The organism is Pseudomonas sp. MF08817 (assembly GCF_059862705.1).
The window spans coordinates 54512-110010 of the sequence record NZ_JCBCUY010000015.1; the positions used below are offsets into that span (position 1 = coordinate 54512).

The 55499-nt window shown below is 62.2% G+C and carries 54 protein-coding genes and 1 tRNA gene (2 of these 55 running past the window's edge); 33 read left to right on the top strand and 22 right to left on the bottom strand.

The features are described from left to right. The 4 genes from AC19YR_RS11435 to AC19YR_RS11450 all read right to left on the bottom strand — a co-directional run. Positions 1-204, bottom strand: the beginning of a protein-coding gene (locus AC19YR_RS11435) for an NfeD family protein (protein ID WP_095108726.1). The gene continues 246 nt to the left of window position 1, outside the view; the window shows 204 of its 450 coding nt (coding positions 1-204); it begins with the start codon at positions 202-204; its stop codon lies off the left edge, out of view. A 10-nt stretch (positions 205-214) separates the two neighbouring features. After that, complete coding sequence (locus AC19YR_RS11440; protein WP_095108727.1) at positions 215-1135, bottom strand: SPFH domain-containing protein; 921 nt, start codon at positions 1133-1135, stop codon at positions 215-217. 94 nt (positions 1136-1229) lie between these two features. Then, positions 1230-3038: a type IV pilus assembly ATPase TfpB gene (gene tfpB, locus AC19YR_RS11445; RefSeq protein ID WP_500598480.1), complete on the bottom strand. Its 1809-nt coding sequence runs from the start codon at positions 3036-3038 to the stop codon at positions 1230-1232. Between the two features lie 117 nt (positions 3039-3155). Continuing rightward, the gene (locus AC19YR_RS11450) at positions 3156-3491 is read right to left on the bottom strand and encodes an ACT-like domain-containing protein (protein WP_095108729.1); all 336 of its coding nucleotides are present in this window, start codon (positions 3489-3491) and stop codon (positions 3156-3158) included. A gap of 126 nt (positions 3492-3617) precedes the next feature. On the opposite strand from AC19YR_RS11450, the gene AC19YR_RS11455 reads away from it, so the two are divergent. Further along, positions 3618-4082, top strand: a complete 465-nt coding sequence (locus AC19YR_RS11455) for an Lrp/AsnC family transcriptional regulator (RefSeq protein WP_095108731.1) — start codon at positions 3618-3620, stop codon at positions 4080-4082. Between the two features lie 3 nt (positions 4083-4085). Here AC19YR_RS11455 and bcsQ read toward each other — a convergent pair whose 3' ends face one another. Both bcsQ and AC19YR_RS11465 read right to left on the bottom strand, forming a co-directional pair. Next, positions 4086-5009, bottom strand: a complete 924-nt coding sequence (bcsQ, locus tag AC19YR_RS11460) for a cellulose biosynthesis protein BcsQ (RefSeq protein WP_500598483.1) — start codon at positions 5007-5009, stop codon at positions 4086-4088. A gap of 302 nt (positions 5010-5311) precedes the next feature. Beyond that, entirely contained in the window at positions 5312-6679 is a 1368-nt protein-coding gene (locus AC19YR_RS11465; RefSeq protein WP_500598485.1) for a CYTH domain-containing protein, read from the bottom strand. A gap of 157 nt (positions 6680-6836) precedes the next feature. Between AC19YR_RS11465 and argE the strand changes: the two genes are divergently transcribed. Both argE and argA read left to right on the top strand, forming a co-directional pair. Beyond that, a complete protein-coding gene (argE, locus tag AC19YR_RS11470) occupies positions 6837-7985 on the top strand; it encodes an acetylornithine deacetylase (RefSeq protein ID WP_095108735.1) in 1149 nt (382 codons plus the stop codon). A 132-nt stretch (positions 7986-8117) separates the two neighbouring features. Further along, a complete protein-coding gene (gene argA / locus AC19YR_RS11475) occupies positions 8118-9416 on the top strand; it encodes an amino-acid N-acetyltransferase (RefSeq protein WP_095108737.1) in 1299 nt (432 codons plus the stop codon). Between the two features lie 126 nt (positions 9417-9542). Here the strand turns inward: argA and tauA are convergent, their stop codons facing one another. After that, on the bottom strand, positions 9543-10529 hold the full coding sequence (gene tauA / locus AC19YR_RS11480; RefSeq protein ID WP_500598487.1) for a taurine ABC transporter substrate-binding protein: 987 nt from the start codon (positions 10527-10529) through the stop codon (positions 9543-9545). A gap of 345 nt (positions 10530-10874) precedes the next feature. Here tauA and AC19YR_RS11485 point away from each other — a divergent pair, with 345 nt between their 5' ends. The 10 genes from AC19YR_RS11485 to AC19YR_RS11530 all read left to right on the top strand — a co-directional run bounded on the left by AC19YR_RS11485 (position 10875) and on the right by AC19YR_RS11530 (position 19783). After that, the gene (locus AC19YR_RS11485; RefSeq protein WP_095108739.1) at positions 10875-12206 is read left to right on the top strand and encodes an OprD family porin; all 1332 of its coding nucleotides are present in this window, start codon (positions 10875-10877) and stop codon (positions 12204-12206) included. Positions 12207-12442: 236 nt separating this feature from the next. Beyond that, complete coding sequence (locus AC19YR_RS11490) at positions 12443-13081, top strand: peroxiredoxin (protein WP_095108740.1); 639 nt, start codon at positions 12443-12445, stop codon at positions 13079-13081. 220 nt (positions 13082-13301) lie between these two features. Beyond that, the gene (gene ssuE, locus AC19YR_RS11495) at positions 13302-13895 is read left to right on the top strand and encodes an NADPH-dependent FMN reductase (RefSeq protein WP_500598489.1); all 594 of its coding nucleotides are present in this window, start codon (positions 13302-13304) and stop codon (positions 13893-13895) included. A 90-nt stretch (positions 13896-13985) separates the two neighbouring features. Beyond that, on the top strand, positions 13986-14954 hold the full coding sequence (locus AC19YR_RS11500; RefSeq protein WP_500598490.1) for a sulfonate ABC transporter substrate-binding protein: 969 nt from the start codon (positions 13986-13988) through the stop codon (positions 14952-14954). 25 nt (positions 14955-14979) lie between these two features. After that, on the top strand, positions 14980-16128 hold the full coding sequence (gene ssuD / locus AC19YR_RS11505) for an FMNH2-dependent alkanesulfonate monooxygenase (protein WP_095108743.1): 1149 nt from the start codon (positions 14980-14982) through the stop codon (positions 16126-16128). Positions 16129-16137: 9 nt separating this feature from the next. Next, the gene (gene ssuC, locus AC19YR_RS11510; RefSeq protein WP_095108744.1) at positions 16138-16923 is read left to right on the top strand and encodes an aliphatic sulfonate ABC transporter permease SsuC; all 786 of its coding nucleotides are present in this window, start codon (positions 16138-16140) and stop codon (positions 16921-16923) included. Then, positions 16920-17726 (top strand): aliphatic sulfonates ABC transporter ATP-binding protein, encoded by an 807-nt coding sequence (gene ssuB, locus AC19YR_RS11515; protein WP_500598492.1) that lies wholly within the window; start codon positions 16920-16922, stop codon positions 17724-17726. Before ssuC ends, ssuB begins: the two co-directional genes overlap by 4 nt. 109 nt (positions 17727-17835) lie before the next feature. Beyond that, complete coding sequence (locus AC19YR_RS11520; protein ID WP_003213899.1) at positions 17836-18051, top strand: TOBE domain-containing protein; 216 nt, start codon at positions 17836-17838, stop codon at positions 18049-18051. 197 nt (positions 18052-18248) lie between these two features. Further along, a complete protein-coding gene (locus AC19YR_RS11525) occupies positions 18249-18569 on the top strand; it encodes a helix-turn-helix domain-containing protein (RefSeq protein WP_095108746.1) in 321 nt (106 codons plus the stop codon). Continuing rightward, positions 18569-19783: a type II toxin-antitoxin system HipA family toxin gene (locus AC19YR_RS11530; RefSeq protein ID WP_500598494.1), complete on the top strand. Its 1215-nt coding sequence runs from the start codon at positions 18569-18571 to the stop codon at positions 19781-19783. The genes AC19YR_RS11525 and AC19YR_RS11530 overlap by 1 nt, the downstream gene beginning before the upstream one ends. Positions 19784-19786: 3 nt before the next feature. On the opposite strand, the gene AC19YR_RS11535 is transcribed toward AC19YR_RS11530, so the two are convergent. Both AC19YR_RS11535 and AC19YR_RS11540 read right to left on the bottom strand, forming a co-directional pair. After that, on the bottom strand, positions 19787-20425 hold the full coding sequence (locus AC19YR_RS11535; RefSeq protein WP_095108748.1) for a TetR/AcrR family transcriptional regulator: 639 nt from the start codon (positions 20423-20425) through the stop codon (positions 19787-19789). 135 nt (positions 20426-20560) lie between these two features. Next, the gene (locus tag AC19YR_RS11540) at positions 20561-21937 is read right to left on the bottom strand and encodes a glutamine synthetase family protein (protein ID WP_095108749.1); all 1377 of its coding nucleotides are present in this window, start codon (positions 21935-21937) and stop codon (positions 20561-20563) included. Between the two features lie 278 nt (positions 21938-22215). Between AC19YR_RS11540 and AC19YR_RS11545 the strand changes: the two genes are divergently transcribed. The 8 genes from AC19YR_RS11545 (at position 22216) to AC19YR_RS11580 (ending at position 31442) form a co-directional block, all read left to right on the top strand. After that, entirely contained in the window at positions 22216-22992 is a 777-nt protein-coding gene (locus AC19YR_RS11545; protein ID WP_095108750.1) for a gamma-glutamyl-gamma-aminobutyrate hydrolase family protein, read from the top strand. Between the two features lie 38 nt (positions 22993-23030). Further along, positions 23031-24389, top strand: a complete 1359-nt coding sequence (locus tag AC19YR_RS11550) for a glutamine synthetase family protein (RefSeq protein WP_095108751.1) — start codon at positions 23031-23033, stop codon at positions 24387-24389. Positions 24390-24447: 58 nt separating this feature from the next. Then, on the top strand, positions 24448-25812 hold the full coding sequence (locus AC19YR_RS11555) for an aspartate aminotransferase family protein (protein ID WP_500598498.1): 1365 nt from the start codon (positions 24448-24450) through the stop codon (positions 25810-25812). Between the two features lie 198 nt (positions 25813-26010). Beyond that, a complete protein-coding gene (locus AC19YR_RS11560; protein WP_095108753.1) occupies positions 26011-27108 on the top strand; it encodes a polyamine ABC transporter substrate-binding protein in 1098 nt (365 codons plus the stop codon). A gap of 220 nt (positions 27109-27328) precedes the next feature. Then, complete coding sequence (locus AC19YR_RS11565; protein WP_500598500.1) at positions 27329-28420, top strand: polyamine ABC transporter substrate-binding protein; 1092 nt, start codon at positions 27329-27331, stop codon at positions 28418-28420. 75 nt (positions 28421-28495) lie between these two features. After that, a complete protein-coding gene (locus AC19YR_RS11570; RefSeq protein ID WP_500598502.1) occupies positions 28496-29638 on the top strand; it encodes an ABC transporter ATP-binding protein in 1143 nt (380 codons plus the stop codon). A gap of 35 nt (positions 29639-29673) precedes the next feature. Next, positions 29674-30555 (top strand): ABC transporter permease subunit, encoded by an 882-nt coding sequence (locus tag AC19YR_RS11575; protein ID WP_176465101.1) that lies wholly within the window; start codon positions 29674-29676, stop codon positions 30553-30555. After that, entirely contained in the window at positions 30552-31442 is an 891-nt protein-coding gene (locus AC19YR_RS11580) for an ABC transporter permease subunit (RefSeq protein WP_095108757.1), read from the top strand. The genes AC19YR_RS11575 and AC19YR_RS11580 overlap by 4 nt, the downstream gene beginning before the upstream one ends. 192 nt (positions 31443-31634) lie before the next feature. Here the strand turns inward: AC19YR_RS11580 and AC19YR_RS11585 are convergent, their stop codons facing one another. The 6 genes from AC19YR_RS11585 to AC19YR_RS11610 all read right to left on the bottom strand — a co-directional run bounded on the left by AC19YR_RS11585 (position 31635) and on the right by AC19YR_RS11610 (position 36517). Next, positions 31635-32417 (bottom strand): MetQ/NlpA family ABC transporter substrate-binding protein, encoded by a 783-nt coding sequence (locus AC19YR_RS11585; RefSeq protein ID WP_095108758.1) that lies wholly within the window; start codon positions 32415-32417, stop codon positions 31635-31637. Between the two features lie 243 nt (positions 32418-32660). Then, on the bottom strand, positions 32661-33596 hold the full coding sequence (locus AC19YR_RS11590) for a sigma 54-interacting transcriptional regulator (protein ID WP_500598505.1): 936 nt from the start codon (positions 33594-33596) through the stop codon (positions 32661-32663). Between the two features lie 56 nt (positions 33597-33652). Further along, on the bottom strand, positions 33653-34234 hold the full coding sequence (locus AC19YR_RS11595; RefSeq protein WP_095108760.1) for an alpha/beta hydrolase: 582 nt from the start codon (positions 34232-34234) through the stop codon (positions 33653-33655). A gap of 236 nt (positions 34235-34470) precedes the next feature. Beyond that, positions 34471-34872, bottom strand: a complete 402-nt coding sequence (locus tag AC19YR_RS11600) for an ExbD/TolR family protein (RefSeq protein ID WP_500598507.1) — start codon at positions 34870-34872, stop codon at positions 34471-34473. A 1-nt stretch (position 34873) separates the two neighbouring features. Next, positions 34874-35599 carry a MotA/TolQ/ExbB proton channel family protein gene (locus AC19YR_RS11605; RefSeq protein ID WP_500598509.1) on the bottom strand — a complete coding sequence of 242 codons (726 nt, stop codon included), beginning with the start codon at positions 35597-35599 and terminating at the stop codon, positions 34874-34876. A gap of 108 nt (positions 35600-35707) precedes the next feature. Then, entirely contained in the window at positions 35708-36517 is an 810-nt protein-coding gene (locus AC19YR_RS11610; RefSeq protein WP_500598511.1) for an energy transducer TonB, read from the bottom strand. Positions 36518-36935: 418 nt separating this feature from the next. Here AC19YR_RS11610 and AC19YR_RS11615 point away from each other — a divergent pair, with 418 nt between their 5' ends. From AC19YR_RS11615 to AC19YR_RS11625, 3 genes are all read left to right on the top strand, one after another. Beyond that, on the top strand, positions 36936-37856 hold the full coding sequence (locus AC19YR_RS11615) for a LysR family transcriptional regulator (RefSeq protein WP_500598512.1): 921 nt from the start codon (positions 36936-36938) through the stop codon (positions 37854-37856). Between the two features lie 49 nt (positions 37857-37905). Continuing rightward, positions 37906-38151 carry a DUF2789 domain-containing protein gene (locus tag AC19YR_RS11620; RefSeq protein ID WP_095108765.1) on the top strand — a complete coding sequence of 82 codons (246 nt, stop codon included), beginning with the start codon at positions 37906-37908 and terminating at the stop codon, positions 38149-38151. Positions 38152-38296: 145 nt separating this feature from the next. After that, on the top strand, positions 38297-38926 hold the full coding sequence (locus tag AC19YR_RS11625; protein WP_500598513.1) for an NADH:ubiquinone oxidoreductase subunit N: 630 nt from the start codon (positions 38297-38299) through the stop codon (positions 38924-38926). 32 nt (positions 38927-38958) lie between these two features. On the opposite strand, the gene AC19YR_RS11630 is transcribed toward AC19YR_RS11625, so the two are convergent. Next, the gene (locus AC19YR_RS11630) at positions 38959-39420 is read right to left on the bottom strand and encodes an RES family NAD+ phosphorylase (RefSeq protein ID WP_500598514.1); all 462 of its coding nucleotides are present in this window, start codon (positions 39418-39420) and stop codon (positions 38959-38961) included. Continuing rightward, complete coding sequence (locus tag AC19YR_RS11635) at positions 39420-39899, bottom strand: Xre family toxin-antitoxin system antitoxin (RefSeq protein ID WP_500598516.1); 480 nt, start codon at positions 39897-39899, stop codon at positions 39420-39422. Before AC19YR_RS11635 ends, AC19YR_RS11630 begins: the two co-directional genes overlap by 1 nt. 245 nt (positions 39900-40144) lie before the next feature. On the opposite strand from AC19YR_RS11635, the gene AC19YR_RS11640 reads away from it, so the two are divergent. After that, positions 40145-41656, top strand: a complete 1512-nt coding sequence (locus AC19YR_RS11640; RefSeq protein ID WP_500598518.1) for a YdgA family protein — start codon at positions 40145-40147, stop codon at positions 41654-41656. Between the two features lie 211 nt (positions 41657-41867). Beyond that, positions 41868-42062: a hypothetical protein gene (locus AC19YR_RS11645; protein ID WP_095108769.1), complete on the top strand. Its 195-nt coding sequence runs from the start codon at positions 41868-41870 to the stop codon at positions 42060-42062. Between the two features lie 63 nt (positions 42063-42125). On the opposite strand, the gene AC19YR_RS11650 is transcribed toward AC19YR_RS11645, so the two are convergent. The 4 genes from AC19YR_RS11650 to AC19YR_RS11665 all read right to left on the bottom strand — a co-directional run bounded on the left by AC19YR_RS11650 (position 42126) and on the right by AC19YR_RS11665 (position 47317). Further along, positions 42126-43172 carry an acyltransferase family protein gene (locus AC19YR_RS11650; RefSeq protein WP_500598520.1) on the bottom strand — a complete coding sequence of 349 codons (1047 nt, stop codon included), beginning with the start codon at positions 43170-43172 and terminating at the stop codon, positions 42126-42128. Between the two features lie 153 nt (positions 43173-43325). Further along, entirely contained in the window at positions 43326-45767 is a 2442-nt protein-coding gene (locus AC19YR_RS11655; protein ID WP_500598522.1) for a TonB-dependent siderophore receptor, read from the bottom strand. A gap of 103 nt (positions 45768-45870) precedes the next feature. Continuing rightward, complete coding sequence (locus AC19YR_RS11660) at positions 45871-46815, bottom strand: FecR domain-containing protein (protein ID WP_500598524.1); 945 nt, start codon at positions 46813-46815, stop codon at positions 45871-45873. Beyond that, on the bottom strand, positions 46802-47317 hold the full coding sequence (locus tag AC19YR_RS11665) for a sigma-70 family RNA polymerase sigma factor (protein WP_500598525.1): 516 nt from the start codon (positions 47315-47317) through the stop codon (positions 46802-46804). Before AC19YR_RS11665 ends, AC19YR_RS11660 begins: the two co-directional genes overlap by 14 nt. Before the next feature lie 174 nt (positions 47318-47491). Here AC19YR_RS11665 and AC19YR_RS11670 point away from each other — a divergent pair, with 174 nt between their 5' ends. The 4 genes from AC19YR_RS11670 to AC19YR_RS11685 are packed head-to-tail and all read left to right on the top strand — an operon-like array spanning position 47492 to position 51330. Then, positions 47492-48391, top strand: a complete 900-nt coding sequence (locus AC19YR_RS11670) for a hypothetical protein (RefSeq protein ID WP_095108771.1) — start codon at positions 47492-47494, stop codon at positions 48389-48391. Further along, complete coding sequence (locus AC19YR_RS11675) at positions 48391-49488, top strand: glycosyltransferase family 2 protein (protein WP_500598526.1); 1098 nt, start codon at positions 48391-48393, stop codon at positions 49486-49488. Before AC19YR_RS11670 ends, AC19YR_RS11675 begins: the two co-directional genes overlap by 1 nt. Continuing rightward, a complete protein-coding gene (locus AC19YR_RS11680; RefSeq protein ID WP_500598528.1) occupies positions 49481-50824 on the top strand; it encodes an NDP-hexose 2,3-dehydratase family protein in 1344 nt (447 codons plus the stop codon). Before AC19YR_RS11675 ends, AC19YR_RS11680 begins: the two co-directional genes overlap by 8 nt. A gap of 56 nt (positions 50825-50880) precedes the next feature. Beyond that, positions 50881-51330: a GNAT family N-acetyltransferase gene (locus tag AC19YR_RS11685; protein WP_095108772.1), complete on the top strand. Its 450-nt coding sequence runs from the start codon at positions 50881-50883 to the stop codon at positions 51328-51330. Between the two features lie 67 nt (positions 51331-51397). On the opposite strand, the gene AC19YR_RS11690 is transcribed toward AC19YR_RS11685, so the two are convergent. Next, a tRNA-Arg gene (locus AC19YR_RS11690) sits at positions 51398-51474 on the bottom strand. A 350-nt stretch (positions 51475-51824) separates the two neighbouring features. Here AC19YR_RS11690 and gabD point away from each other — a divergent pair. From gabD to AC19YR_RS11705, 3 genes are all read left to right on the top strand, one after another. Next, the gene (gene gabD / locus AC19YR_RS11695) at positions 51825-53267 is read left to right on the top strand and encodes an NADP-dependent succinate-semialdehyde dehydrogenase (protein WP_095108773.1); all 1443 of its coding nucleotides are present in this window, start codon (positions 51825-51827) and stop codon (positions 53265-53267) included. Positions 53268-53448: 181 nt separating this feature from the next. Further along, positions 53449-54726: a 4-aminobutyrate--2-oxoglutarate transaminase gene (gene gabT, locus AC19YR_RS11700; RefSeq protein ID WP_500598531.1), complete on the top strand. Its 1278-nt coding sequence runs from the start codon at positions 53449-53451 to the stop codon at positions 54724-54726. 127 nt (positions 54727-54853) lie between these two features. After that, positions 54854-55499 carry the 5' portion of an HDOD domain-containing protein gene (locus AC19YR_RS11705; RefSeq protein ID WP_500598532.1) on the top strand. 569 nt of this gene lie beyond the right edge of the window, so 646 of the gene's 1215 nt are visible here — the first part of the coding sequence; its start codon is at positions 54854-54856; its stop codon lies beyond the right edge, outside the window.

Consider the following 55499-nt stretch of genomic DNA (forward strand, 5'->3'; position numbering starts at 1 on the left):
GGTCAGCACCGAGAGCAGGCCAAACAACAGGAACTGCATTTCCCAGGACAGCTCGGGCATCAGGAACGTCAGCACGCCAACCGCGGCGGCGGCGAGGCCGATCCACAGCAGGTAGCCGCCGGCACCGAACACTTCGAGGATCAACAGCACGGTGCCCAGCGCCAGCCAGTCCCAGAACGACAGTTGTTGCAGGAATTCCCACATGGCGTTGGCCTCAGGCCTTCTTGCTGTCGAAGGTGGCCTTGACGATCTCGCCGATGCCGCCCACCGCGCCAATCACCTGGCTGGCTTCCAGTGGCATCAGGATCACTTTGCTGTTGTTGGCCGAGGCCAGTTTGCCCAGGGCATCGATGTACTTTTGCGCGACGAAGTAGTTGATCGCTTGCACGTTGCCGGTGGCGATGGCTTCGGACACCACCTGGGTGGCGCGGGCTTCGGCTTCGGCCTGGCGCTCGCGGGCTTCGGATTCGAGGAATGCTGCCTGACGTTCACCCTCGGCTTCGAGGATCTGCGCCTGCTTCTTGCCTTCGGCGGTCAGGATCGCGGCGGCACGCAGGCCTTCGGCTTCGAGGATTTGTGCGCGCTTGACCCGTTCGGCTTTCATCTGCCCGGACATGGCGGCCATCAGGTCGGCGGGCGGGCTGATGTCCTTGATCTCGATCCGGGTGATCTTGATGCCCCACGGCGCTGTCGCTTCATCGACGGTGCGCAGCAGTTTTTCGTTGATACCGTCACGCTGGCTGAGCATGGCGTCCAGCTCCATGGAGCCGAGCACGGTACGGATGTTGGTTTGCAGCAGGTTGCGGATGGCGTGTTCGAGGTTGTTCACCTCGTAGGCGGCCTGGGCGGTGTTGACCACCTGGAAGAAGCACACGGCGTCGATCTGCACGGTGGCGTTGTCGGCGGTGATGACTTCCTGGGGCGGGATGTCCAGCACGCTTTCCATGACGTTGATCTTGCGCCCGATGCGGTCCATGACCGGGATGATGATGTTCAGGCCTGGCTTGAGGGTGTTGGTGTAGCGGCCGAAGCGCTCGACGGTCCATTGGTAGCCCTGGGGCACCACTTTGAAACCCATGAAGACGATGGCGATGGCCAAGCCGACGAAAAGCAGAAGCACTGTACCGATTTGCATAACCGTTCCCTGTTCAAGTTTTAATCAAGTGCACGCGAGGGGTGTGATTGTAGCGAGGTGTTTAAAGCAGAAGAACCCGTTCATACGGCTAGCATCATCCCGCCACACAAAAGCCCTCGGCTTCGCCCGTCGCCGGTTCGGCCTGGGGCGTGACCCGCAGCACTTCTTCCAGGGTGGTCAGGCCCCGGGCAACGCTTTGCGCACCGGCCAGGCGCAGGCTGCGCATGCCTTCCTTCAGCGCCTGGCGGCGCAGGGCCAGCAGGTCGAGGTCGGTATGCACCAGGGCCTTGAGGGCGTTGCTCATGGGCATGATTTCGTAGATTCCGGCGCGCCCGCGGTAGCCGGTGTGCCGGCATTCCAGGCAGCCTTCGGCGCGGTGGGCGCCGTCCGGCACCGGCATTTGCCAGGGTTGCACCAGGTTGTCCCAGGCCAGGGGCTCCAGGCTCAAGGGCTGCTTGCAGTGCGGGCAGAGGCTGCGCAGCAGGCGTTGAGCCATGACTCCCAGCAGCGTCGCGCGGATGAGGTAAGGCGCCACACCCAGCTCCAGCAGGCGGCTGATGGCGCTGGGCGCATCGTTGGTGTGCAGGGTGGAGAGCACCAGGTGTCCGGTCAGCGCGGCCTGGATCGCCATTTCAGCGGTTTCCAGGTCGCGGATCTCACCGATCATGATGATGTCCGGGTCTTGGCGCATGAGCGCGCGGATGCCGCTGGCGAAGGTCAGGTCGATGTTGGCCTGCACCTGCATCTGGTTGAAGGCCGGTTCGACCATTTCTATCGGGTCTTCAATGGTGCACAGGTTGATTTCGCTGTTCGCCAACTGCTTGAGGGTGGTGTAGAGCGTGGTGGTCTTGCCCGAGCCGGTGGGGCCGGTGACCAGGATGATGCCGTGGGGCTGGCGGATCATCGGCTGCCAGCGTTGCAGGTCCTGGGGGCCGAGGCCCAGTTGCTCGAAATCCTTGAGCAGCACCTGGGGGTCGAAGATGCGCATTACCAGTTTTTCGCCGAATGCGGTGGGCAGGGTGGCCAGGCGCAACTCCACCTCGCTGCCCTCGGGGGTGCGGGTCTTGACCCGGCCATCCTGGGGCTGGCGCTTTTGTGCGACGTTCATCCGCCCCAGGCTCTTGAGGCGGCTGACCACGGCCATCAGCACGTGGGGCGGGAACTGATAGACGGTGTGCAGGATGCCATCGATGCGAAAGCGCACGCTGCCCTGCTGCTGGCGCGGCTCGAGGTGGATATCGCTGGCGCGCTGGGCAAAGGCGTACTGGAACAGCCAATCGACGATATTGACGATATGGCTGTCGTTGGCGTCCGGTTCCTGGTCGTTGGCGCCCAGGTTGAGCAGTTGCTCGAAGCTGGCCGGGGCGTTGCCGGTGTGGTCGTTGGCGCCGCTGACGGATTTGGCCAAGCGGTAGAACTCCAGGGTCAGGCGCTGGATCTCGACAGGGTTGGCCACCACGCGGCGGATCGGCCGCTTGAGCACATGGGCCAGGTCCGCCTCCCAGGCGTGGAGGTAGGGCTGGGCGCTGGCCACGGTCACGGCGTCGGCATCGACGGCCACTGCGAGGATGCGGTGGCGCTGGGCGAAGGTGTAGGACATCAGCGGCGTGACGGCGGCGACGTCGATGCTCAGCGGGTCGAGGCGCAGGTACGGCTGCTGCGCTTGGCGGGCGAGCCACGCGGTGAGTTGCTCCAGGCCCAGGTGTTGGCCGGGCAGGCGCGGGTCGGCCAATTGTTGGGCGGCGATAAATTCCAACGGGTGTTGCGTCTGGGCGCTGCTGTCGTGGCGGGCGGCGAGGGTACGTTCGGCATCGGGCTGGCTGAGCAGGCCTTGGGCGACTAGATCGCGCAGCAGGTCATTGAGGTCCAGCCAGCGATCCTGGCCATGGCGTGTAGCGGGCATGGGAATTCCCTCCTGGAATGCGCTCGCCAGCGAGCTAGGTATCCAAGACTAGCCGTGGTCGATGGCGCTGTGCTGTACGCCTGCGACTCAAGCGTTGCGGGAGTTTTCCGACGGTACTTACCCCGCCGCGTGCGCAGGTTCAGCCCAGGTCGCCTCGGTTTTTTCCAGGGTCACCGTGTAGACGCTAATCAGGTTGCGGAGTTTTTCCCCGATCACCTGGGCCCGGTGCCAGCTCAAACCATCGACCTCGATATCGATGGCCAGCAGGTCGTCTTCGCGCACGGCACCCACCTGGCAGGGCGTCAGGCACTGCAAGGCGAAATGGTTGAGCACCCGGCACAGCACGTCGGGTTCGGCCTCGGCCAGCAGGTGGTAGCGCGCCCGGCAATGGGCGTTGCCCACGTGCCAGGCGTCGGCGCGGGTGGTGGTGTGGACGGCTTCGAGCGGGGGCACGGCGGGTCTCCTCAATGGTGGGAGAAATATTTACATGGGTTTGGTGGTTTTTCTTGCCTATGATCGGCCTATCTAGGGTGTGTACGACTTGTTCAATTCTTAAAATTGCTGATCGGGGGTTTTTATATGCATAGCGAACTGGACGCCTACGACCGCCGCATCCTGGCGCTGCTTCAGGCAGACGCCTCGCTCTCCAGCGCGCAGATCGCTGAGCAGGTGGGGTTGTCGCAGTCGCCGTGCTGGCGGCGGATTCAGCGGCTCAAGGAGGAGGGTGTGATTCGCGCCCAGGTGACGCTGCTGGACCGCAAGAAAATCGGCCTCAACACGCAGATATTCGCCGAGGTCAAACTCAACGCCCACGGGCGCTCCAACTTCACCGAGTTCACCGACGCCATTCGCGGTTTTCCCGAGGTGCTGGAGTGTTATGTGCTGATGGGCGCAGTGGACTTCCTGTTGCGCATCGTCACCGCCGATATCGAGGCCTACGAACGGTTTTTCTTCGAAAAACTGTCCATGGTGCCGGGCATTCAGGAGGTCAACTCGATCGTTGCCCTCTCTGAGATCAAGTCCACCACCTGCCTGCCGGTGTGAGGCCTAGAGCGTTGGCACCAACAGTTGCTCGTAAAGGGCGCCGGTGATGTTGAGCAGGTCGCTGCAACCGCGGCTGTGGGGCACCTGTTCCAGTGGGTCGCGGCCCTCGCTGCCCGCCAGGCGGATAACCGGGTCGCAGTGCACCACGCCCAGCAGTTGCCGGCCCAGGCGTTTTTTCAGCACTTGGCACATGTCCAGGTTGAAGGAGCTGGTGATGTCGACGCGGTTGATGACGAAGTAGCTCTGCGGCGGGTTGTCCTGCTCCAGATACGGCAGCAACAGGCGTTCCATGTAGTTGGCGTAGCGGTAGGACGAGGTGTCGGCCAGGGTCACCACTAAGGCTTTGTCGGCCAGGCCTAGGGCTTGGCTGAGGTAGGGCGATTCGCCGGCGGGGGTGTCGATGATGACCAGGTCGCGTTCCTCAAGGTTCATCGCCGCCAGTTGCCGGGCGAGCCAGAGAGGGTCTTGGCGCAGGTGCTTTTCCAAGTCGCGTTGTTGCTCGCAGGTGGCGTTGCCAAAGGCCAGCACGCGGCTGTCGGCGAACCCGCCCAGGCTAGCGTCGCGCCAGTTTTTCCCGTGCTGCTGGGTGTGGATCAGGCCTGTGGCGGTGGCGGTGGCACCGAGCCGTGCAGCCAGGGCGTTTTTCGGGTCCAGGTCGAGAGCGAAGGTTTGCCCGCGTGGCAGTTGCAGGGAACTGGCCAGCGCTGCCACCAGGGTGGTCTTGCCCACGTTGGGGCGGGCCGAGGTGACAACGATGACGCGGGCCTTAAGGGCGCCGGGTGCAGGTTCAAGGGGTTGGCCGAAGGCGTTGGTGCGCGGGGCGGCAGGTGTGCGCGCGGCGGTCGGCGGGCGTAGGTCAACGGGCGTGGCTTGCGGGCACTCAGTGTTGCTGGCCCCGGGATGGGTCATGTTGTCCTCACGCTTCACGCTGGTTCTTCCTGGTTAATCGTCAGTCACTTAAAAGCAAAAAATGGGCAAAGAGCGTCCGGAGACCGGCAGTGTCAATGTCCATTTTTTTTGTACGAGTACTCTGTGATATCAGCGTGACAGTGTCATTATTTTGTTGTTTTTATCGGATCAAATCCGACGAACGGTAAGTTGTCATAAATATGGCGTTTATTTGACGGTCGGTGACCTGTCATTCAGCCCCACGACGGCGGCCAACCGTTACAAAAAAGGGCAGTGCAGGGCGATCGTCCCTGGCACTGCCCTTTTTCAAAACCCTGCGCTTAGAGGCGCAGCAGGGTTTTCCAGGCGCGGTTTTGGTACACCGCAATGGCCTGATGCTTGCGCACGTCCAGGGACTCTTCGGTGATTGGCTCGTTGGCCAGTTGCTGCAACTTATTCAGCTCGCCGTAGAGGCGATCCAGTTCCGGGATTTCCAGCACGTGGCGGGCGTGGTGCAACCAGGCCTGGATGCGCTCGATGCGCGGCAGTTGCTCGGCCAGGTCTTCGGGTTGCTGCTGGTAGCGTTGCAGTTGCAGGGCCACGGCTTCGTCGCCCAGCAGGCGCGGCAGCCAACTGCTCAACTGCGCGGCGCCCTGGCGGTTGCCACGGGTGTTGCGCTCGGCGGTCCAGGTGCGGGCCAGCAGCCAGCGCGAGGCGTTGAGGGAGAACTGGCCCCAGCGCGGGTCCTGGAGTTCTTCGAGGAACTGCTCCGGCGCGGCTTTGCGCACGTCTTCGTCGTCTTGCCCGGCCTGGACCAGCGGGCGCCAGTCTTCGAGCAGGGCGTCCAGGGCCAGGCGCAGTTCGCTGGTGGCCTGGCGCGGCGCAGCCTGGCCGAGGCTGGCGATCAGGGCGCGCATTTCGGCGAGGTTGTCCACCCAGTCCTGTAACAGGCGCCAGTGGCCATTGAAGCGATATTGCTCGGCCAGGCGCTGGCTGCTGCCCAGCAAGTGCCAGCTCAGGGCGGCGAAGGCGTCGTCCAACGGCGTTTCGGCACTCAGTTGTGGTGCCGGCAGGCTCAGGGAATAGCTGTTGGCGTCGATCAGGCGATAGCCGCGCTCGGCCTTGCTGATGTCGCACGGCATCAGCGCCAGGGTGGCGGCCAGTTCGGCGGCCAGCTCCAGCAGGGCGCTGGGTTCGCCTTCGCGCAGTTCCAGCTCCAGCTCACAGATTTCTTCTTTCTGTTTACCGGCGATCACCAGGCCCAGGTCCAGGGCTGCTTCGATCACCACCTTGGCCTTGCCACGGCCCCAGGCGATTTCCGCGCGCTCGCGCACGAAGTCGGTGGTGAAGATCGGCTTGAGGGTTTTTTTGTCCAGCTCGGCCAATTGCTCGGGCCAGCATTCGCCGTCGAGTTTCTTCACGTCGAGCTTGGCTTTGGGCAGGTCCCAGTTGTATTCGTTGCGCTCTGACAGGCCTGCAACGCTTTGCCCGCGGGTTTTGAGGGTCTGGATGATGGCCTCGCCATCCTTGCGCAGGCGCAGGGCCACCTTGGCCTGGGCCAGGTCGCGCTCGGGGGTGTCGAAGTATTGGTTCATCAACTCACGGCGTTCCCAGCCACTTTTGTTGCGTTTTTTCAGTAACGGGTGCTCGCGCAGGGCAGCGAGGGTTTCGCGGCTGACGCGCAGTTTGATTTCGGTTTCTTTGTGCATGGCCGGAAAATCCAGGATCGGGAGCGCAGCCGGAGGGAATGTGTGGCTGCCAAGGCCGTGCAGTGTACAGGACTCGCCGGCCCAGGGTCGGCCAACGGTTTATTGTGCGGCGAAGATGGCACTATGATGAGACTCATTGCCTTCCAGGAGCCCGCGCATGCCTTTGCCGTCGATGAAAGACCAGTTCGCTGCGCTGATTGCCGCGCCCTCGGTGAGTTGTACCCAGGCGCACCTGGACCAGTCCAACCGTGGCGTGATCGACCTGCTTGCCACCTGGCTGGGTGATTTGGGTTTTGCTTGTGAGCTCCAGCAGGTCAGCCCGGGCAAGTTCAACCTGTTGGCCAGTTACGGCAGTGGCCCCGGTGGCCTGGTGCTGGCCGGGCATAGCGACACTGTGCCTTTCGACGAAGCGCTGTGGCAGACCGATCCGCTGAAACTGACGGAAATCGACGGCCGCTGGGTAGGCCTGGGCAGTTGCGATATGAAAGGGTTTTTCGCTCTGGCCATCGAGGCGGTGTTGCCGCTGTTGGGCCAACCCTTCAAGCAGCCGCTGCTGATCCTCGCCACTTGCGATGAAGAAAGCTCCATGGCCGGCGCCCGTGCCCTGGCCGAGGCGGGTCGGCCCCTGGGCCGTGCGGCGGTGATCGGCGAGCCGACCGGGCTCAAGCCGATCCGCTTGCACAAAGGGGTGATGATGGAGCGCATCGACATCCTCGGACGCAGCGGCCATTCCTCCGACCCGCGCCTGGGCCACAGTGCTCTGGAAGCCATGCACGACGCCATGGGCGAACTGCGCGGCCTGCGCCTGGCGTGGCAGCGCGAATACCGCAACCCACAGTTCTCGGTGCCCCAGCCGACGCTCAACTTCGGCTGCATCCACGGTGGCGACAACCCCAACCGCATCTGCGGCCAATGCTCCCTGGAATTCGACCTGCGGCCCTTGCCGGGCATGGACCCGGCCGCCCTGCGCGCGGCCATCCGGCAGAAGCTTGAACCGGTGGCCGAGCGGCATCAGGTGCAAATCGACTACGCGCCGCTGTTCCCCGAAGTGCCGCCCTTCGAGCAACGCGAAGACGCCGAGCTGGTGCAACTGGCCGAACGTCTAACCGGCCATCGCGCGCAAGCAGTAGCGTTTGGCACCGAAGCACCTTATCTTCAGCGCCTTGGCTGCGAGACGCTGGTGCTCGGCCCGGGCGATATCGCCTGCGCCCACCAACCGGGGGAATACCTCGAAATGTCACGTTTGCAGCCTACCGTGCATCTATTACGTCAACTGATCCAACACTACTGCCTGACCCCGGCCTGATCCGCCGGTTGCCAGCCCCCGACCCCAAGGAGAGTGCGCGTGTTGCCAAGCCTGTTCCGACGATAACCAACAGCCCGCTGTGCGTTTTGTGCCCACCCTTTTTTCGGCTGCTTTTTATTACAGGTTCAGGTCATGCCCGAATACGTCAATTGGCTTCGTCACGCGTCTCCCTACATCAATGCCCACCGCGACTGCACCTTTGTGGTGATGCTGCCCGGTGATGGCGTCGAGCATCCCAACTTCGGCAATATCGTCCACGACCTGGTGCTGCTGCACAGCCTGGGCGTGCGTTTGGTGCTGGTCCACGGCTCGCGCCCGCAGATCGAAACCCGCCTCGCCGCCCGCGGCCTGATCCCCCATTACCATCACGGCATGCGCATCACCGACGCCGCGACCCTGGAATGCGTGATCGACGCCGTGGGCCAGTTGCGCATCGCCATTGAAGCGCGGCTGTCCATGGACATGGCCGCCTCGCCCATGCAGGGCTCGCGCCTGCGGGTGGCCAGCGGCAACCTGGTCACCGCGCGGCCCATCGGCGTGCTTGAAGGCGTCGACTACCACCATACCGGTGAGGTGCGCCGGGTTGACCGCAAGGGCATCAATCGCCTGCTGGACGAGCGCTCCATCGTGCTGCTGTCGCCGTTGGGCTATTCGCCCACCGGGGAAATCTTCAACCTCGCCTGCGAAGACGTGGCTACCCGCGCCGCCATCGACCTGGGTGCCGACAAATTACTGCTGTTTGGCGCCGACACCGGCCTGATCGACGCTGATGGCCGCTTGGTGCGCGAGCTGCGCCCGCAACAGGTGCCCGCGCACCTGGCGCGCCTGGGCAGCAACTACCAGGGCGAATTGCTCGACGCGGCCGCCGAGGCCTGCCGTGGCGGTGTGGCCCGCAGCCATATCGTCAGTTATGTGGAAGATGGCGCGCTGCTGACCGAGCTATTCACCCGTGACGGCGGTGGCACCCTGGTGGCCCAGGAGCAATTCGAGTTGGTGCGCGAGGCGGCCATCGAAGACGTCGGTGGCTTGCTGGACCTCATCAGCCCCTTGGAAGAACAGGGGATTTTGGTGCGCCGCTCGCGGGAAGTGCTGGAACGGGAAATCGAGCAGTTCAGCGTGGTCGAGCGCGAGGGCATGATTATCGCCTGCGCGGCGCTGTATCAGATCGCCGACTCGGACGCCGGCGAACTGGCGTGCCTGGCGGTCAGCCCGGAATATCGCCACGGTCGGCGCGGCGACGAATTGCTCGAGCGCATCGAAAGCCGCGCCCGGGCCCAGGGCCTCAAAACCCTGTTCGTGCTCACCACCCGCACCGCCCATTGGTTCCGCGAACGCGGCTTCGTGCCCAGCAGCGTCGAACGCCTGCCCTCGGCGCGGGCGTCGCTGTACAACTACCAGCGCAACTCGAAGATCTTCGAAAAGGCACTTTGATAGAAGGCCGAGTTCGGTTCCTCTGGTAGCGAGCCTGCTCGCGATGACGCTCTACCCGCCAACATCCTCGTTGGCTGGCACTCGGTTATCGCCAGCAGGCTCGCGCCCCTAGAGGCCGATTGCCCCTCAATGCGCGATGAACTTCGCACTCACATACGGCCCATAGTCGGGCAGCACCGTTTCGACCTTGCCTTGTTCCTTGAGAAACCTGGCCGTTTCGCCAATTGCCTTGGCCGTGCCGCCGTCCAGCAGCGCGCTGCTTTTTTGCGCCTGGGCGTCGGGGAAGGTGGAGCCGGCGAGCAATTCAGGGATGTCGGCGGCGTTGGCGCCGGTCAGTTTGGCGATTTTTTGTACAGGCACCGATTCGGCCGTCCAGCTGGCTTTGTTCGCTGCATAGTCAGCGAACGCATCCAAGGTCACTTTGGCGAATTGGGCAATCACCTCGGGGTGCTTCTCGGCGTAATCCTTGCGCGCCACCCACACCTCAAACGTCGGTGCGCCCCATTGGCCGACTTGGGCGGCGTCGGTCAGGGTCTTGCCGTTTTTGCGGATTTCCCCCAGGGCTGGCGACCAAACGAACGCGCCGTCGATGTCGCCGCGCTTCCAGGCTGCGGCAATCTGCGCCGGTTGCAGGTTCACCACTTTTACTTGCGAGGTGCTCAGGCCCCAATGCTTGAGGGCGCCGAGCAGGCTGTAGTGGGAGGTGGACACGAACGGCGTGGCGATGGTCTTGCCGATCAGGTCTTGGGGTTTGTCGATGCCGCTGCCGTTGCGCACCACCAGGGCCTCGGCGGCGTTGATCTGCGCGGCCACCAGAAAGGTGACGATCGGCACATTGCGTGACGCGGCGGCGGCCAGGGGGCTGGAGCCCAGGTTGCCGATTTGCACATCCCCCGAGGCAATGGCTGCGACCACCTCCGGGCCGCTGTTGAAGCGGCGCCAGTCGATCGCCTGGCCGGTGGTTTTCTCGTACAGGCCATCGGCCTGGGGGACTTTGCTGGGGTCGATGCCGGTTTGATAGCCCACGGTGAGGTCGGCAGCATGGGCGGCAAACGCCACGGCCAGCGAGGCGAAAAGGGTGGCAAATTGACTCAGAACGACGGGTTTGGCCATGATGGCGCGCCTTTTTTGACGGAATTGATTTACGTCAAAGCTAAGCGATCTAAAAAACGTCTAATAAATATCTTTTAAGAATTAGCTTATGTGCCGATACGCTTTTATTCGGCCCGTTTTGCTTTATTCCAGAAAGGTATGAAAAAGAACGAAACAATTCTTTTTGGGTTTATGGAAAACTCATTACCCTAGGGGCGAATTGGCAGCGGTTAGACCTTGGTCGTAGACATAAGTGGTTACGATTGACTTATCAGTCACGGTCTGGCGCTAATCGCGCATCTGTGGATCCCGGGCTTCAGACCCAGGACCAAAGAACACAAGAATTAGAAACGAGAGGAGCGAAACATGAACAAGTCCACGTTGGCCCTGGCTGTTGCCGTTGGGGTGTTGGCACAGCAAGCTGGCGCCGCCGGTTTTATCGAAGACAGCAAGGCGAGCATCACTGCCCGCAACTTCTACATCAACTCAGATAACCGTGATGGCACCGCCAATCCTTCCAAACAGGAAGAATGGGGCCAAGGTTTCATCTTCAACTTCGCTTCCGGCTACACCCAAGGCACTGTGGGCTTTGGTGTGGACGCCATCGGCCTGTACGGCGTCAAGCTCGATTCGGGCAAGGGCACGCACTACAACGCCAACAGCGCGGGCAAGGGCGGCCTGGTGTTCCCAAGTGACAGCGACGGCCGTGCCGTGGACGATTTCAGCAGCCTGGGCCTGACCGCCAAGGTCAAGGTGTCCAAGACTGAACTGCGCCTGGGCACCCTGCTGCCAAAACTGCCGGTGGTGACTTCCAACGATGGTCGCCTGCTGCCGCAGACCTTCGAGGGTGGCCAGATCACCTCCAACGACATCGAGAACCTGACCCTGGTCGGCGGTAAGTTGGAACACGCCAAAGGTCGTAACTCGACCAACAACGACTCGCTGACCATCGCGGGCTCCAACGGCGCCACCACCACCAAGACCTCGAACAAGCGCAGCAACGAGTTCTACTTCGCCGGTGGTGACTACAAAATCACCAAAGACCTGACTGCCCAGTACTACTACGGCAACCTGGAAGATTTCTACAAACAGCACTTCCTGGGCCTGACCCACAACTGGGCACTGCCAGTGGGCGCGATCAAGAGCGACCTGCGTTACTTCAACAGCAGCTCCGACGGCAAGAACGGCAACCAGGAAGGTCGCTTGGCCGGCTACCGTTCCAGCGGCTACCAGAACAACGGTGGTGAAGTGGACAACCGTACCTGGAGCGCCAAGTTCACCTATAGCCTGCAAGGCCACGCGGTCAGCGCCGGCTACCAGCGCGTCAACGGCACCAGCGACTTCCCGTTCCTGAACCAGGGTGACGGTGCTTCGGCCTACCTGATTACCGACTCCCAGATCGGCAAGTTCCAGCGTGCCGGCGAGCGCACCTGGCTGGCTCAGTACGCCTATGACTTCGCCGCTATCGGCGTGCCTGGCCTGACCACTTCTGTGATCTACCTCAAGGGCGACAACGTGGCGACCTCGGCCGGCGACAAGGGCGAGTGGGAACGCGACTTCAACCTCGGCTACGTGGTGCCCGAAGGTACGTTCAAGGGCGTGGGCCTGGCGTGGAAAAACGCTTCCCTGCGTTCCGACGTGGCGCGTAACCAAGACGAAAACCGTCTGATCGTCAGCTACACCCTGCCGATCCTGTAACCCCGCTTCAAAACCCCCGCCCGGCGCCATGCCGGGCGGGGCGTTTCACTTGCTCTCGCGCCTCTTTCTCCCAACCCTGCCAGCCTTTTTCGCGGGCGGATGGCGCGCGGACATCGGGCCCTTCTGGCCACCTTTTAATATTCTTTTATGATCTAAATAAATCGATATTTATTCTTTTTAAATAAATTCCCTGGCAGGCACAGTAGGCTCAAACCGCACTCACCAGGAGCACCACCATGAGCCTTCGACTCGGCGATATCGCCCCCGACTTTGAACAGGATTCCAGCGCCGGCACCATCCGCTTCCACGAGTGGCTGGGCGATAGCTGGGGCGTGCTGTTTTCCCACCCGGCGGACTTCACCCCGGTGTGCACCACAGAGCTGGGGTTCACCGCCAAGCTCAAGGACGAATTCGCCCAACGCGGCGTCAAGGCCATTGCCTTGTCCGTGGACCCGGTGGACTCGCACCACCGCTGGATCGAGGACATCAACGAGACGCAGAACACGATCGTCAACTTCCCGATCCTGGCCGATGCCGACCGCAAGGTTTCCGACCTTTATGACCTGATCCACCCCAACGCCAGCGACACCCTGACCGTGCGCTCGCTGTTCGTCATCGACCCGAATAAAAAGATTCGCCTGACCATCACCTACCCAGCCAGCACCGGGCGCAACTTCCACGAAATCCTGCGGGTGATCGACTCGCTGCAACTGACCGACCACTACAAAGTCGCCACCCCGGCCAATTGGCAGGACGGCGACGAGGTGGTGATCGTGCCCTCGCTCAAGGACGAAGACGAAATCAAGAAGCGCTTTCCCAAGGGCTACCGCGCAGTGAAGCCGTACCTGCGCCTGACGCCGCAGCCTAACCGCTGAGCTGGACGCCAGGTGGGGGCGAACTTATCCACAAAGCAGGGGATTTCAGGCCGTTTACGCGGCCTTTTTTTATGGGGGCTAGAAAGCCATTTGCATATTCATTTAAAGAATAAACAAATGAATAAATATGATTTATGGATATAAAAAACACCTGTTAAGGTCTGTCCATCGCAGCGAGATCGCCCACGGCGAATCGCCATAACCCTGAGGAATTATCTGCATGCTGGTCGTCTCTATCGGTGGCAGCCCCAGCCAACGCTCCCGTTCCGGAGTGCTGCTGGATCTCTCCAAACGCTGGCTGCAGCAACAGGGCGTGGAGGTGGTGAGTTATCAGGTGCGCGACTTTGCGGCCGAAGACTTGCTCCACGCGCGGTTCGACAGCCCCAAGGTCATCGACCTGCTGCAACAGATTGAAAATGCCGATGGCTTGCTGATTGCCACGCCGGTGTACAAGGCCTCGTTCGCCGGTGCGCTCAAGACCATCCTGGACCTGCTGCCCGAACGCGCCCTGAGCCACAAAGTGGTGCTGCCCATGGCCACCGGCGGCAGCATCGCCCACATGCTGGCGGTGGATTACGCGCTCAAACCGGTGCTGTCGGCGCTCAAGGCCCAAGAGATGCTCCACGGCATCTTTGCCGAGGACAGCCAGATCGCCTACGGCGAAGGCAGCGCGCAACCGCAACTGGTGCCGGTGCTGGAAAAACGCTTGCACGAGGCCCTGGAGCAGTTCTACAGCGCCCTGGCGCGGCGGCCCAAGCCCCTTGACCCGCGGTTGCTGAATGAACGTTTGTTGAGTGCTCGCTGGAGCATTTGAGCCTTACCCAATACCGCTTTACCTCGCCTTACTTGGCCGCTAACGGCTCAGCAGGCGCAACCACTACCCAACCGCAAATAGGAGAGCGCCATGCGCCCTGTAATTTTGCGTCGCGGTCTGGTCGCGCTGTTTGCTGCGGCTGTGTCCTTCGGCGCCATCGTTCAAGCCCAAGCGGGCGAAACCCTGCGTATTGGCTATCAGAAGTACGGCACCCTGGTGCTGCTCAAAGCCAAGGGCACCCTGGAAAAACGCCTCGCCGCCCAAGGCGTCGAGGTGCACTGGACCGAATTCCCCGGCGGCCCGCAATTGCTCGAAGGGCTTAACGTGGGCTCTATCGACTTTGGCGTGACCGGCGAAACCCCACCCGTGTTCGCCCAGGCTGCCGGCGCCGACTTGCTCTACGTCGCCTACGAGCCGCCAGCCCCCACCAGCGAAGCCATCCTGGTGCCCAAGGGCTCGCCGATCCAATCGGTGCAAGACCTCAAGGGCAAGAAAGTGGTGCTCAACAAAGGCTCCAACGTGCATTACCTGCTGGTGCGCGCCCTGGCGGATTCGGGCCTCAAGTACACCGATATCCAGACCGTGTTCCTGCCGCCCGCCGATGCCCGCGCCGCGTTCGAGCGGGGCAGCGTCGACGCCTGGGTGATCTGGGACCCGTACCAGGCTGCCGCCGAGCAGCAACTGCAAGCGCGCACCCTGCGTGACGGCAGCGGCATCGTCGATAACCACCAGTTCTACCTGGCCACCAAGCCTTACACCGAAAAACACCCGCACGTGATAAAGGCCCTGGTCGAAGAAGTGCGCGCCGTGGGCGAATGGTCCAAGGCCAACCCTGAAGAGGTGACCCAGCAAGTCGCGCCGCTGTTGGGCCTGCCGGCCGACATCACCCTGACGTCGGTCAAGCGCCAGGGCTACGGTGCGTTGTTCCTCACCCCCGAGGTGGTCGCCGCGCAACAGAAAATCGCCGACGCCTTCTACCAGCTCAAGCTGATCCCCAAACCGCTGACCATCAAAGACGTGATCTGGACGCCGCCCGCGGCCGTGGCCACAGCGCCTTAATTCGCCTTCCTTAGGAGACCACTCCATGAGCCTCAATATTTTCTGGTTCCTGCCTACCCACGGCGACGGCCATTACCTTGGCACCGCCGAAGGCGCTCGCGCCGTGGATCACGGTTACTTGCAGCAGGTTGCGCAAGCGGCCGATCGCCTGGGCTTTGGTGGGGTGCTGATTCCCACCGGGCGGTCCTGCGAGGACTCCTGGCTGGTGGCCGCGTCGCTGATCCCGGTGACCCAGCGCCTGAAATTCCTCGTGGCCCTGCGCCCGGGGATCATTTCGCCGACGGTGGCGGCGCGTCAGGCCGCGACCCTGGACCGTTTGTCCGGCGGCCGGGCGTTGTTCAACTTGGTGACGGGCGGCGACCCGGAAGAATTGGCCGGCGATGGCTTATTCCTCAGCCACGAAGAGCGCTACCAGGCCTCGGTGGAGTTCACCCGCATCTGGCGCCGCGTACTCGAAGGCGAAACCGTGGACTACGACGGCCAGCACATCAGCGTCAAAGGCGCCAAATTGCTCTACCCGCCGATCCAGCAACCGCGCCCGCCGCTGTACTTTGGCGGTTCCTCGGAGGCGGCCCAGGACTTGGCCGCCGAGCAGGTGGAAATGGTCCTGACCTGGGGCGAACCGCCGGCAGCCGTGGCGGAGAAAATCGAGCAAGTGCGCGCCAAGGCCGCCAAGCTGGGGCGCACCGTGCGCTTCGGTATCCGCTTGCATGTGATCGTGCGGGAAACCAACGAAGAGGCCTGGAAAGCCGCCGACAAACTCATCTCCCACTTGGACGAAGACACCATCGCCCGTGCCCAGGCGTCCCTAGCGCGCTTCGACTCGGTGGGCCAGCAACGCATGGCCGCGCTGCACGGCGGCAGCCGCGACAACCTGGAGGTCAGCCCCAACCTGTGGGCGGGCGTGGGCCTGGTGCGCGGCGGTGCCGGCACGGCGCTGGTGGGCGATGGCCCGACCGTGGCGGCGCGGGTCAAGGAATACGCGGCGCTGGGCATCGACACCTTTATTTTCTCTGGCTACCCGCACCTGGAAGAGTCGTACCGCGTGGCCGAGCTGTTGTTCCCGCACTTGGATGTGGAACGCCCCGAGGTGCCGAAAACCGGCGGCTACGTGAGCCCGTTCGGTGAGATGGTGGCCAACGACATCCTCCCCAAAGCCGCGTCCCAGAGCTGAGGCGTGGCCATGAACAACAAACTTATCCACAGCCTGGCGCCCTGGTTGCTGCCGGTGCTGCTGCTGGCGGTGTGGCAGTTGTCGGTGTCGGCGGGGTGGCTGTCTACGCGGATTCTGCCGGCGCCGAGCGCGGTGATTGGCGCAGGCGTTGAGTTGGTGCGCAGCGGCGATATCTGGCAGCACCTGGCGATCAGCGGCTGGCGTGCGGGCTTGGGGTTCGTCATCGGCGGCGGTATCGGCCTGGCCCTGGGCTTTATCACCGGCCTGTCGAAGTGGGGCGAACGCCTGCTGGACAGTTCGGTGCAAATGATCCGCAACGTGCCGCACCTGGCGTTGATCCCGTTGGTGATCCTGTGGTTCGGCATCGATGAGTCGGCGAAGATTTTCCTGGTCGCCCTGGGCACGCTGTTCCCGATCTACCTCAATACCTATCACGGCATCCGCAACGTCGACCCGGCGCTGGTGGAAATGGCGCGCAGCTACGGGTTGTCCGGGTTCGGCCTGTTCCGGCAGGTGATCCTGCCCGGCGCTTTGCCGTCGATTCTGGTGGGCGTGCGCTTTGCCCTGGGCTTTATGTGGTTGACGTTGATCGTGGCCGAGACCATTTCCGCCAGCTCCGGCATCGGCTACCTGGCGATGAACGCCCGCGAATTCCTGCAAACCGATGTGGTGGTGCTGGCCATCGTCCTTTACGCGGTGCTCGGCAAACTCGCCGACCTCGCGGCCCGTGGCCTGGAGCGCGTGTGGCTGCGCTGGCACCCGGCCTACCAAGTGGCCAAGGGAGGTGCGGCATGACCGCCCAACCGCCGCCGCGCCTGCTGCGCGGTATTCCGCTGGCGGTGCGCAAGCTGCAAAAAACCTTCGGCGCGCGCCAGGTGCTGCGCGAAATCGACCTGCATATCCCGGCCGGGCAATTTGTCGCGGTGGTGGGGCGCAGCGGCTGCGGCAAGAGCACCTTGCTGCGCCTGCTCGCCGGCCTCGACCTGCCCAGCGGCGGCGAACTGCTCGCCGGCTCCGCGCCGCTGAGCGCCGCCCGCGACGACACGCGGCTGATGTTCCAAGAGGCGCGTTTGCTGCCCTGGAAAAAAGTCATCGACAACGTGGGCCTGGGGCTCACGGGCAACTGGCGCGCCAAGGCCTTGGAGGCCCTCGACGCGGTAGGCCTGGCCGACCGCGCCGAGGAATGGCCGGCGGCGCTGTCCGGGGGCCAGAAACAACGGGTGGCCCTGGCCCGCGCGCTGATCCATCAACCGCGCCTGCTGCTGCTCGACGAACCCCTGGGCGCGCTGGACGCCCTGACCCGCATCGAGATGCAGCAACTGATCGAACGCCTCTGGCAGCAACACGGCTTCACCGTGCTGCTGGTGACCCACGATGTCAGCGAGGCCGTGGCCATCGCCGACCGGGTGATCCTGATCGAAGACGGCGAAGTCGGCCTGGACCTTGTCGTGGAACTGCCACGCCCCCGGGTCCGCGGCTCCCATCGCCTGGCCACCCTGGAAACCGAAGTGCTTAACCGCGTGCTGTCGCTGCCCGGCAGCCCGCCCGAACCAGAACCCGTGTCACCCCTGCCCACGCAACTGCGTTGGGCGCAATGAAGGCAGTTGCAAGTGTTGAGCTGCAAGCTTCAAGAGGAAGCGCTTTTGCTTTGACTTGCCGCTTGAAGCTTGCCGCTCGCCACTCAATACCGACCCTAGGAGCAACACCATGACCATTAAAGCCATCAACGTGCGCAACCAGTTCAAAGGCACCATCAAGGAAATTGTCGAAGGCGATGTGTTGTCGGAAATCGACGTGCAAACCGCTTCCGGCATCGTCACTTCCGTCATCACCACTCGCTCGGTCAAAGAGCTGGAACTGGTGATCGGTAGCGAGGTGATCGCTTTTGTTAAATCCACCGAGGTTTCCATCGCCAAGTTGTGATCCATGCGCCAGGCACGGCCCCGGACGGCGTGAGCCCTTCGGGGTTTTTTATGGGAGGTTATTTGCTTTTAAAGGGCGTTTTAATGCCTATTAATCAATATAAAGAGCCTTATAGTGCGCTTTATGAATATTTTATTTAGGGTTAATCGGTGCTAGGGTGCGTCTTAAGGGTTTTTAGAGGCACTGAGGCGCGCTTTATGACTGAGTTTTTTCCCATCGAATGCAGCGATAACCTGCACGCCATCGGGCTTTTGGTAAAAAGCCGTCGGCTACAAACCAAGCAGCGCCAGAAGGATCTTGCGCGGGCGTTGGGGGTTTCCGAGCGCAGTTTGCGCAAGATCGAGTCTGGCGACCCCTCGGTGGAGTTGCGCTCATTCATGCTGGTGCTTTGGCATTTGGGGCTGACCGGCGAAGTGTTCCGCAGCCTCGAGCAGTTGGCGTCTTCGTCGCAATTTCAGGTCCATGATCCGCGTGCAGCCGTGCGGGTGCGGTTACCCAAGCCGAAGGGGGAATTCTGATGGGGCGCGCATACATTTACATGGAGCACCCGCAAACGGGCGACGTGCTGACCCTCGGGCGTTTGACCCTCAGCCAGGGGCAGGGCGAGTTCGTCTACGACCCCGACTACGTCGCCACCCAGGGCTGGGTGCCGGACCCGATTCGCTACCCGCTGCGTGAGGAGCCCTTCAGTGCCATCACGAAAAACCAGGGCGTGCCCGGTTTTATCAACGACGCCATGCCTGACGGGTGGGGCGAACGGGTGCTGCGTGATATTGCGCGAGCCGAACTGGCGCCGATCGATTATCTGCTCAAGTCGCCCAACAACGACCGCGCGGGCAACTTGATGGTGGGCACGACACGCCATCCGCCGCCCGGCCTGGGCCGCGAGCTGTTGCCGAGCCTCAAGGGGCTGGCACCATTCATAGAAGCTGCCGAGGCGATTTTCGACAACCAGTTGGACGACGAAGCCATCGCTACGTTGAAGATGCGCAAGCAGCGTTCGTCCCTGGGCGGGGCTCGGCCCAAGCGGACCTTGCAAGATCAGGGGGTGCTGATGCTGGCCAAGCCTCGCGACCGCTATGACAGTTGCGATGTACCGGCGCTGGAACACGCGTGCATGACCTTCGCAGCCCTCAAGGGCCTGAATGTGGCGCGCACAGCGCTGTATGCGGGCCAGCCATCGACCTTGCTGGTCAAGCGCTTCGATCGCCTGCCGCCCGCCGACAGCGGCCGCCGCATTCCTATGTTGAGCGCCCTGACGTTGCTCGATGCCGATTGGCATGGCGCTGACCACAGCGCCTGGGTGTATGGCGCCTTGGCCAATGAGCTACAGCGCCGGGGCGCGCCGGATGAGGACCGGCATGAGTTGTTCAAGCGCATGTGCTTCAACGCCCTGGTGGGCAACGACGACGATCATCCAAAGAACCACGCGGTGCTTTGGTTGGGGCAAGGTTGGCGCCTGGCGCCGATGTACGACGTGGTGCCGAGCATGGACGGCAGTTCGCCCGCGTACTTGTCGATGGCTGTGGGGCGCGAAGGGCGGGTCATCAACCGCGGCAACCTGCTCAGCCACGCCGCGCATTTTGGCCTGGCACCGCAGCAGGCTAGCGACCTGTTGGACGAGGTCATCGGTTGGGAACCGCAGCTGCGCGAGCACTATGGGCAGCAGCTCGAGGGTGCGGCCTTGGCGTTTGCGCTGTCGGCCATTGGCGCGCAACGCATGGCTGCCTAGGCCTCAGATCGGGTGTTCGCGCTTGGGCAAATAGGGCGGCAGATACAACCCCAAATAAGCGTCGAACACCCGCATGCCTTCCTCGGCCATGCGCGGGGTGATTTGCCCGTGTTGCTGCACCGAGCGGGCGTAGACGCGGTCGCCCAGTTCCATGGCCAGGGCGAAGACGTCAACGTCATCGGGTAGCCGGGGCAGTTGGAAGTGGTGGTCGAACAACTTGTGCATCAGGTCGCCCAGCTCGATGTCGTGCTGGCGGTCGGCCTGGGTGACTTCGGTGAGGCCGTGCTGGGCGAGGATCAATTGGCGGGCGGCGGCGTCCTGGTCGTAGATGTCCAGCATGCGTTGCTCCACCAGGCGCGAGAGGTCGTGCCAGCCCTTGAGCGGAGCGTGGTCGATGGGCGCTTGCAGGGCCGCGCGGAATGCGGCGTGGATATCGGCGGTCAAGGCTTCGAGCAGCGCCGGGACGCTGGCGAAAAAGTGATAGACCGAAGAGGCCGGAATACCCGCCAGTTTCGCCACGCCATAGATCGACAGGTTGGCCACGCCCTCGGCAGCCAGTAGCGTGCGGGCGGCATCGAGGATGGAGTCGATCCGCGCCTGGCTGCTGGTGCGGGGTTTACGGGGAGTGGCGGGGCGGGTCATCGAAATCTCCTGCAAGGCTGCGGGCATTGTACGTGAGGACGTGGTGATTCTGTCCTACATGAGCGCGCGCATTCCGTGGGCATAAAAAAACGCCGCGGGCCATGGGCCTGCGGCGTTGTTTTTGAGCGCCAGCGCTTACACGGTGTGCAAGTACCAGTTGTATTCGAGGTCGGAGATGGAGTGTTCGAATTCCTCCAGCTCGCTTTCCTTACAGGCGACGAAGATATCGATGTACTTAGGGTCGATGTACTTGGCCATTACTTCGCTGTCATCCAACTCGCGCAAGGCGTCGCGCAGGTTGTTCGGCAGGCTTTGTTCGTTCTGCTCGTAGCTGTTGCCTTCCACCGGTGCGCCAGGCTCGATCTTGTTGGTCAAGCCGTGGTGCACACCCGCCAAAACCGAAGCCATCAGCAGGTAAGGGTTGGCGTCGGCGCCGGCCACGCGGTGTTCCAGGCGTACCGCGTCGGCGGAACCGGTGGGCACGCGCACGGCCACGGTGCGGTTATCCAGGCCCCAGCACGGCGCGTTCGGCACATAGAACTGCGCACCGAAGCGGCGGTAGGAGTTGACGTTCGGGCACAGGAAAGCCATTTGCGCGGGCAGGGTCTCCAGCACACCGCCGATCGCGTGACGCAGCGCGGCGTTCTGCTCGGGATCCTCGCTGGCGAAGATGTTCTTGCCATCTTTGTCCAGGATCGAAATGTGGACGTGCAAACCATTGCCAGCCTGGCCCGGGTAGGGCTTGGCCATGAAGGTGGTGTCCATTTCATGGTCGTAGGCGATGTTCTTGATGAGGCGCTTGAGCAGTACGGCGTAGTCGCATGCCTTGATCGGGTCGGCGACGTGGTGCAGGTTCACCTCGAACTGCGCTGGGGCACTTTCCTTGACGATGGCGTCGGCGGGGATGCCTTGCTCTTTGGCGCCTTCGAGAATGTCCTGCAAGCAATCGACGTATTCGTCGAGGTCGTCGATCAGGTAGACCTGTGTCGAGTGCGGGCGCTTGCCGGAAATCGGTGAGCGTGGCGGTTGGGGGCGGCCGTTCACGTTCTCCTGGTCGATCAGGTAGAACTCCAGCTCGAACGCTGCGCAGATGGTCAGGCCCAACTCGTCGAACTTGGCCACGACCTGACGCAATACTTCACGCGGGTCGGCGAAGAACGGCTCGCCTTCGAGTTCGTGCATGGTCATCAACAGTTGCGCGGTAGGGCGCTTCTGCCAGGGTTCATTGCACAGGGTGTCGGGGATTGGATAACAGATTCGGTCAGCATCACCGATGTCCAGGCCAAGGCCGGTGCTTTCCACCGTAGAGCCGTTGATATCCAGGGCAAAAAGGGAGGCCGGCAGGTTGATGCCTTTCTCGTAAACCTTGTGGAGGCTGGTGCGTTCGATGCGCTTGCCGCGCACCACACCATTCATATCCGCAATCAGAAGGTCAACGTACAGAACCTCAGGATGTTCCTTAAGGAACGCGTTCGCTTCGTTAAGCTGAACGGCACGCGGGGGTACCGACATGATGCAACACCTTTGTTGTTAAAAATATCAATCATTGATCTCTTTGGATTCCAGTCAACCCGAACGGCATGCCGAAGTCAAGCGAGGCCTTTTGTGCCCTAAAAAAGCGCTAGCAGGCCATTTTAGGGGCAAATCGGGGCATTTTTTTGCCGTTATGGCGCTGGTCCTTCGCGGGCTTGAGCGGGCCGTGTTGTATTTTTTACGGGGGTGTTGTGTAAAAAAATGAACAAGGCTAAGCTCGATTCAAACCCATAACAGCAATAATACCGGGGTGCTACATGGCTCGCCTGCCCTTAATCGGCGTCACGGCCTGCTCCAAACAGGTCGGTCTGCATGCTTATCACATCAGTGGCGATAAGTACGTCCGGGCAGTGGCCACTGCTGCCAAGGGCTTGCCATTGATTATCCCGTCCCTCGGGCCCCTGCTCGAACCGACCGATATTCTTGACGGTCTGGACGGTCTCCTCTTTACCGGCTCACCCTCCAACGTCGAACCTTTTCATTACCGCGGGCCGGCCAGTGAGCCTGGCACTGCTCATGATCCTGCACGCGACGCCACCACCTTGCCCTTGATCCGCGCGGCCATCGCCGCGGGCGTACCGGTGCTGGGGATTTGCCGTGGCTTCCAGGAAATGAACGTGGCCTTTGGCGGTAGCCTGTACCAGAAGGTGCACGAAGTGCCGGGCATGCTCGACCACCGCGAAGACGACAGCCAACCCGTGGACGTGCAGTACGGCCCCGCACACGCGGTGAGCATTGTGCCGGGGGGCGTGTTGGCAGGGCTGGGCCTGCCGGGGCAGATCCAGGTCAACTCGATCCACAGCCAGGGTGTGCAGCATCTGGCGCCGGGGTTGCGGGCCGAGGCTACCGCGCCGGATGGCCTGATCGAGGCTTTTTCGGTCGTGCAAGGCAAGGCTTTTGCTTTAGGTGTGCAGTGGCACCCCGAATGGCAGGTAAGCTCCAACCCCGACTACCTCGCCATCTTCCAGGCCTTTGGCGAGGCCTGCCGCCAGCGTTCGATACAACGCGACGCCGATGCGTCAAACAACGCCTGACTTAATAAGAAGTCAGGACACTCAGCCCAGAGGCATTTATGAGTAACAACCTCGACCAGCTCACCGATTGGTTGAAAGACCACAAGATCACAGAAGTCGAATGCATGATTAGCGACCTGACCGGGATCACCCGGGGCAAGATCTCGCCGACCAACAAGTTCATCGCCGAAAAAGGCATGCGCCTGCCCGAGAGTGTCCTGCTGCAAACCGTAACGGGCGACTACGTCGAAGACGACATCTATTACGAACTGCTGGACCCGGCGGACATCGACATGATCTGCCGCCCCGACCAGAACGCGGTGTTTGTCGTGCCCTGGGCCGTCGAGCCCACCGCCCAGGTGATCCACGACACCTACGACAAGCAAGGCAACCCCATCGAGCTGTCGCCGCGCAACGTGCTCAAGAAAGTCCTGAAACTCTATGCCGACAAGGGCTGGCAGCCGATCGTGGCGCCGGAAATGGAGTTCTACCTGACCAAGCGCAGCGACGACCCCGACTACCCGTTGCAGCCGCCCGTGGGCCGCTCCGGGCGCCCGGAAACCGGTCGTCAGTCCTTCTCTATAGAAGCGGCCAACGAATTCGACCCGTTGTTTGAAGACGTCTACGACTGGTGCGAGTTGCAGGACCTGGACCTCGATACCTTGATCCACGAGGACGGCACGGCGCAGATGGAAATCAACTTCCGTCACGGCGATGCCCTGTCCCTGGCCGACCAGATCCTGGTGTTCAAGCGCACCATGCGCGAGGCGGCGCTCAAGCACGATGTGGCCGCCACCTTCATGGCCAAGCCCATGACCGGCGAGCCCGGCAGCGCCATGCACCTGCACCAGAGCATCATCGACCTGGAGACCGGCAAGAACGTGTTCTCCAACGAAGACGGCAGCATGAGCCAGCTGTTCCTGCACCACATCGGCGGCCTGCAGAAGTTCATCCCCGAGCTGCTGCCGCTGTTCGCGCCCAACGTCAACTCGTTCCGCCGCTTCCTGCCCGATACCTCGGCGCCGGTGAACGTGGAGTGGGGCGAAGAAAACCGCACCGTGGGCCTGCGTGTGCCGGATGCCGGCCCGCAGAACCGTCGCGTGGAAAACCGCTTGCCGGGCGCCGACGCCAACCCCTACCTGGCGATTGCCGCGAGCCTGTTGTGCGGCTTCATCGGCATGGTCGAAGGGCTCAACCCCAGCGCGCCCGTGGTGGGCCGTGGCTACGAGCGACGCAACCTGCGCCTGCCGCTGACCATCGAAGACGCCCTGGAGCGCATGGAAAACAGCAAGACCATCGAGAAGTACCTGGGCCACAAATTCATCACCGGCTACGTCGCGGTCAAGCGGGCCGAGCATGAAAACTTCAAGCGCGTCATCAGTTCGTGGGAAAGGGAGTTCCTGCTCTTCGCCGTCTGATACGCCGGGCGTGGTGCCCAGGCGCCACGCGCTCACTTGGAACCATTAGGAGATTGGTATGACCAGCAACAACCCGCAAACCCGTGAATGGCAAGCCCTGAGCAACGACCATCACCTGGCGCCGTTCAGCGATTTCAAGCAATTGAAAGAGAAAGGCCCGCGCATCATCACCAACGCCAAGGGCGTTTACCTGTGGGACAGTGAAGGCAACAAGATCCTGGACGGCATGGCCGGCCTGTGGTGCGTGGCCATCGGCTACGGTCGCGATGAATTGGCCGATGCGGCCAGCAAACAGATGCGTGAACTGCCGTACTACAACCTGTTCTTCCAGACCGCTCACCCGCCCGTGCTGGAGTTGGCCAAGGTCATCGCCGATATCGCCCCGCAAGGTATGAACCACGTGTTCTTCACCGGCTCGGGCTCCGAAGGCAACGACACCATGCTGCGCATGGTCCGCCATTACTGGGCGATCAAGGGCCAGCCGAACAAGAAAACCATCATCAGCCGCATCAACGGCTACCACGGCTCCACCGTCGCCGGCGCCAGCCTGGGCGGCATGACCTACATGCATGAGCAGGGCGACTTGCCGATCCCGGGCATCGTCCACATCCCGCAGCCTTATTGGTTCGGTGAAGGTGGCGACATGAGCGCCGAAGAGTTCGGCGTGTGGGCGGCCAACCAACTGGAAGAGAAAATCCTCGAAGTCGGCGTCGATAACGTCGGCGCCTTCATCGCCGAGCCGATCCAGGGCGCGGGCGGGGTGATCGTGCCGCCAGAAACCTACTGGCCGCGCATCAAGGAAATCCTCGCCAAGTACGACATCCTGTTCGTTGCCGACGAGGTGATCTGTGGTTTCGGCCGCACCGGTGAGTGGTTCGGTAGCGATTTCTACGGCCTCAAGCCCGACATGATGACCATCGCCAAGGGCCTGACCTCCGGCTACATCCCCATGGGTGGCCTGATCGTGCGCGACGAAGTGGTGGCGGTGCTCAACGAGGGCGGCGACTTCAACCATGGCTTCACCTATTCCGGCCACCCGGTTGCCGCAGCCGTGGCCCTGGAAAACATCCGCATTCTGCGCGACGAGAAAATTATCGAGCGCGTGCACAGCGAAACGGCACCGTACTTGCAAAAGCGTTTGCGTGAACTCAACGATCACCCGTTGGTGGGCGAAGTTCGCGGGGTGGGTTTGCTGGGGGCCATCGAGCTGGTCAAGGACAAGGCCACCCGTGCGCGCTATGAGGGCAAGGGCGTGGGCATGATCTGCCGGCAGTTCTGCTTCGATAACGGCCTGATTATGCGCGCCGTGGGCGACACCATGATTATCGCGCCGCCGCTGGTCATCAGCCTGGCCGAGATCGATGAGTTGGTAGCCAAGGCGCGCCTGTGCCTGGACCTGACCCTGAGTGCGTTACATGGCTAAGTGCTAGTCTCTGGGCCAGGGGCGCTCGTCGCGCCTGGCCCAGAGCAAGTTGAAGGAGGGTCTTTTTCTTGAAAGCCTGCCTTGGATCTTGCCAGACTACCCACCGTTCGAGTCGCCCAGGCGTTGGCCACCGGCTCTTGGTGAACAAGAATGTGGATTAAAAGAACAATTGGAGCATGTCGCATGAAGGCAGTAGGAATGAAACACGCAGGCAAGACCCTCCTCGCATTGTCCCTGGCGGGGCTGATGGCGGGTGCAGCTCAGGCCGATGACAAGGTGCTGCACGTCTACAACTGGTCCGACTACATTGCGCCGGACACCATCAAGAAATTCGAGGCAGAGTCGGGGATCAAGGTCGTCTACGACGTATTCGACAGCAACGAAACCCTGGAAGCCAAGCTGCTGGCCGGTAAGTCCGGCTACGACATCGTGGTGCCGTCCAACAACTTCCTGGCCAAGCAGATCAAGGCGGGCGTTTACCTGGAACTGGACAAATCCAAGCTGCCGAACTGGAAGAACCTCAACCCTGACCTGCTCAAGGCTGTTTCGGTCAGCGACCCCAACAACGCCCACGCCTTCCCGTACATGTGGGGCTCGATCGGCATCGGCTACAACGCCGAGAAGGTCAAAGCCGCACTGGGCGCTGACGCACCGACCAACTCCTGGGACCTGGTGTTCAAGCCTGAAAACGCTGCCAAGCTCAAGTCCTGCGGCATCAGCTTCCTCGATTCGCCGACCGAGATGATCCCGGCCGCCCTGCATTATCTGGGCTACCCGACCGACAGCCAGGACAAGAAGCAACTGGCCGAAGCCGAAGCCTTGTTCCTCAAAGTGCGTCCATCGATCGGCTACTTCCACTCCTCCAAGTACATCGGTGACCTGGCCCAGGGCAACATCTGCGTGGCCATCGGTTACTCGGGCGACATCTACCAGGCCAAGGCCCGCGCCGCGGAGTCCAGCGCCAAGGTCAAAGTTGACTACAACATCCCCAAAGAAGGTGCTGGCAGCTTCTTCGACATGGTCGCCATCCCTAAAGATGCGGAAAACGTCGAAGGCGCCTACAAGTTCATGACCTTCCTGATGAAGCCAGAAATCATGGCCGAAATCACCGACGCCGTGCGCTTCCCCAACGGCAACGCGGCGGCCACCCCCCTGGTGGACAAGGAAATCACCAGCGACCCGGGCGTTTACCCACCGGCCGACGTGATGGCCAAGCTGTATGCCATCGCCGACCTGCCGGCCGCGACCCAGCGCCTGCTGACCCGCAGCTGGACCAAGATCAAGTCGGGCAAGTAACCCCGGCGGCTTTGCTGTAGCCGCTGCCAAAGGCCGCGATGGGCACCCGTTTCGGGCCATCGCGGCCGGCGGCAACGGCGACATAAGCCTTCAACGACATAAAAGTTTTGCTGGATCGGTTTATCGAGGGTAAGTTGCGCGCCGGTTTTGTTGTCAGGCAGCGATCAGCTGTCATGTAACGCGGGGCAACTTGGGCCCAACTATTTAAGAGGACCTCCACTTGCCTATTTCTTTATTTCGCAAAGCCTTGTTTGCGGGTGCGGCCCTGATGGTGGCCGCCAGCGTACAAGCAGCACCCACGGTGCACATTTATAACTGGTCGGACTATATCGGCGAGACCACCCTGGCAGATTTCGAGAAAACCACCGGCATCAAACCGGTGTATGACGTGTTCGACTCCAACGAAACCCTGGAAGGCAAGTTGCTGGCCGGGCGCACCGGCTATGACGTGGTCGTGCCGTCCAACCACTTCCTGGGCAAGCAGATCAAGGCCGGCGCCTTCCAGAAACTGGACAAGGCGCAACTGCCCAACTATTCCAACCTCGACCCGGCGTTGCTCAAGCGCCTGCAAAAGAACGACCCGGGCAACCAGTACGCGGTGCCGTACCTGTGGGGCACCAACGGCATCGGCTACAACGTCGAGAAACTCAAGGCACTGGGCATCGACAAGATCGACTCCTGGGCCATGCTGTTCGAGCCGGAAAACATCAAGAAGCTGTCCAGTTGCGGCGTCGCTTTCCTCGATTCCGCCGATGAAATGCTCCCGGCGGTGTTGAACTACATGGGCCTGGACCCCAACAGCCAGAACCCCCAGGACTACAAGAAAGCCGAAGCCAAGATGATGGCGGTGCGGCCTTACGTGACCTACTTCAACTCGTCCAAGTACATCTCCGACCTGGCCAATGGCGACATTTGCGTAGCGGCCGGTTTCTCCGGCGACGTGTTCCAGGCCCGTGCCCGGGCGGCGGAGAACAAGAAAGACTTTGAAATCGCCTACGTGATTCCCAAGGAAGGCGCCAACCTGTGGTTCGACGTGCTGGCCATCCCGGCGGATTCGAGCAACTCCAAGCAAGCCCACGCCTTCATCAACTACCTGCTGACCCCCAAAGTCATCGCCCAGGTCAGTGACTACGTCGGCTACGCCAACCCCAACCCGGCGGCCGACAAGTTGATGGATCAGTCGATCCGCACGGATGAAACGGTTTACCCACCGCAAGACATTGTCGATCGGCTGTTCGTCAACTCGGAACTGCCACCCAAGATCCAACGCGTGATGACCCGTAGCTGGACCAAGGTCAAGTCGGGCAAGTAAGGGGCGGTAGACGCTCAAACTATCCAAGGTTCGCCCGCATGGGGCGAACTGCAAATTTTGTTGGGAGTTTCGTAAATGGCAGTTGCCTCCGGCGCCTACAAGAAAGCCCTCGAGGGCGGCCAAAACCCTAAACAGGTGTTGGTCAAAATCGACCGGGTCACGAAAAAATTCGACGAGACGATTGCCGTGGACGACGTGTCCCTGGAAATCAAGAAAGGCGAAATCTTCGCCCTGCTCGGCGGTTCCGGCTCGGGAAAATCCACCCTGCTGCGCATGCTGGCCGGGTTCGAGCGGCCCACCGAAGGGCGGATCTTCCTCGATGGCGTCGACATCACCAACATGCCGCCCTACGAGCGGCCGATCAACATGATGTTCCAGTCCTACGCCCTGTTCCCCCACATGACCGTGGCCCAGAACATTGCGTTCGGCCTGCAACAGGACAAGATTCCCAAGGCTGAGGTCGAGGCCCGTGTGGCCGAGATGCTCAAGCTGGTGCAAATGAGCCAGTACGCCAAGCGCAAACCCCATCAGCTTTCCGGCGGCCAACGCCAGCGGGTGGCGCTGGCCCGCTCCCTGGCCAAGCGCCCCAAGCTGCTGTTGCTCGACGAACCGATGGGCGCGCTGGATAAAAAACTGCGCTCGCAGATGCAGCTGGAACTGGTGGAAATCATCGAGCGCGTGGGTGTGACCTGCGTAATGGTGACCCACGACCAGGAAGAGGCCATGACCATGGCCGAGCGCATCGCCATCATGCACCTGGGCTGGATCGCGCAGATCGGCAGCCCCATCGACATCTACGAAACCCCCACCAGCCGCCTGGTGTGCGAGTTCATCGGCAACGTCAACATCTTCGAGGGCGAAGTGGTCGAAGACGCCGAGGGCCACGCGCTGATTACCAGCCCGGAACTGGAGCGCAGCATCTACGTCGGCCACGGCGTGACCACTTCGGTGCAGGACAAATCGGTGACCTACGCGATCCGCCCGGAAAAACTGCTCATCACCACCACCCAGCCCGAGTACGAGTACAACTGGTCGCGCGGCAAGGTGCACGACATCGCCTACCTGGGCGGCCATTCGGTGTTCCACGTCGAATTGCCGTGCGGCAAATTGGTGCAGTCGTTCGTGGCCAACGCCGAGCGCCAGGGCCTGCGGCCGACCTGGGGCGATGAAGTGTTCGTATGGTGGGAAGACGACAGCGGCGTGGTACTGCGCTCATGAAAATCCGCAAACTCAAACGCGCCCTGCATCGAATAATCCCCGGTGGCCGGCAACTGGTCATCGGCATCCCGTTCCTGTGGCTGTTCCTGTTCTTCATGCTGCCGTTCTTCATCGTCCTGAAGATCAGCTTCACCGAAGCTGACGTGGCCATTCCGCCGTACACGGAAATCTACAGCTACGTCGACCAGAAGCTGCAAGTGCTGCTCAACTTCGCCAACTACGCGATGCTCACCGACGACGAGCTGTACATCGCCGCGTACCTGGGCTCGCTGAAAATGGCGTTCTTCAGCACCTTGCTGTGCCTGCTGATCGGTTACCCGATGGCCTACGCCATCGCCAGCGCGCGCAAGGAAATGCAGACCGTGCTGGTGCTGCTCATCATGATGCCGACCTGGACCGCGATCCTGATCCGCGTCTATGCGTGGATGGGCATCCTGAGCAACAACGGTTTGCTCAATGGCTTTTTGATGTCGATGGGCCTTATCAGCGAGCCGTTGCAGATCCTCAACACCAACATCGCGGTGTACATAGGCGTGGTCTATTCGTACCTGCCGTTCATGATCCTGCCGCTGTACGCCAACCTGGTGAAGCACGACAACAGCCTGCTCGAAGCCGCATCCGACCTGGGTTCGAGCACCTTCAACAGCTTCTGGAAAATCACCGTGCCGTTGTCGAAAAACGGCATCATCGCCGGCTGCATGCTGGTGTTCATCCCGGTGGTGGGCGAGTTCGTCATCCCCGAGCTGCTGGGCGGCCCGGAAACCCTGATGATCGGTAAAGTGCTGTGGCAAGAATTCTTCAACAACCGTGACTGGCCGGTAGCGTCTGCCCTGGCCGTGGTGATGCTGGCGATCCTGATTGTGCCGATCATCCTGTTCAACCGCAGTCAGGCCAAAGAAATGGAGGGCAAGGAATGAAGCGCTTCAGTTTTTCAAGCCTGATGCTGGTGGTGGGGTTGATCTTCATCTACCTGCCGATGCTGATCCTGGTGATCTACTCGTTCAACGCCTCGCGCCTGGTCACGGTGTGGGGCGGCTGGTCGATCAAGTGGTACGTGGGCCTGCTGGACAACACCCAGTTGATGGGCTCGGTCATGCGCTCCCTGGAAATCGCCTGCTACACCGCCATCGCGGCGGTGGCGCTGGGCACCCTGGCGGCGTTCGTGCTCACGCGCATCACCCACTTCAAGGGCCGCACGCTGTTCGGTGGCCTGGTCACCGCGCCGCTGGTCATGCCCGAGGTCATTACCGGTCTGTCGCTGCTGCTGCTGTTCGTGGCCATGGCGCAAATGATCGGCTGGCCGCAGGAGCGCGGCATCGTCACCATTTGGATCGCTCACACGACCTTCTGTGCGGCCTATGTGGCGGTGGTGGTGTCGGCACGCTTGCGTGAGCTGGACCTGTCCATCGAAGAGGCGGCCATGGACCTTGGGGCGCGTCCGTGGAAGGTGTTCTTCCTGATTACCATCCCGATGATCGCGCCTTCGCTGGCGGCGGGCGGCATGATGTCGTTCGCCCTGTCCCTGGATGACTTGGTGCTGGCCAGCTTCGTCTCCGGGCCGGGCTCCACCACGTTGCCGATGGAAGTCTTCTCGGCGGTGCGCCTGGGCGTGAAGCCGGAAATCAACGCCGTGGCCAGCCTGATCCTGCTGGCGGTGTCGCTGGTGACTTTCCTGGTCTGGTACTTCAGCCGCCGCGCCGAAGAACATCGCAAACGCGCGATCCAGCAAGCCATCGAAGAAAGCGCCGCTGACTCCTGGAAACAACCCACCGCCCGCCGCCCGGCGGCCTCGGCCCAAGGGTAAGCAGCAAACCAGAGGCACACCCTGTGGGAGCGGGCTTTGCCCGCGATGGGGCCGGTACAGCCGATAGAGGTTTATCGGCAGCAATACCGCCATCGCGGGCGACCGCGCTCCCACAAGCCTCAAGCCCCAGCCACAAAAAAACGCCGACGCTGTACCAGCCGTCGGCGTTTTTGTGTGGGCGAACCCGGTGTATCAGAACGCCGGCAGTACCGCGCCGCCGTATTTCTTCTCGATGAAGGCTTTGACCTCTGGGCTGGTCAGGGCCTTGGCGAGTTTCTGGATGGCGGCGGCGTCCTTGTTGTCCGGACGCGACACCAGGTAGTTCACGTAAGGCGAGTCGGAGCCTTCGATCACCAACGCATCCTTGGCCGGGTTCAGGCCCGCTTCCAGGGCGTAGTTGGTGTTAATCATGGCCAGGTCGACCTGGTCCAGCACGCGCGGCAGCAGGGCCGATTCCAGTTCCTTGAACTTGAAGTTGTGCGGGTTTTTGCCGATGTCCTTGGGCGTGGCCAGGGCGTTTTTCGGGTCCTTGAGTTCGATCAGGCCAGCCTTTTGCAGCAGGATCAGCGCACGGCCGCTGTTGCTGCCTTCGTTCGGCAGGGCGATCGTGGCGCCGTCCTTGAGCTCGGACAGGCTCTTGACCTTCTTGGAGTAGCCGCCGAAAGGTTCGACGTGCACGCCGATCACGGTCACTAGGTTCGTGCCTTTGCCTTCGTTGAAGCTTTTGAGGTAGGGCAGGGTCTGGAAGTAGTTGGCGTCCAGACGCTTCTGATCGACCTGCACGTTAGGCTGCACGTAGTCGGTGAAGACTTTGATTTCCAGGTCCACACCTTCTTTGGCGAGGGTGGGCTTAATCAGTTCGAGAATCTCGGCGTGGGGCACGGGCGTTGCGGCAACCACCAGTTTTTCCCCGGCCTGGGCGATGCCCGCAGCCAGCGCAGCCGCCAATGCGGTAAACAACAGAACCTTTTTCATGCAGTGTCCTTATTTGTCGTTGTCGACAACGGCTAAAAAGTGAGGGGCCAGTGAAGGGCTATCACTGGCGTGGAGCGGACAATACCGAGTTTTTATATTCCCGAACAATAATGTTTTTTCACTTTCATATTCCATTTTGTTCACTTTCCACCCCACCCTTGTAGCAAGCGGGCTTGCCCGCGCTCGGTCACGCAGCGGCCGCAAAAAATCGGTCAGGCACCCCACCGCCGGCGAGCCTGCTTTCTACAACAACACCGCCAGCGATTGCAGGTGTTGTTTGAGGGCTTGGCGTTGGCTGGCGTCGCCAGTGCGGGCGATGTGGGTGATGTGCTGCTCGATCGCGGCCAGCGGCTCGGGGCCCTGCGGCAGGTTGAGGTGCTCGGGCAGGATCTCGTCGCCGCTGCTCACCAACAGGGCGAAATGGATGACGTTTTCCAGTTCGCGGGTGTTGCCCGGCCAACTGTGCTGCTCCAGCAGTCGCTGGGCGGCTTCGCTAATCAATGGCACGGGCAAGGCCAGGCGTTGGCTGTAGATGCCCAGGAAGTACTCGGCCAGGGACTCGATATCGCCCACCCGCTCGCGCAGGGCCGGCAGTTCCAGTTGGCCCTCGTTGAGGTAGTTGAACAGCCGCTCGTGGAATTTCCCGGCGGCCACCGCTTGGGCCAGGTCGATGCTGGTGGCGGCCACCAGGCGCACGTCCACTGGGCTTGGCTGATGGGCGCCGACGCGGGTCACCTCGTGGTTTTCCAGGGCGGCGAGCAGCTTGATCTGGATCGGCAGCGGCAAGTCGCCGATTTCATCCAAGTACAGGGTGCCGCCGTTGGCCGAGCCGAACCACCCGGCGCGGCTGCTGGCCGAGCCGGTGTAGCTGCCGGCGGTATAGCCGAACAGTTCGGCATCGGCGTAGGTCGGGCTGATGGCGCCGCAGTTGACCGAGACGAACAAGCCGCCGCGGTCGCTGGCGCGGTGGATGTGCCGGGCCAGCAGCTCCTTGCCGCTGCCGGTTTCGCCGCGGATCAGCACGGGCAGGGCGCGGGGCGCCAGTTGTTCGAGTTCGTGGCGCAATTGCCGCGAGCGTGGGTCGACGAACACCAGCGCTTTGGCGCGGATGCTCAGGGGGCTTTTTTCCGCATCGGGAAAGGTCAGCAGCGGCTGACCGAAGGTTTCATGCTGGCTCATGGCAGACTCCCGCCCACGGCGGCCGGGAGACGCGGGGCGTTAACGAAATAAAGGGTTCAAGCGCGGCGCAGGGCGTGTTGTTCCATGCGGTTTTGCAGGCGATAGAGGTAGGCGAAGCCCTGCTCCCAGCGTTGGTGCCCGGACTTCACATTGATATGCCCGGCGCCGCTAAGAATCCCCGCCTCGGCGCCCCAGTTGCGTGCCAGCGCCAGGGCACGGCTGGCGCTGACGGCGCTGTCGTTGTCGGAACTGACCACTTGGCTGGGGAACGGCAGCAGATCGCCGGGGATCGGCGCAAAGTTGCGCAGCGCCGGCGCGCACGCCGGGCGCTCCACATCGGCGGGCGCCACCAGCAGGGCACCGCGCACCTGGCGCAGCAGGCTCACCGGTGCCTGCGCCGCCCAGTGCGCCACCGTGATGCAACCCAGGCTGTGGGCGATGAGGATCACCGGCGTGCTGTCGGCGGCAATCGCCTCGGCCAGCGCCGCAACCCAATCCTCGCGGCGCGGCGTCAACCAATCGGCCTGCTCGACGCGGGCGCTGTTAGGCAAACTGTTCTGCCAATGGCTTTGCCAATGGTCTTCTGGCGATCCTTGCCAGCCCGGCACGATCAGATAGCGAATCGACTCGTTGCGCATGGGGAACCCTCCGGCTGCGTTGTCTTTGCAGCCGAGTATAGGGACGAGTTTTATATTCGTTAAGGAATAAGAAGATATTTGTTAATAACCAAAAAATTAGTTTTTAGTGTGCAGCTACAAGCGGCAAGTCGGAGCGGGGTAGGGCTTTGGCTTGAAGCGTGAAGCTAAAAACGTGAAGCAAAAAAAGGACCGCACCCTGCCAAGGAGACGGTCCGAAAGTCGTGTGAAGGTAATGCTTAGCGGGCGGTAATCACCGACAGCTTGGTAATCCCCGCGCGTTCGATGGCGGCCATGGCGCGCGCCACTTCACCGTAGTTGACGCCGTCGTCGGCCTGCAATTGCACGCGCACGTCGGGGGCCTTGGCCTTGGCGGCCTGTAGGTTGAATTCCAGCAGGTCGGGTTGGATTTCATCCTTGTTGATAAACACCTTGCCGGTACCGTCGATGCTCACCACCAACGGGTCTTTCTGCTCCACCGGGGCCACGGCCTCGGTCTTGGGCAGGTTGATCGGGATGGCGTTGGTCAATAGCGGCGCGGTGACGATAAACACCACCAGCAGCACCAGCATCACGTCCACCAGGGGCGTGACGTTGATTTCGCTCAGCACCTCATCGCTGTCTTGGGTCGAGAAGGCCATATCAGGACGCCTCCTTCACTTTTTGCCCGGCGGCGGGGGCGCTGGTTTTTTGCCCGGCGGGGTGCAGCAGCACGCGGAACGAACTCTTCTGCGCCAGGCTGTAGAAGTCGTGGGCGAAGTCGTCCAGGTCGGCGGCGGTCAGCTTCAAGCGGCGTAAAAAGTAGTTGTAGACCAGTACCGCTGGCACAGCGACCGCGATCCCCACGCCGGTGGCCACCAGCGCCGCGCCGATGGGCCCGGCCACGGTTTCCAGGCTCGCCGAGCCCGCCGCGCTGATGCCCTTGAGCGCTTCCATGATGCCCCACACAGTGCCGAACAAGCCGATGAAGGGCGAGGTGCTACCGATGCTGGCCACCACCGCGAGGCCGGTTTCCAGGGAGCGGCGTTCACGCACGATTTGCTGGCGCAGGGCCCGTTCGAGGCGGTCTTGGTGGTTGATGGCCTGGCTCAGGTCCGCCGTGTGGGGCGCTTCGCCGACCTGGATCGCCGCATAGCCGGCCTGGGCCACACGGGCGGCGGCACCGGGGTGGCTTTCGCTCAGTGGCGCCGCCGAATCGAGGCTGGAGGCGGCCCAGAAGTGCTTGTGGAACTTGCGGTCCTGGGCCTTGAGGCGGGCGAACTGCACCCCTTTGAGCAGGGCCAGGCCCCAGGTGGCGACGGAAAAAACCACCAGCAGCCAGATCACCGCGCTTTCGATGGATTCAAGGGGAGATGCCAGTAATGTCATGGTGTGGTTCCTCTGTGGCGATGGTGCGAGGCGGTGGGCGGGCGTGCATGGGGGGCGGTCGAGCCCGCTCCCCCATAGCGCTTCACCGCACCTCATCCGTGGTCGGGATTAATGAATCTTGAAATCGATCGGTACGCTGACCCAGCCGTCCTGGGCCACGTCGCCGCGCTTGGACGGGACAAAGCTCCAGCGCTTGACCGCCGCCAGGGCTGCGTCGTCGAGTTGCTGGCGGCCGCTGCTTTTCTGGATCTGGATTTCGCCGGGCTTGCCGCTGGCCAGTACCTGTACCCGCAGCAGCACGGTGCCTTCCCAGCCCCGGCGCTGGGCCAGTGACGGGTACTGCGGTGCCGGGTTCTTCAGGTACGCGGCGTTGGCTGAGGCCGGGGTGACTGGCGCAGGTGCCGGCGGTGCCGGGGCGGCGGCTAAGGGGGCTGGCGGTTGCGGTGGGGCCGGGGGGTGCTCCACAGCTTTGGGCGCCGGTTTTGGCACAGGCTTGGGCACCGGTTTGGGTGTTGGCTTGGGCACAGGCTTGGGCGGGGGCGGCTTGACCGCCAACTCGTCCTCCACCGGCGGTGGCGGTTCTACCACCGGAGGCGGTGCGGGCTGCGGCGGCGGTGGTTCGACCACGGGCGGCGCGGGTTGGGAAAACTCGATGGTCATCGGTGGAATTTCCGGCGGCACGATGGGCAGCACCGGCGTCGGCTGCTGGCTCACCCAATACAGCACTGCGCCGTGCAGCAGCAGGGCCAGGGCGCCCAGAGCGATGCCTTCGCGGCGGCGCAGCACGCCCTTGGGCGCACGCTGCAACCGCAACTGCCCCAGCGGCAGGCGATGGGGGCGGCCCAGGTCGACCAACTCACCACCCGGTGCCTGGCGCCACAGCACCTCGTGCTTGCTGGCGGTCTGGACGTTGCCCATTGCTTCACTCCTTGGTTGCAGAAAATCGACGTAGCGCCGTGGGCGGCGTCGTCCTGGAGGGAATGATTGGCGGGAGTTATTTATCTCTTAAAGTAATTTTTTGAGTGTTTTATAGGTGTTTATGGAATATGACATTCAAGTGATTCCCGCCAGGCCCCGCCGTTCAAGGCCTGCGGCCAAAACGTCGCTGGCGGCATGCCTTGCCGGCATAAAAAGTATTCGTCAAAGGCATCGTTTTTTTGCGCTGCTGTCGCCTGTAGCAAGGGGGCTCGCCCGTGCTGGAGCGTAAAGCGCTCCTCACCATCGAGAGTTTTCAATATTCCTTTTAGGTCTAGATTGAAAATTTAATAGCCGTTGACGGAATAACCCGCGAATCGCTAAAACCCCCTCCACCACTCCTTCCCACGCCCGGACCGCCATGGACCTGCGCCAACTGCGTTACTTCATCGCCCTTAACGAGCACCGCAGTTTCGTTCGGGCCGCCGAAGCCATGGGCATCACCCAACCGGCGTTCAGCCGCAGCATCCAGGGCTTGGAGCAAGAATTCGGCTGTGTGTTGGTGGATCGCGGCCATAAGGACCTGCGCCCCACGCCCGAAGGCCAAGTGGTGCTGCAACACGCGCTGTCGCTGGTGCAGGGGGCGGCGTTGCTCACCAGCCAGGTCACGCAGATGACCAAACTCGACGCCGGCGAGCTGCGTTTTGGCTGTGGCCCGGGCGCGGCGGTGGCGTTGGTGCCCACGGCGGTGGCGCAGTTCATCAGCGCCCACCCCAACGTGCGCACCCGGTTTGCGGTGGATAACTGGGAAAACCTCAGCCGCAGCCTGGGCCGGGAAGATATTGAGTTTTTCATCGCCGATGGCCGCCATTTCGACGCCGATCCCAACTACCAGACCCGCGCCCTCAGCCCCCGGCGCGGGGTGTTTTTCTGCCGCGCCGGGCACCCGTTGCTGGCCAAGGAAAGCCTCTCCACCAACGACCTGTTCGACTACCCGCTGGCCACTACCCTGATGGCGCCGGGGGTGCGCAAGTTGCTCGCCAACCTCAGCGGGCGCACGGATTTTTCCCCCGCCATCGAAACCGAATGCTTTGCCGCGCTGGTCAAGATCGTCGGCCAGTCCCAGGCCATTGGCGTGGGCAGCGCCGAAGTGTTCAGCGAGGCCGCGGCGGGTGGTGCGCTGGTGCAACTGCACTGGCGCAACCTGGCGCCGAACATCGACAGCCTGCAATCGCGTTGCGCCATCGTCAGCCGCGCGGGCTATCGCCTGTCCCCGGCGGCGCGGGCCATGATCGACACGCTGCTGGCCGTGGATGGCGGGCAGGAGAGGGCGCGGGCCTGAGCCCTGCTAGACTCAGGCGCTTGCCCCTTTACGATCTGGAGTTGTTGTCATGGAATCACCTACCCACAGCCTGCCCGCCCTGTTCAAGCAGTTGGGCTTGCCCGAGGACGCGTTGAGCATTGACCAGTTCATCACCAGCCATTCGCCGCTCAAGGCGGATGTGCTCCTGGCCGACGCTTTGTTCTGGACGCCCGCCCAGGCGCAATTTTTGCGCGAAGAGATTCTTGACGACGCTGACTGGGCCGAGATCGTCGACCAATTGAACCTGCTCCTACGCAAGCCCCGCCAAAGCTGAACCGCCCCGCACAAAAGCAGACGAACGCATCGTTTGCCGCGCAGTAAATCCTGGGGCCATTGCTATGCTTTGAACTGTCGGGCCGAGGTGGCGCAAAGCCACTGGGCCACGGTTCAGGCTCGCGTTGGTCATGGGGATTCCAATAATGAAAAACCCTTATGCTCCCGGCTTCTGGTGCGCCATCGTCGCGCTGGTGCTGCTCTCGGCGACTTACTTTTACGGCATCATGCTGGCCCACCAGATCGACAAGGCCCTGGTGTTCCTCGACAGCGTCTGCGCGCTGATCGCGGTGCTGGCCATTGCGGTGGTGGCCTGGGCCGCGGTGCAAAACCAGCGCACCCGCAAACGCCAACTCGAACAAGGCAAAACCCGCGTGCTGATCTGGGACACCAAGGTCGCCCTGCGCCGGGTCGAGACCGTGTTCGACCGCTACTTCTGGGGCAGCTACTGGCAGCCGGGGCGCACCTTCCAGGAAGTGATGGGCGAACTCACCGGCACCCCGCTGGAAAAAAGCCTCGAAGCCCTCAAGCAGCAATGCCAAAGCCTCGACCGCCAAGTCGCCGGGCGCCACTGGCTGAACAATGCCCGGGAACTGAGCGACGTCGCCACCGCCATGGCCCGCGAGCGCTATCAACTGGATTTCCACGACCCCCGCGCCGGCGGGCCGGGCAATGCGGTGATAAGCCGTGATTTTGAAGTGCTGGTGTACACCTGGACCGCTCGCCTGAAAAGCTTCGACCACCAGCTAGATGCCATGGAAATCGAATACACCTAACACCGTAGAAAGCGGGCTCGCCCGCTTTCTACCTACGAGCGTTTGTCGAACATGCGCGGGTCGTAGCTGAAGTCGTAGACCTCGACCACTTCGATGCGGCTGGCCGCCGGGTGGCGCGGGTTGATGACCAGGTTCTGCTCCAGCGGCAGGATCACCGATGGCACCCGCAGCCCCAGGTAGCGCGCCTCGGTCAGCCACGCGGTGCCGAAATCCATGCTGGGCCGGTCGAACGGGCGCAGGTCCCAGCCCTTGGGCAACTGCTGGGGGGTGAGGTACAGCGCCGGTTCGTCGGGCAGCTCGAAGCAGGTGATCTTTACCGGGTAGTCGGGCATGCGCGTGGCGTGGACGAAGGTTTCCAGGGCGCAAATGGCCGGGCTCAGGCCCATGTACACGGCGGGCACGTCGATGTCGTTCCAGCGCCCGCCTTCCATGGCGGCGCCCGTGCCGCTCAGGTCACGGGCGCGTTTGGCCTTGGCGATCCTCCAGGCGCGCATCAGACCACGCCGCCCCATTCCATGGCGTTGAGCACCCGGCGCACCTGCTTGGCGCCGATTTCCATTTCGCACAGTTCGATGGGGGTCTTGTTGTTCAGTGCCTGGTTCGGTGCGGTCATCCAGGCCACGGCTTTGCCTTGGTCCTCGAACAACTCGGCGGCCTGGGTGGCGATCACCGCGATGCGGTCCAGACGCTCGGACGCCACCGGGCCCAGGGGTTTGTCGTCCTTGCGGCGGCGCTCCAGGGTAGAGAGCGAAGTGTTGAACAGTGCCTCGATCAAGCGGTTGTTGAGGCCGAACGCGGCTTTGGTTTCGTCGATCCACGTGGCGGAAAAACCGTTGAGGATCAGCTCCAGGCGCTGGTTTTCGCTATGGCCGAGCAGCTCCTGGACCATGTTCCAGAACAACGGGTGCTCGGTTTTATCCACAGGCTGCGCGGCGGGCCGGGCGGTTTTACGGACAAGGGATTGAACGCTCATGCTGGCTCCTATCATTTGACGTGATTTGCTTCGTCAAATGAAGAATAGGCCCGCCAGGCAGAATTTACAGCCCCCGCCAGACCGGCGGTCGCGTCGCCTTCACTGTTTTTCACATGCAAAGTTGCGGTCTGCGGCCAAAGGCAGTGCTAATCTGCCCGGCACTTTCGCACCGTCGAGCCACGGCCCCCAAAGGGTTCAGGGATGAGCGGCGCAGTTTTCAACTACGGATATCGATCGGGAACCACATGAATAAGTCAGCAGGCGTACTGGTAGGGATTGTCGTCGCAGTAGGTGCCATCAGCGCGGGCGGCGCCTGGTACACCGGCACGAAGCTGGAAGGGGTGCTGCAGACCTCCGTGCAGGAGGCCAACAAGGAACTGCAAGCGGCGATGATCGGCTCCAACGGCACCGCCAACCTGGAGCTGGTATCGCTGGAGCGCGGCACCTTCAGCAGCGTGGCGCGCTACCGCCTCAAGGGCCAGGGCGAGATGTTCGGCGACGCGGCCGAGGGCGTGGAGCTGCTGTTCACCGACCGCATCGAACACGGCCCGCTGCCGTTCTCGCGCCTGGTCACCCTGAAGTGGCTGCCGGTAATGGCCACCAGTCATTACTCCCTGGAAAAAACCCCGTTCACCGAAAAATGGTTCGCCGCCACCCACGATGCCTCGCCGGTCAAAGGCGTGGTCAACCTGGGCTACGACCGCTCGGCCAGCGGCAATGTCGAACTGCTGCCCCTGGAACTGGCGCTGGACGAGCAGTCCACCCTGAAATTCTCCGGCCTCAACATGGAACTGGCCGTGGCCGCCGAGGCGCAAAAACTCAAGGCCAATGGCTACATGGACAGCCTCACGGTGGCCACCGTGGCCGAAGACCAGACCCCGGTGCTCATGGAACTCAATGGCCTGACCCTGGCCAGTGACTTGGCCAAAGGCTCCTTCGGCTACTACTTGGGCCAGAACAACCTGGAGCTCAAGGAAGCCAAGACCACCTTCGGCCCCCAGCAAGCGGTGCTCAGCCTGAAGAAATTCGAAGCCCGCAGCAGCACCGAGGAGTCGGGCAGCAACGCCGCCGGGCGTGCCGTCTACACCATTGGCGACGTGGCCTATAACGGCAAGACCCTGGGCAGCGCAAACATGGCCTGGGGCATCAAGAACCTCGACATCCCCGCCACCCTGTCGCTGATGCAGGTGTATCAGACCAAGCTGCAACCCTACGAAGAGGCTGCTGCGGCTGCTGAAGCGGCGGGCGAGCCCGCGCCGCAGTTGCAACTGAACGAAGCCGAGCAAGCCCAGGTCAAGGCTGGCCTGGAAAAACTGCTGGCCGCCAAACCCCAGGTCGCCCTGGAAAACCTGTCGTTCAAGACCGCCAACGGCGAGAGCCGGATGAGCCTGGTGGTGGACCTGACCCAGCCGCAATCCCTGGAGCTGCCGTCCGCCGAGCTGGGCCAGCAACTGGTGGCGATGCTGGACTTCAACCTGCAACTGTCCAAGCCGATGATCGCCGACGTGGTCGCGGTACAGGCTCAGGTCGAAGGCCTGACGGACGCCAAGGCCATCAGCGAGCAAGCCAACATGACCAGCGAGATGATCGCCGCCATGGCCCTGGGCACCGAGTTGGCCACCCTCGAGGGCACCAACATCGTCTCCAAACTGCACTACACCAACCGCGAAGTGACCTTCAACGGCCAGAAAATGACCGTTGACCAGTTCGTCGGCTTCCTGATGAGCAAACTGGGTGGCGTTGCCGGGGTTCAATAACTTGCGGGGCAGCCCCCTGTGGGAGCGGGCCTGCCCGCGATAGCGGTTTACCCGTCGGGGGCTTCAAGGGGGCCGAGGCCTGTGCGCCACGGCAAGCGTTTCGCGCGCCGCCGCGCCCAGGCCTTAGTGCCCGGCGATGCCCGGTGGTCATGGCTTCGCGGAGCGAAAGCGAGCACTATCGGGGTACTTACTGGTGCATGGGAGGCCAGCCTTGACCCAACGAATCGACCGTATCGCCCAACTGCTCAATTGCCCTGTGCTGGGCGAAGACATCCGCCGCGCGATCACCGACACCCGCAAAGAGGTCCTCACCGACGAAGAGGATGAGAGCGAGCACGACACCGACGACGTCCCAACGCCCAGTAGCAAGGGGGCTCGCCCGCGCCCGGCGGCGCAGCGGCCGTAGAAACCTGCCGGGCACCCCATCGCATAGGGCTGCGCGCACCCCAGCGCGGGCGAGGCCCCTTGCCTACAAGGCCTGTTCGTAGGGCCGCGCATTACGGGGCCGGTCAAGAAAAACCCACCGCAGCCATTGGGTCATCGGCAGTTCCACCAGGCGATACATGCTGATCGCCATCAGGTAGCACAGGCCAATCGCCACGGGGGTTATCAGGTAGGCGAGGGCACCCGGGGTGTCGAATACGTGGAACACCTTGTTGAACACCTTCATCACGTACGGGTGGAACAGGTACAGCGAGTAACTGGCATCCCCCAACAGCACCAGAATGGCGGGCAAGCGCACCCCGGCCAGACCATGCACCAACCCCAGGAACGCCACCGTGGCCGGCAGGCCCCAGCAACCAATACGCCCCAGCCACGGCTCCAACGGCGCGGTGAACGGCATGCAGGCAATCGCCGCGACGCCCAGCAGCACCAGCGCCACCCGCACGCCTGGCGCGGGGCCGGCGTTGCGCCAGGCCTGGGTGCGCACATAGAGAACGTAGCAGCCCATCCCCAGGGCGAATTCAGCAAGGATGTCCGAGGTGTAGAACTCCCCCAGCACGGACTCGGGCGTCAGCCCTTTGCCCAGCGCCACCAGGGCCAGCAGCACGCTTGAACAAACGAGCAAACGGTGGCGCTGGCTGACGGCCATGGACAGGGCGAACACCAGGTAGAAAAACATCTCGTAGTTCAGGGTCCAGCCCAGGTAGAGCAGGGGCTGGACGAACTCGCCCTTTTGGTAGGGGATAAACAGCAGCGACTTGATAAGGCCGGGCCAATCGGCCGTGGTGTTGTCCAGTAGGTTGGGCAGCAGCAGGGCGATGGCGAATACGCCGAGGGTGCCGAGCCAGTACAGCGGCACCACGCGAATCACCCGTTTGGCAAAAAAATGGCGTTTGGACTGGGCCGTGACCAGGGCCATGATGAAGCCGCTTATCACGAAGAAAATATCCACGCCCCAGGCACCGTTACGGAACAGCGGCACATGGAAAATCACCACGGCAGTCGCCGCGATGGCTCGCAAGAGCTGGACGCTGTCCAGTTTATCGGCGGGGGGTGAGGTGGTTGCGGGCATGGGCCGTCCCTGTTCGTCGGCTGGGGCCACGCGACGCCGGGTTCGGCGCCGCGACCTAAGAAGCTTCTGGGGACGACCACGCTTCTTGATGGCTTGCAGTGTAGTAGCCAGTGGGCCATCTCGGTGCGTGGCCTTTGTGGGAGCCTGCGGGGCTCAGAAATCCCCGCGCACGGTCACCATGTAGCTGCGCGGCGCGCCGTAGTAGCTGCCGCGGCGCACTTCGCCGGTGGCCTCGTAGTATTTGCGGTCGAGGATGTTTTTCACTTCCAGGCCCACTTTCCAGTGCTCATCCAGGCGCCAGGCGCTGTTGGCGTCCCACACGGCGCGGCCGGAGTTGGCGACGAGGGTGCCGAAGTAGTCGCTGGCATAGCCGCTCTGGGCGCTGACACCGGTGCCGAGGGTGAGGCGGTTGAGGTCGCCCTGGAAGTTGTAGGTGGTGGAGGCCCGGGCGATGTGTTTGGGCGACTCGGCGTCGAAGGTCTGGCCGTCGTCGGTCTTGCGGGTGTTGAAGGTGTAGCCGGCCATCACCTGCCAACCGGGCAGCAGTTCGCCGCTAGCTTCCAGTTCCACGCCTTTGCTGGTGCGCGGTGGGCCGTTGACGTAGCAGACGCCGTCGCTGTTGTAGCGGGCGCATTGGTCGGGGTCGGCGGGGTCGAGGTGTTCGCTGGCCAAGTCTTTTTGCTTGATGTAGAAGAGCGCCGCCGACAGGTTCAGGCGCCCGCCATAGAGCTCGCCCTTGATCCCGGTTTCGTAGTTGGCGCCGATGGTCGGTTCCAGGGCCGAGCCCGAGGCGGTGAAGCGGTCGCTTTGCGGGCGGAAGATATCGGCGTAGCTGGCGTACACCGACCACTGGTCGTCGAGGTCGTAGATCAACCCGGCGAACGGCGTGAATTCGTGGTCCTGGCGGGTGGTGATGTGCGCCTCATCGTTGACCTGCACTTGGTTCTTGTACCAGCTCAGGCGCGTGCCCAGCACCAGGCTCAGCGGTTCGGCCAGACGCAGGCGCAAGGTGCTGTACAAACCGTATTGGCGGGTGGTCTGGTCGCTGATGTTGTCCCATTGCGGGCGCGAGGGCTCGGGGATCAAGTGGTGGTTGGGGTTGAAGATGTCGATGGGCAGGCGAATGCTCGTCGACACGGTCTTGGCGTCCACGTGTTGCTGCGACCAGTTGGCGCCCAGCATCAATTCATGGGCCAGGCCGAACGCCGAGAAATTCCCCGCCAGGTGCCCGTCGGCGGCGGTGTTCTGGATGCTGTAGTCGCGAAACTGAACGCTGGCGAGCATTGGCCCGGCGCCGGTTTGCGGGTCGACCGCGCCCTGCACGTAGCCGACCTTCTGGTCGAAGCCGCCCTCGCTACGCATCAGCGAGAGTTTGCCGGTCCAGTCGTCATTGAGGCGGTGTTCCAGGTCGCTGAAGACTTCGCTGACTTCGGTTTCGTGGCGGTTCCAGTCCTGCACCAGGGAAGTGGAGCGCGGCACATCCAGGGCGTTGCCGTTGGTGTAGCGCGGTAGGCCGAAAATCGAATAGCCGCGGGTGTCCATGGTTTGGCGGCGCACGCCCACGGCCCAGGTGGTGGCGTCGTTCAGGTCGCTTTCGACGATGCCGTAGAGCAGCGGCGTCTTGGATTGGGTCACGTCCTGGAAGTAGCCACGGTCTTCATAGCCCACCACGGCGCGGCCACGCACGGTGCCGGCCTCGTTGAGGGGCGTGCTGCCGTCGAGGTCCAGGCGGTAGTTGTCCCAGGAACCGGCGTGGGTGGCGATGGAGAAATGCGGCTGCCCGCCGGGGCGCTTGCGCACCAGGTTGACCGCGCCGCCCGGGTTGCCGGCGCCCACCAGCAGGCCCGCCGCGCCGCGCAGGATTTCCACGCGGTCGAACACTGCCATGTCCACCGGTAGCCACCCGGTGGGGTCGTAGGCCGAGCCGGGCACTCCGTCAAGCATGTAGCTATCGTCTTCGAGGGTGAAGCCGCGGGCGTTGAAGCGGTTGGAGCCGAAGTTGCGGTTGGAACGGCTGATACCCGTGGCCTGGTCCATCACGCGGTCGAGGGTGGTGAGGTTTTTGTCGTCCATCAACTGACGGGTGATGACGCTCACCGATTGTGGGGTTTCGCGCAGCGATTGCGCGGTTTTGCCGAGTGTCACCGCGCCGGTGGTGTAGGACCCGGTGCCGTCGGTGGCAGTGCCCAGTGGCTCGCCGAGCACGCTGGTGGCGCCCAGTTGCAGGGCCTCGCCGCTGGCCACGCGCGGCAGCAGCACAAAGGCGTTGGCCGAAGGTTGTTGCACCTCGATGCCCGTGCCTTGCAGCAGGTGGGCCAAGGCCTGGCTGCTGCCCAGGGTGCCGCGCACGCCCGGGGTGCGTTTGCCGGCAACGGTCGCTGCGTCATAGGACAGGCTAATGCCAGCCTGGCGGGCGAATTGGTCAAGGGCCGGAGCCAGGTCGCCGGCGGCGATGTTCCAACTGATTTGCCGGCTGTCGTCGGCCGCGGCCAGGGCGCTCACGGGCACGCTGCTGCCGGCCACGGCCAGCCCCAGTAGTACGCCGCGCAGGGCTTGGCCGAGCGCGGTGCGGCGGGTCGGGGGGAACGCATTCATCGCTGTTGTTCTCATGCTGGGTCAGTGGGGCAGGCGCGACCTGTTTCGGCCTTCCCTTACAGGCCGGACGGGAATGAGAATCCCCCTCAAATATTTTTCGTTCTCAGGCGCGCGCGTCCAGCGTCACCCAAAAGCGGCTGCGATAGACCACGTTCACGGGCAGGGCTTGGGTGAGCAGGGCCAACACGTCGTCGGTGTCGGCCAGTTGAAACGTGCCGGAAACCGGCAGCTCGGCGATGGCCGGCAGGCAGCGCAACACGCCATGGCGGTAGCGCCCCAGCTCAGCGACGAACGCGCCCAGGCGCATCTGCCGGGCACTTAGCACGCCATCGCTCCACGACCAGGGGTCGAGCCCGTCGCTGGCCAGGGGCAACACGCCGCGGGCATTGAAACGCAACTGCTCGCCCGAGCCCAGGGTGCGCGCCGGCGCACGCAGGTCGGCGCCGGGGTAGACGGCGACGCTGCCCTGTTGCACCGCCAGCAGGGTTGCGCCCTGATGCTCGCGCAGCACAAAACGAGCCTGGGTGCTGTGCAGGTAGCCGTCGTGGGTCTTGGCCCAAAGTGGCGCGCTGGCGCTGTCCACGCGCATGTCGCCGCGGCGCAGCACCAGCACGCGGCGCTCGCCTTGCGTGGCCTCGTCGAAAGCGCTGTCGGTGTTGAGCTGGACGCGGCTGCCATCGCCCAGGGTGAGGGTGCGGCGCTCACCGACCCCGGTGTGGTAATCGGCCAGCAGGCCGGACCACGGCGTCTGGTCGCGCAGGGGCCAGGCCAGGCACCCGGCGCCAAGGCCCAGGCCCAGCAGTTTGACGCCGTCGCGGCGGCTGAGCTGGCGTTTGGCGCCGTCCAGGGTGTGGCGCGCCAGGGCGGGCGGCAGCGCGGCAAAGTCGTTGCCCAGCAACGCCACCCGCGCCCAGGCCACGGCGTGCTCGGGGCACTGCCCCAGCCAATGCTCAAAGGCCTGGGTGGTGGTGGCGTCCGCCTGATCGAAATGTAGGCGCACCCGCCAGCGGATCGCCTGCTCGACCACGGCGGCGCTAGGGTTCGTCATAGTGCAGCCGATAACAGGCGAGCAACGCCTTGGCCAGGTTGCGCTCCACCGTCGCCCGGGAAACGCCCAGTTGTGCGGCGATCTGCGGGCAGCTCAAACCGTCGAGCTGGGCGAGCAAAAACGCCTGGCGCACGCGCGGCTTGAGTTGGTCGAGGAGGCGGTCGAGCCGCTCCAGGGCATCGAGCAACGCCAGGCGTTCCTCCTCCGACGGCACCCTTTGCGGCTCCAGGTGCTGCAGGCTGTCCAAATATGCCTGCTCCAGCGCCCGGCGCCGGTACTGATCGATCATCAAGCCCCGGGCGATGCTGCTCAGGTACGCCCGCGGTTGCAGCAACGGCGAGGCGCGAGGGCTTTTGAGCAGGCGCACGAACACGTCCTGGGCCAGGTCGGCGGCGTTGTCCCGGCAACCCACGCGCCGGCTCAACCAACCGTGCAGCCAGCCATGGTGTTCGCGGTAGAGATGGCCGATACCGGAAATCAGCGGGGTGTCATCGCTTTGCATGCGGGCCGGGTCCGGAAGGAGGAGGGGGTCTATTTGATAATGTTTCGCATTATAGTCTTGGCAATGATGTAACGGCAATTGTCTGTGTAGGACTGTGCTACAGAGCCTGTAAACTCTTTCGCCACCGCGCAGGAGCGCGGTTTGTATATCGATCAAGCGCGAAGAGGATAGGCAATGAGTCTGTGGGATGACCTGAAAAAGAAAGCCGTCGATGCCAACCCCGAACTTGCGGCCAAGGCCGCCCAGGCGCTGACCAAGGCCCGGGACATGGCGGTGGAGGCCGGCCAGAAAGCCGCGCCGGTACTCAAGGACGCTAGCGACAAGGCTGCGGCCTATGCCCAGGAAAAGACCCCCATCCTCAAGGCTCAGGCACTCAAGGCCATCGAAGACGCCAAGCTGCGCCGCGCCGAACTCAAGGAACGCGCCCGGCACGACAAGGCCGCGCGCGACGAAATGATCCGCACCATGTACGACATCAGCCTGGCGCCCGAAGACCCCAACTTCATCGACGAACCGTTCAACCACGACGAACGCCAGCTGCATTTTTTTGTCGTCACCGGGCAAGTCCTCGACACCCAGAAACGCAACCAGACCCACCTCAGCGCCAGCCACTCGCACCACGCCGGCGGCGGCCTGCTGATCGACGGCTACGGCTCCATCGGCGGCAGCTCGTCGTCAATGCACGTGAGCAGCCACAACGTCCAAGAGCATGAATTCTGGGTGCAACTGCGCGACGGCAAGGAAGCCTGCTTCCAGTTCACCAATAGCGACGTGCGCATCCGCACCGGGCAAACCGTCAGCCTGCTGTTCGCGCGCGCCACCGACAGCCAGAACGGCAAAATGGTGGCGCTGTACAACCACAGCTCCCAAGAGAACTTCACCCTCGCCGGCCCGGCCACCATCAACCGCATGTTCAACCTCTACACCGTCGAACCGGGCCTGTTCAACCGCACCGAAGTGACCACCACCCGTAATCGCCTGCTGCAGGAGTTGGAACGGCGGCTGGGGCAATTGGCGCGCTATTGCGCGTTGCATGGCAATTGTGAGGTGCGGGTGATTGAGGGGCAGGGTTGATGACTGATTTGGATACTTGCCAGCCCAAGGTGACTATTGTCATCGCCACTTATAATCGCCCGGACGTTCTGGGCCTGACGATTAAGTCGGTTTTGTTGCAGACTGAGTCCAGTTGGAAGTTGTTGGTGATCGGTGACAGCTGTGATGCTCGTACCCAGTCACTCATGGATACCTTCGACGACCCTCGGATCAAATACATTAATCTTTCAGAGCGTTGTGCGGAGCAGTCTGGGCCTAACTCTGTAGGCCTGTTACTGGCCGAGACTGACTATGTGGCTTTGCTGAACCATGATGATCTGTGGCTGCCAGATCATTTGCAAAAAGCACTCGCTGAGCTGCAGAAAACCGGGGCTAGTTTATTTGTTGGGCGCAGTGCTTTTTGTTATCGCATGCTCGCGCGGGAAAACGGACAGACGCGCCCGTTCTTTTTAGAAATTAGTTTGCTTCAGCGAAAGTTGTATTATGCGTACTTGGCGGCCAACTATATGTATGAACCCTCCAGCAGTTGGGTAATGCGCAGGCCCTTGATTAATGCGGCGGGTGTTTGGCGCTCAACCCGCAATTTATACCGGACATCATTGCAGGACTGGTTGCTGCGAGCCTGGCGAGCTGGAGCAACACTTTGCCAAAGTGAAGCGGTCACGGTGCTTAAATTCAATACGCACCATCAAGGCAGTGCGAGTCAAAACGCCGCTGGCGGTACAGGCCAATACAATTGGGGAAATACCGAGCAGGCTGCGATGTTCGATATGTTAGCCAACTGCAGCCCGGAACAAATGCGACAGCACATTGCTCACGATCTGTCGAGCCAACCACCTGAAGGATTGATTGCACGTGATCCCTTCAAGTTAGAACAAACCCCTCCAAGTCGCCTGATGAACTATCTTGGCGTTTTAATTCTGTCTACTCCAGCCGCCTGGGTTTATCGACTTACGGGTTTGGACGGGTTCAACCTTTACGCCAAGTTGTGTGGTATGCCCAAAGGCAGGAATATGGCCAAGGTAGTTGCCGCGCGTGTCGGTGAAACGCTCCCGCCACCCTATGACTTGCAAAAATTAGTCGCCAGCGCCCGCGTGGAGTTGAATAAAAATGTTTGATAGCCAAACCAGCCAAGAGTACCAAGAACTTTGTGTTTGGTTGGCTTCGTGCAGGCAGCGCGCTGAGTTGGCTATTAGCCCGATCAGTTGGCAGGCCTGTACTGACTGGATAGTGACTGCCCACGCCATCGAGCATAAAACGGGTGGCTTTTTCTCCATTCGTGGCTTGGCCTGTGCAGAAAAAGCAGGGCGGCACCCGGCCTTTGCACTGCCTATGATCGATCAGCCAGAAATAGGAATTCTGGGGTTTGTTCTTAAAAGAACGCCGCAAGGTATTGAGTGGCTGTTACAGGCCAAAACCGAACCTGGAAACTATGGCGGTACGCAGATTGCACCAACCGTACAGGCAACTGAAAGCAATTATAAACAGCGACATGAGGGGGCGCCGACGCCCTATCTCGATTTGTTTTTAAACCCCGGAGAGAATTGTATCGTTGCCGACAGCCTGGGTTCTGAGCAAGGCAGCCGGTTTATTGGGAAATATAACCGCAACATGTCGGTACTGCTTGAGCATCATTCGAGTGAGCCTGCTGTAGCGGCATTGCGTTGGTTTTCCTCTGCGGTTCTGCGCAAATTGCTACTTGCGGACTACAGCCTCAATACCGACGCTCGGTCCAGTCTCTTTACCGGAGACTGGACACTCCTGGCAAATGAACGTGAACCGTTCTCGGCCTGTATCGATGTATTTGGCAAGGCTTTATCGCGTTCATTCCAAACGGCCACGCAGGGTTCAGATGCGGTGGTGGAGTGGCTGGCAGGCATTCGAAGTAGCGCCCATTCTTTGACGCGGGCTTTGTCTCTATACGATTTGCCCGAGTGGGAGTTGACAGAATTTGGCCTCTTAAACAAAGGGTATTGCGACCTACAAATTCGTCCTTATGCAGTTTCCACCAATGATCGGGAAGTTAATCAGTGGTGTCAGCCCCTACTGCAATCTACACGTCTCAATCAATGTGTGCTCTATTGCCAAGTTCGCGATGGCGTGATGATGTTCCTGTTGCGTGCTTCTTGGGAGATTGGTTTCAAAGAAGGTTATCAGCTCGGTCCCACTTGGCAGAGTGATGCTATGGGTGTTCAATCGCAAAGTATTGTTGAGTTAGTGCAGAGCCGCCGAGGTTCAGAAGTCTGTCGGATTTTGCAGTCGGATGAAGGTGGGCGCTTTCTTGATAGTCTATGCGGCTACCAACTATGGCAGCTTGAGGATGAGACGAAACTATCTGTGGGTAATGATTATCGGTGGTTAACGTTGGGGCAGATACACGCTTTACGTAATCGCCAAAGTATTTTGACTAATGAAGCGCGTAGTTTGCTCTCAATGCTATTGGCATGGGCTTAGTAGCATCTATTTTGTTCGTGGATGCACGCAGGAATATTGAGAGGCAGAGGCAAACGATGGAGTGCATAGGGGAAAAAACAATACGAGCGGCCACAGATGCGGATATTCCCGCAATCTTTGATATCCGCACCAGCGTCAAGGAAAACCACCTATCCCATGAGCAGCTAACGCAAATGGGCATAACCCCCGAGGCCATACGGCAGGCCATTTCCCTGGCACCTTGTGTGTGGGTGGCCGAGGTCGAGGGTGTGCCGGTGGGGTTTTCTATGGCTGACCTCGACGACGCCTGCGTGTTTGCCGCGTTCGTCCTGCCTGAGTACGAGGGGTACGGCTTGGGCCGTAGCTTGATGGCGCACGCCGAGGCTTTCCTGTTCCAGCACCACCGGGTGATATGGCTGGAAACCGCCGCCGCCAGCCGCGCCAGTGGCTTCTATCGTCACCTGGGCTGGGTGCCGGTGGAAGACTTGCCCGAAGGTGATGTCCGTTTTGAAAAACACCTGGCCTGAGCGCGCAAACGCCAGCGCCAGAAACAACAAAGCCCGCACGAGGCGGGCTTGTTGGGGTGTTGCGATATGGTGCACCAGGCGGGATTCGAACCCACGACCCCTGCCTTCGGAGGGCAGTACTCTATCCAGCTGAGCTACTGGTGCAATGCGGGCGCCATGATACTCATATGCATTGCGGGCGTCCATGCTGCTGAATCGACAGGTGTTTTTTACCCGTCGGGCGGCGGAGGCGGGCGTTGATCTGAAAGTGCCGCCAGGGCGAGGGGTTTTGTTCTTTTTTTCGAACAACCTATTGTCCTTTACCCCCTTTGAACCTAGGATTCGTTTGAGATTTCAAACGCTCTTGTCTGGGTGCTGAACCGCACGCTCGTTCCCGCGTGCGCTGATTGTGCTTCGGCCCGGTGAATGAATTTCCTGACGGCAGCCCTTGAGGCGCCTTTTTTAACAATCAACAATTCGCTCCGCCTTGTGCGGTGCTGTTAAGGAAAGCCTACATGCAGCTCAAAGACACCCAGTTGTTCCGCCAGCAAGCCTTCATCGACGGTGCTTGGGTCGACGCGGACAACGGTCAGACGATCAAGGTCACCAACCCGGCCACCGGCGAAGTGCTGGGCACCGTGCCGAAAATGGGCGCCGCTGAAACCCGCCGGGCCATTGAGGCCGCAGACAAGGCGTTGCCAGCCTGGCGTGCACTGACCGCCAAGGAGCGCGCCAACAAGTTGCGCCGCTGGTACGAATTGTTGATCGAGAACCAGGACGACCTCGGCCGCCTGATGACCCTTGAGCAGGGCAAGCCGCTGGCCGAGGCCAAGGGCGAAATCGTCTACGCCGCCTCGTTCATCGAGTGGTTCGCCGAAGAAGCCAAGCGCATCTACGGCGATGTGATCCCCGGCCACCAGCCCGACAAGCGCCTGATCGTCATCAAGCAGCCAATCGGCGTGACCGCCGCCATTACCCCGTGGAACTTCCCGGCCGCGATGATTACCCGCAAGGCCGGCCCGGCCCTAGCCGCCGGTTGCACCATGGTCATCAAACCTGCCTCGCAAACTCCGTTCTCGGCCCTGGCCCTGGTTGAGCTGGCGCACCGCGCCGGTATCCCTAAAGGTGTGTTGAGCGTGGTCACCGGCAGCGCCGGCGACATCGGCGGCGAGCTGACCAGCAACCCCACCGTGCGCAAGCTGTCCTTCACCGGCTCCACCGAAATTGGCCGTCAACTGATGGCCGAATGCGCCAAGGACATCAAGAAAGTCTCTCTGGAACTGGGCGGCAACGCGCCGTTCATCGTGTTCGACGACGCGGACCTGGATAAGGCCGTCGAAGGCGCGATCATCTCCAAGTACCGCAATAACGGCCAAACCTGCGTTTGCGCCAACCGGCTGTACATTCAGGACTCGATCTACGACGCCTTCGCCGAAAAACTCAAGGTGGCGGTGGCCAAGCTCAAGATCGGCAACGGTCTGGAAGAGGGCACCACCACTGGCCCGCTGATCGATGAAAAAGCTGTGGCCAAGGTCCAGGAACACATCGCCGACGCCCTGAGCAAAGGCGCCACACTGCTGGCCGGCGGCAAACCCATGGAAGGCAACTTCTTCGAGCCGACCATCCTGGTCAACGTGCCCAAGAACGCGGCCGTGGCCAAGGAAGAAACCTTCGGCCCGCTGGCGCCGCTGTTCCGCTTCAAGGACGAGGCCGAAGTGATCGCGATGTCCAACGACACCGAGTTCGGCCTGGCGTCGTACTTTTACGCCCGTGACCTGGGCCGGGTGTTCCGCGTGGCCGAGGCTTTGGAATACGGCATGGTTGGCGTCAATACCGGGTTGATCTCCAACGAAGTGGCGCCATTCGGCGGCATCAAGGCCTCGGGCCTGGGCCGTGAAGGCTCCAAGTACGGGATCGAGGATTACCTGGAAATCAAATACCTCTGCCTGGGCATCTAAGCCCGGCCGGGAATGCTGCAAACGCCAGGGGCACGAGAGCGCTGACCCCTGGCGCGTTCCAAACCGTTATTCGAAGTGGCCGGGAAAGCTGTGGCAGTCGATCATCGCATGCTGGCGTAGTTGCCTCCCCACCACGTAATCCTTGAGCTGCGCCACCCGATGAGTGGCGAATGAGGACTTTATGAGCAAGACAAACGCTTCTTTGATGAAACGCCGCGAAGCCGCTGTACCGCGCGGTGTTGGCCAGATTCACCCGATCTTCGCCGACTCGGCGAAGAACGCCACCGTGACCGACGTCGAAGGTCGCGAGTTCATCGATTTCGCTGGCGGTATCGCGGTGCTGAACACCGGTCACCTGCACCCGAAAATCATCGCGGCGGTCACCGAGCAACTGAACAAACTGACCCACACCTGCTTCCAGGTGTTGGCGTACGAGCCCTACGTGGAGCTGTGCGAGAAGGTCAACGCCAAGGTGCCGGGTGATTTCGCGAAGAAAACCCTGCTGGTCACTACCGGTTCCGAAGCGGTGGAAAACGCCGTGAAGATCGCCCGTGCCGCCACTGGCCGCGCCGGCGTGATCGCCTTCACTGGCGCCTACCACGGCCGCACCATGATGACCCTGGGCCTGACCGGCAAAGTCGTGCCGTACTCGGCGGGCATGGGCCTGATGCCGGGCGGTATCTTCCGCGCGCTGTACCCCAACGAGCTGCACGGCGTGAGCGTCGACGACTCCATCGCCAGCATCGAACGCATCTTCAAGAACGACGCCGAGCCCCGTGACATCGCGGCCATCATCATCGAGCCAGTGCAGGGCGAGGGCGGCTTCTACGTCGCGCCGAAAGCGTTCATGCAGCGCCTGCGCGAGCTGTGCGACAAGCACGGCATCCTGTTGATCGCTGACGAAGTACAAACCGGCGCCGGTCGTACCGGCACCTTCTTCGCCATGGAACAGATGGGCGTTGCCGCCGACCTGACCACTTTCGCCAAATCCATCGCTGGTGGCTTCCCGCTGGCCGGTGTTTGCGGCAAGGCCGAGTACATGGACGCTATCGCCCCCGGTGGCCTGGGCGGCACCTACGCCGGTAGCCCGATCGCGTGTGCTGCGGCCCTGGCGGTGATGGAAGTCTTTGAAGAAGAGCACCTGCTCGACCGCTGCAAAGCCGTGGGCGAACGCTTGGTGAGTGGCCTCAAGGCGATCCAGGCGAAATACCCGGTGATCGGCGACGTACGCGCCCTGGGGGCGATGATCGCCGTTGAGCTGTTCGACGATGGCGACACCCACAAGCCCAACGCGGCGGCGGTGGCCGCAGTGGTCGCCAAGGCGCGTGAAAAGGGCCTGATCCTGCTGTCCTGCGGCACTTACGGCAACGTCCTGCGGGTGCTGGTGCCGCTGACCTCGCCGGACGAGCAACTGGACAAGGGCCTGGCGATCATCGAAGCGTGCTTCGCCGAGCTGTGAGTGTGAGTTGATCGACAAAAAACCCGCTTCGGCGGGTTTTTTTATGGCTTTGCGCGGTTATTCGGGCTTTGTGCTGTATCGAAAGGCCAGCATTGTCTAAAGTTCAGCCATTGTCTGGAGCGTGCTGATGACGGCTGTTGATGTACCCGCTGTACCCCGAGTGCTAATCGCGGACGCGGACCCCTGGTCGCGAGACTTGCTCAAGCAGGTCGTGCTGAACGTGCGTTGCGATGCGCGGCTGGATGTGTGCGGTGATGGCCAGCAAGCGCTGGCGCTGTTTAGCGAAAAGCCCTACGACCTGGTGATTGCCGATTGGGAGTTGCCCGGTGTCGATGGGTTGGGCCTGCTGCGCAGCATGCGTCAGCAGCGGCGCAACCCGGTGCTCCCGTTCATGTTGCTCAGCCACCGCAGCGACAGTGCCAGCGTGCGCCAAGCCTTGCCCCTGGCGCCCACCGCTTACCTGACCAAACCCCTGGACATGGAAGGCCTGACCCAGCGTTTGCGGGAGTTGCTGCTGGGCGCGGGCCCACCGGTGACCTGCGAGGTGCCGGCCCTGGCGCGGGGCATGAGCCTCAATGGCTTTCTGGAACGGCGCCGCGACGTGGCCGATGGCGCGCCGCTGCTGGCTGATGTGCAATTGGCGGTCAAGCGCAGCCTCAACCCCCAAGGCCTGGATCTGAAGGTGCTGGAACAGGAAATCCGCACCGACCCGCAGATCACCGCCGTGCTGATCGCCGCCGCCAACAGCGCGGCCCAGCATCACGGCAGCGCGG

Bases quoted from the DNA above. Each gene is read 5' to 3' on its own strand.
- AC19YR_RS11610 (WP_500598511.1), bottom strand. From the start codon at position 36,517: ATGGGCAACGTCCAGACCGCCAGCAAGCACGAGGTGCTGTGGCGCCAG.
- AC19YR_RS11625 (WP_500598513.1), top strand. From the start codon at position 38,297: ATGAAAAACCCTTATGCTCCCGGCTTCTGGTGCGCCATCGTCGCGCTG.
- AC19YR_RS11595 (WP_095108760.1), bottom strand. From the start codon at position 34,234: ATGCGCAACGAGTCGATTCGCTATCTGATCGTGCCGGGCTGGCAAGGA.
- AC19YR_RS11685 (WP_095108772.1), top strand. From the start codon at position 50,881: ATGGAGTGCATAGGGGAAAAAACAATACGAGCGGCCACAGATGCGGAT.
- AC19YR_RS11660 (WP_500598524.1), bottom strand. From the start codon at position 46,815: ATGACGAACCCTAGCGCCGCCGTGGTCGAGCAGGCGATCCGCTGGCGG.
- tfpB (WP_500598480.1), bottom strand. From the start codon at position 3,038: ATGCCCGCTACACGCCATGGCCAGGATCGCTGGCTGGACCTCAATGAC.
- AC19YR_RS11650 (WP_500598520.1), bottom strand. From the start codon at position 43,172: ATGCCCGCAACCACCTCACCCCCCGCCGATAAACTGGACAGCGTCCAG.
- gabD (WP_095108773.1), top strand. From the start codon at position 51,825: ATGCAGCTCAAAGACACCCAGTTGTTCCGCCAGCAAGCCTTCATCGAC.
- ssuB (WP_500598492.1), top strand. From the start codon at position 16,920: ATGACCGCCCAACCGCCGCCGCGCCTGCTGCGCGGTATTCCGCTGGCG.
- AC19YR_RS11570 (WP_500598502.1), top strand. From the start codon at position 28,496: ATGGCAGTTGCCTCCGGCGCCTACAAGAAAGCCCTCGAGGGCGGCCAA.
- AC19YR_RS11525 (WP_095108746.1), top strand. From the start codon at position 18,249: ATGACTGAGTTTTTTCCCATCGAATGCAGCGATAACCTGCACGCCATC.
- AC19YR_RS11680 (WP_500598528.1), top strand. From the start codon at position 49,481: ATGTTTGATAGCCAAACCAGCCAAGAGTACCAAGAACTTTGTGTTTGG.
- AC19YR_RS11440 (WP_095108727.1), bottom strand. From the start codon at position 1,135: ATGCAAATCGGTACAGTGCTTCTGCTTTTCGTCGGCTTGGCCATCGCC.
- ssuC (WP_095108744.1), top strand. From the start codon at position 16,138: ATGAACAACAAACTTATCCACAGCCTGGCGCCCTGGTTGCTGCCGGTG.
- AC19YR_RS11635 (WP_500598516.1), bottom strand. From the start codon at position 39,899: ATGAGCGTTCAATCCCTTGTCCGTAAAACCGCCCGGCCCGCCGCGCAG.
- AC19YR_RS11640 (WP_500598518.1), top strand. From the start codon at position 40,145: ATGAATAAGTCAGCAGGCGTACTGGTAGGGATTGTCGTCGCAGTAGGT.
- argE (WP_095108735.1), top strand. From the start codon at position 6,837: ATGCCTTTGCCGTCGATGAAAGACCAGTTCGCTGCGCTGATTGCCGCG.
- AC19YR_RS11465 (WP_500598485.1), bottom strand. From the start codon at position 6,679: ATGCACAAAGAAACCGAAATCAAACTGCGCGTCAGCCGCGAAACCCTC.
- AC19YR_RS11490 (WP_095108740.1), top strand. From the start codon at position 12,443: ATGAGCCTTCGACTCGGCGATATCGCCCCCGACTTTGAACAGGATTCC.
- AC19YR_RS11555 (WP_500598498.1), top strand. From the start codon at position 24,448: ATGACCAGCAACAACCCGCAAACCCGTGAATGGCAAGCCCTGAGCAAC.
- AC19YR_RS11590 (WP_500598505.1), bottom strand. From the start codon at position 33,596: ATGAGCCAGCATGAAACCTTCGGTCAGCCGCTGCTGACCTTTCCCGAT.
- argA (WP_095108737.1), top strand. From the start codon at position 8,118: ATGCCCGAATACGTCAATTGGCTTCGTCACGCGTCTCCCTACATCAAT.
- AC19YR_RS11500 (WP_500598490.1), top strand. From the start codon at position 13,986: ATGCGCCCTGTAATTTTGCGTCGCGGTCTGGTCGCGCTGTTTGCTGCG.
- AC19YR_RS11600 (WP_500598507.1), bottom strand. From the start codon at position 34,872: ATGGCCTTCTCGACCCAAGACAGCGATGAGGTGCTGAGCGAAATCAAC.
- gabT (WP_500598531.1), top strand. From the start codon at position 53,449: ATGAGCAAGACAAACGCTTCTTTGATGAAACGCCGCGAAGCCGCTGTA.
- AC19YR_RS11560 (WP_095108753.1), top strand. From the start codon at position 26,011: ATGAAACACGCAGGCAAGACCCTCCTCGCATTGTCCCTGGCGGGGCTG.
- AC19YR_RS11540 (WP_095108749.1), bottom strand. From the start codon at position 21,937: ATGTCGGTACCCCCGCGTGCCGTTCAGCTTAACGAAGCGAACGCGTTC.
- AC19YR_RS11605 (WP_500598509.1), bottom strand. From the start codon at position 35,599: ATGACATTACTGGCATCTCCCCTTGAATCCATCGAAAGCGCGGTGATC.
- ssuD (WP_095108743.1), top strand. From the start codon at position 14,980: ATGAGCCTCAATATTTTCTGGTTCCTGCCTACCCACGGCGACGGCCAT.
- AC19YR_RS11585 (WP_095108758.1), bottom strand. From the start codon at position 32,417: ATGAAAAAGGTTCTGTTGTTTACCGCATTGGCGGCTGCGCTGGCTGCG.
- AC19YR_RS11530 (WP_500598494.1), top strand. From the start codon at position 18,569: ATGGGGCGCGCATACATTTACATGGAGCACCCGCAAACGGGCGACGTG.
- AC19YR_RS11545 (WP_095108750.1), top strand. From the start codon at position 22,216: ATGGCTCGCCTGCCCTTAATCGGCGTCACGGCCTGCTCCAAACAGGTC.
- AC19YR_RS11615 (WP_500598512.1), top strand. From the start codon at position 36,936: ATGGACCTGCGCCAACTGCGTTACTTCATCGCCCTTAACGAGCACCGC.
- AC19YR_RS11580 (WP_095108757.1), top strand. From the start codon at position 30,552: ATGAAGCGCTTCAGTTTTTCAAGCCTGATGCTGGTGGTGGGGTTGATC.
- AC19YR_RS11535 (WP_095108748.1), bottom strand. From the start codon at position 20,425: ATGACCCGCCCCGCCACTCCCCGTAAACCCCGCACCAGCAGCCAGGCG.
- AC19YR_RS11455 (WP_095108731.1), top strand. From the start codon at position 3,618: ATGCATAGCGAACTGGACGCCTACGACCGCCGCATCCTGGCGCTGCTT.
- AC19YR_RS11620 (WP_095108765.1), top strand. From the start codon at position 37,906: ATGGAATCACCTACCCACAGCCTGCCCGCCCTGTTCAAGCAGTTGGGC.
- AC19YR_RS11665 (WP_500598525.1), bottom strand. From the start codon at position 47,317: ATGCAAAGCGATGACACCCCGCTGATTTCCGGTATCGGCCATCTCTAC.
- ssuE (WP_500598489.1), top strand. From the start codon at position 13,302: ATGCTGGTCGTCTCTATCGGTGGCAGCCCCAGCCAACGCTCCCGTTCC.
- AC19YR_RS11630 (WP_500598514.1), bottom strand. From the start codon at position 39,420: ATGCGCGCCTGGAGGATCGCCAAGGCCAAACGCGCCCGTGACCTGAGC.
- AC19YR_RS11655 (WP_500598522.1), bottom strand. From the start codon at position 45,767: ATGAATGCGTTCCCCCCGACCCGCCGCACCGCGCTCGGCCAAGCCCTG.
- AC19YR_RS11550 (WP_095108751.1), top strand. From the start codon at position 23,031: ATGAGTAACAACCTCGACCAGCTCACCGATTGGTTGAAAGACCACAAG.
- AC19YR_RS11675 (WP_500598526.1), top strand. From the start codon at position 48,391: ATGACTGATTTGGATACTTGCCAGCCCAAGGTGACTATTGTCATCGCC.
- AC19YR_RS11520 (WP_003213899.1), top strand. From the start codon at position 17,836: ATGACCATTAAAGCCATCAACGTGCGCAACCAGTTCAAAGGCACCATC.
- AC19YR_RS11485 (WP_095108739.1), top strand. From the start codon at position 10,875: ATGAACAAGTCCACGTTGGCCCTGGCTGTTGCCGTTGGGGTGTTGGCA.
- AC19YR_RS11670 (WP_095108771.1), top strand. From the start codon at position 47,492: ATGAGTCTGTGGGATGACCTGAAAAAGAAAGCCGTCGATGCCAACCCC.
- tauA (WP_500598487.1), bottom strand. From the start codon at position 10,529: ATGGCCAAACCCGTCGTTCTGAGTCAATTTGCCACCCTTTTCGCCTCG.